Annotated in this window: 62 protein-coding genes and 4 tRNA genes (2 of these 66 cut by a window edge); 51 read left to right on the top strand and 15 right to left on the bottom strand. The window is 63.6% G+C overall.

The window, feature by feature from the left end; all coding sequences use genetic code 11:
* Nucleotides 1-1,067, bottom strand: partial view of a potassium/proton antiporter gene (locus tag DXD24_RS05675; protein ID WP_117563970.1) — the 5' portion only. 535 nt of this gene lie to the left of the window's left edge; the window shows 1,067 of its 1,602 coding nt (coding positions 1-1,067); the start codon lies at nt 1,065-1,067; its stop codon lies beyond the left edge, outside the window.
* A gap of 253 nt (nt 1,068-1,320) precedes the next feature.
* On the opposite strand from DXD24_RS05675, the gene DXD24_RS05670 reads away from it, so the two are divergent.
* On the top strand, nt 1,321-2,160 hold the full coding sequence (locus DXD24_RS05670) for a metallophosphoesterase family protein (RefSeq protein ID WP_055252016.1): 840 nt from the start codon (nt 1,321-1,323) through the stop codon (nt 2,158-2,160).
* 317 nt (nt 2,161-2,477) lie between these two features.
* On the opposite strand, the gene DXD24_RS05665 is transcribed toward DXD24_RS05670, so the two are convergent.
* Nucleotides 2,478-4,052: a lipopolysaccharide biosynthesis protein gene (locus tag DXD24_RS05665; protein ID WP_229071747.1), complete on the bottom strand. Its 1,575-nt coding sequence runs from the start codon at nt 4,050-4,052 to the stop codon at nt 2,478-2,480.
* 352 nt (nt 4,053-4,404) lie between these two features.
* Here DXD24_RS05665 and pckA point away from each other — a divergent pair, with 352 nt between their 5' ends.
* From pckA to DXD24_RS05640, 5 genes are all read left to right on the top strand, one after another.
* Nucleotides 4,405-6,075: a phosphoenolpyruvate carboxykinase (ATP) gene (gene pckA / locus DXD24_RS05660; protein WP_199407884.1), complete on the top strand. Its 1,671-nt coding sequence runs from the start codon at nt 4,405-4,407 to the stop codon at nt 6,073-6,075.
* A gap of 227 nt (nt 6,076-6,302) precedes the next feature.
* Nucleotides 6,303-7,022, top strand: coding sequence for a B3/4 domain-containing protein (locus tag DXD24_RS05655; RefSeq protein WP_117563969.1), 720 nt, complete (start codon nt 6,303-6,305; stop codon nt 7,020-7,022).
* A 173-nt stretch (nt 7,023-7,195) separates the two neighbouring features.
* The gene (locus DXD24_RS05650) at nt 7,196-7,645 is read left to right on the top strand and encodes a MarR family winged helix-turn-helix transcriptional regulator (protein ID WP_022093866.1); all 450 of its coding nucleotides are present in this window, start codon (nt 7,196-7,198) and stop codon (nt 7,643-7,645) included.
* A 119-nt stretch (nt 7,646-7,764) separates the two neighbouring features.
* Nucleotides 7,765-8,619, top strand: coding sequence for a DegV family protein (locus DXD24_RS05645; RefSeq protein WP_117563968.1), 855 nt, complete (start codon nt 7,765-7,767; stop codon nt 8,617-8,619).
* A gap of 79 nt (nt 8,620-8,698) precedes the next feature.
* Nucleotides 8,699-9,019, top strand: coding sequence for an MGMT family protein (locus DXD24_RS05640; protein ID WP_089572047.1), 321 nt, complete (start codon nt 8,699-8,701; stop codon nt 9,017-9,019).
* A 331-nt stretch (nt 9,020-9,350) separates the two neighbouring features.
* Here the strand turns inward: DXD24_RS05640 and trpS are convergent, their stop codons facing one another.
* On the bottom strand, nt 9,351-10,400 hold the full coding sequence (gene trpS, locus DXD24_RS05635; protein ID WP_089572045.1) for a tryptophan--tRNA ligase: 1,050 nt from the start codon (nt 10,398-10,400) through the stop codon (nt 9,351-9,353).
* 161 nt (nt 10,401-10,561) lie between these two features.
* The gene (locus DXD24_RS05630) at nt 10,562-11,761 is read right to left on the bottom strand and encodes an MraY family glycosyltransferase (protein ID WP_117646362.1); all 1,200 of its coding nucleotides are present in this window, start codon (nt 11,759-11,761) and stop codon (nt 10,562-10,564) included.
* A gap of 524 nt (nt 11,762-12,285) precedes the next feature.
* Between DXD24_RS05630 and DXD24_RS05625 the strand changes: the two genes are divergently transcribed.
* The 5 genes from DXD24_RS05625 to proB all read left to right on the top strand — a co-directional run bounded on the left by DXD24_RS05625 (nt 12,286) and on the right by proB (nt 16,774).
* Complete coding sequence (locus DXD24_RS05625; protein ID WP_117646361.1) at nt 12,286-13,224, top strand: radical SAM protein; 939 nt, start codon at nt 12,286-12,288, stop codon at nt 13,222-13,224.
* Nucleotides 13,225-13,375: 151 nt separating this feature from the next.
* Nucleotides 13,376-13,448, top strand: a tRNA-Ala gene (locus tag DXD24_RS05620).
* 64 nt (nt 13,449-13,512) lie between these two features.
* Entirely contained in the window at nt 13,513-13,953 is a 441-nt protein-coding gene (locus tag DXD24_RS05615; RefSeq protein ID WP_117646360.1) for a hypothetical protein, read from the top strand.
* A gap of 84 nt (nt 13,954-14,037) precedes the next feature.
* Nucleotides 14,038-15,543, top strand: coding sequence for a nicotinate phosphoribosyltransferase (locus DXD24_RS05610; RefSeq protein WP_117563964.1), 1,506 nt, complete (start codon nt 14,038-14,040; stop codon nt 15,541-15,543).
* 103 nt (nt 15,544-15,646) lie between these two features.
* Nucleotides 15,647-16,774: a glutamate 5-kinase gene (gene proB, locus DXD24_RS05605; RefSeq protein ID WP_055252326.1), complete on the top strand. Its 1,128-nt coding sequence runs from the start codon at nt 15,647-15,649 to the stop codon at nt 16,772-16,774.
* Between the two features lie 198 nt (nt 16,775-16,972).
* On the opposite strand, the gene DXD24_RS05600 is transcribed toward proB, so the two are convergent.
* Nucleotides 16,973-18,391, bottom strand: coding sequence for an alpha/beta fold hydrolase (locus DXD24_RS05600; RefSeq protein ID WP_055252327.1), 1,419 nt, complete (start codon nt 18,389-18,391; stop codon nt 16,973-16,975).
* 112 nt (nt 18,392-18,503) lie between these two features.
* Between DXD24_RS05600 and DXD24_RS05595 the strand changes: the two genes are divergently transcribed.
* A complete protein-coding gene (locus DXD24_RS05595; protein WP_117563962.1) occupies nt 18,504-19,790 on the top strand; it encodes a glutamate-5-semialdehyde dehydrogenase in 1,287 nt (428 codons plus the stop codon).
* A gap of 59 nt (nt 19,791-19,849) precedes the next feature.
* On the opposite strand, the gene DXD24_RS05590 is transcribed toward DXD24_RS05595, so the two are convergent.
* Nucleotides 19,850-20,449, bottom strand: a complete 600-nt coding sequence (locus tag DXD24_RS05590; protein ID WP_055252329.1) for an HD domain-containing protein — start codon at nt 20,447-20,449, stop codon at nt 19,850-19,852.
* A 117-nt stretch (nt 20,450-20,566) separates the two neighbouring features.
* The gene (locus DXD24_RS05585; protein WP_089572030.1) at nt 20,567-21,052 is read right to left on the bottom strand and encodes a CarD family transcriptional regulator; all 486 of its coding nucleotides are present in this window, start codon (nt 21,050-21,052) and stop codon (nt 20,567-20,569) included.
* A gap of 342 nt (nt 21,053-21,394) precedes the next feature.
* On the opposite strand from DXD24_RS05585, the gene argS reads away from it, so the two are divergent.
* From argS to DXD24_RS05565, 4 genes are all read left to right on the top strand, one after another.
* Entirely contained in the window at nt 21,395-23,248 is a 1,854-nt protein-coding gene (argS, locus tag DXD24_RS05580; RefSeq protein ID WP_117646359.1) for an arginine--tRNA ligase, read from the top strand.
* Nucleotides 23,249-23,908: 660 nt separating this feature from the next.
* Nucleotides 23,909-26,350, top strand: coding sequence for a transcription termination factor Rho (gene rho / locus DXD24_RS05575; RefSeq protein ID WP_117563960.1), 2,442 nt, complete (start codon nt 23,909-23,911; stop codon nt 26,348-26,350).
* A 313-nt stretch (nt 26,351-26,663) separates the two neighbouring features.
* Nucleotides 26,664-28,064 (top strand): hypothetical protein, encoded by a 1,401-nt coding sequence (locus tag DXD24_RS05570; RefSeq protein WP_055252331.1) that lies wholly within the window; start codon nt 26,664-26,666, stop codon nt 28,062-28,064.
* Between the two features lie 7 nt (nt 28,065-28,071).
* A complete protein-coding gene (locus tag DXD24_RS05565) occupies nt 28,072-28,521 on the top strand; it encodes a VanZ family protein (RefSeq protein ID WP_117646358.1) in 450 nt (149 codons plus the stop codon).
* Nucleotides 28,522-28,635: 114 nt separating this feature from the next.
* On the opposite strand, the gene DXD24_RS05560 is transcribed toward DXD24_RS05565, so the two are convergent.
* The gene (locus DXD24_RS05560) at nt 28,636-29,526 is read right to left on the bottom strand and encodes an ROK family protein (protein ID WP_117563958.1); all 891 of its coding nucleotides are present in this window, start codon (nt 29,524-29,526) and stop codon (nt 28,636-28,638) included.
* A gap of 137 nt (nt 29,527-29,663) precedes the next feature.
* Nucleotides 29,664-30,845, bottom strand: a complete 1,182-nt coding sequence (locus tag DXD24_RS05555) for a pyridoxal phosphate-dependent aminotransferase (protein WP_055252293.1) — start codon at nt 30,843-30,845, stop codon at nt 29,664-29,666.
* 166 nt (nt 30,846-31,011) lie between these two features.
* On the opposite strand from DXD24_RS05555, the gene DXD24_RS05550 reads away from it, so the two are divergent.
* The 3 genes from DXD24_RS05550 (at nt 31,012) to DXD24_RS05540 (ending at nt 31,305) form a co-directional block, all read left to right on the top strand.
* Nucleotides 31,012-31,088, top strand: a tRNA-His gene (locus tag DXD24_RS05550).
* Between the two features lie 22 nt (nt 31,089-31,110).
* Nucleotides 31,111-31,186 (top strand) — tRNA-Lys (locus DXD24_RS05545).
* Nucleotides 31,187-31,229: 43 nt separating this feature from the next.
* Nucleotides 31,230-31,305 (top strand) — tRNA-Lys (locus tag DXD24_RS05540).
* Between the two features lie 159 nt (nt 31,306-31,464).
* On the opposite strand, the gene DXD24_RS05535 is transcribed toward DXD24_RS05540, so the two are convergent.
* The 3 genes from DXD24_RS05535 to DXD24_RS05525 form a co-directional block, all read right to left on the bottom strand.
* Complete coding sequence (locus tag DXD24_RS05535) at nt 31,465-32,703, bottom strand: tyrosine-type recombinase/integrase (RefSeq protein ID WP_117563957.1); 1,239 nt, start codon at nt 32,701-32,703, stop codon at nt 31,465-31,467.
* Nucleotides 32,704-32,812: 109 nt separating this feature from the next.
* Nucleotides 32,813-33,262, bottom strand: coding sequence for a type II toxin-antitoxin system HicB family antitoxin (locus tag DXD24_RS05530; RefSeq protein ID WP_117563956.1), 450 nt, complete (start codon nt 33,260-33,262; stop codon nt 32,813-32,815).
* 37 nt (nt 33,263-33,299) lie between these two features.
* Nucleotides 33,300-33,479, bottom strand: coding sequence for a type II toxin-antitoxin system HicA family toxin (locus tag DXD24_RS05525; protein ID WP_117646357.1), 180 nt, complete (start codon nt 33,477-33,479; stop codon nt 33,300-33,302).
* A 202-nt stretch (nt 33,480-33,681) separates the two neighbouring features.
* Here DXD24_RS05525 and DXD24_RS05520 point away from each other — a divergent pair, with 202 nt between their 5' ends.
* Nucleotides 33,682-33,972: a hypothetical protein gene (locus tag DXD24_RS05520; protein WP_117563954.1), complete on the top strand. Its 291-nt coding sequence runs from the start codon at nt 33,682-33,684 to the stop codon at nt 33,970-33,972.
* Here DXD24_RS05520 and DXD24_RS05515 read toward each other — a convergent pair.
* Both DXD24_RS05515 and DXD24_RS10110 read right to left on the bottom strand, forming a co-directional pair.
* Complete coding sequence (locus DXD24_RS05515) at nt 33,969-34,565, bottom strand: hypothetical protein (protein WP_117646356.1); 597 nt, start codon at nt 34,563-34,565, stop codon at nt 33,969-33,971. The genes DXD24_RS05520 and DXD24_RS05515 overlap by 4 nt on opposite strands.
* A 194-nt stretch (nt 34,566-34,759) precedes the next feature.
* Nucleotides 34,760-35,143, bottom strand: a complete 384-nt coding sequence (locus DXD24_RS10110; protein WP_158550160.1) for a helix-turn-helix domain-containing protein — start codon at nt 35,141-35,143, stop codon at nt 34,760-34,762.
* 155 nt (nt 35,144-35,298) lie between these two features.
* Between DXD24_RS10110 and DXD24_RS05505 the strand changes: the two genes are divergently transcribed.
* From DXD24_RS05505 to DXD24_RS10105, 3 genes are read left to right on the top strand one after another with little or no spacing between them, the layout of a single operon-like run.
* A complete protein-coding gene (locus DXD24_RS05505) occupies nt 35,299-35,526 on the top strand; it encodes a helix-turn-helix domain-containing protein (RefSeq protein ID WP_117563952.1) in 228 nt (75 codons plus the stop codon).
* Between the two features lie 37 nt (nt 35,527-35,563).
* Nucleotides 35,564-35,866: a hypothetical protein gene (locus DXD24_RS05500; RefSeq protein ID WP_117563951.1), complete on the top strand. Its 303-nt coding sequence runs from the start codon at nt 35,564-35,566 to the stop codon at nt 35,864-35,866.
* Nucleotides 35,863-36,024, top strand: a complete 162-nt coding sequence (locus DXD24_RS10105; RefSeq protein ID WP_158548918.1) for a hypothetical protein — start codon at nt 35,863-35,865, stop codon at nt 36,022-36,024. Before DXD24_RS05500 ends, DXD24_RS10105 begins: the two co-directional genes overlap by 4 nt.
* Here the strand turns inward: DXD24_RS10105 and DXD24_RS05495 are convergent.
* Nucleotides 36,021-36,485 (bottom strand): hypothetical protein, encoded by a 465-nt coding sequence (locus DXD24_RS05495; protein ID WP_117563950.1) that lies wholly within the window; start codon nt 36,483-36,485, stop codon nt 36,021-36,023. The two genes, DXD24_RS10105 and DXD24_RS05495, sit on opposite strands and share 4 nt — an antisense overlap.
* A gap of 320 nt (nt 36,486-36,805) precedes the next feature.
* On the opposite strand from DXD24_RS05495, the gene DXD24_RS05490 reads away from it, so the two are divergent.
* The 28 genes from DXD24_RS05490 to DXD24_RS05345 all read left to right on the top strand — a co-directional run.
* Nucleotides 36,806-37,036 (top strand): hypothetical protein, encoded by a 231-nt coding sequence (locus DXD24_RS05490; RefSeq protein WP_117563949.1) that lies wholly within the window; start codon nt 36,806-36,808, stop codon nt 37,034-37,036.
* Nucleotides 37,036-37,194 carry a hypothetical protein gene (locus tag DXD24_RS10100; RefSeq protein WP_158548917.1) on the top strand — a complete coding sequence of 53 codons (159 nt, stop codon included), beginning with the start codon at nt 37,036-37,038 and terminating at the stop codon, nt 37,192-37,194. Before DXD24_RS05490 ends, DXD24_RS10100 begins: the two co-directional genes overlap by 1 nt.
* 10 nt (nt 37,195-37,204) lie before the next feature.
* A complete protein-coding gene (locus tag DXD24_RS05485; protein WP_117646355.1) occupies nt 37,205-38,458 on the top strand; it encodes a ParB/RepB/Spo0J family partition protein in 1,254 nt (417 codons plus the stop codon).
* Complete coding sequence (locus DXD24_RS05480) at nt 38,451-38,807, top strand: hypothetical protein (protein WP_117563947.1); 357 nt, start codon at nt 38,451-38,453, stop codon at nt 38,805-38,807. The genes DXD24_RS05485 and DXD24_RS05480 overlap by 8 nt, the downstream gene beginning before the upstream one ends.
* Entirely contained in the window at nt 38,794-39,987 is a 1,194-nt protein-coding gene (locus DXD24_RS05475) for a site-specific integrase (RefSeq protein WP_117563946.1), read from the top strand. Before DXD24_RS05480 ends, DXD24_RS05475 begins: the two co-directional genes overlap by 14 nt.
* The gene (locus DXD24_RS05470) at nt 39,980-40,228 is read left to right on the top strand and encodes a DUF6291 domain-containing protein (RefSeq protein WP_117646354.1); all 249 of its coding nucleotides are present in this window, start codon (nt 39,980-39,982) and stop codon (nt 40,226-40,228) included. Before DXD24_RS05475 ends, DXD24_RS05470 begins: the two co-directional genes overlap by 8 nt.
* A gap of 142 nt (nt 40,229-40,370) precedes the next feature.
* Nucleotides 40,371-40,652 (top strand): hypothetical protein, encoded by a 282-nt coding sequence (locus DXD24_RS05465; protein ID WP_117646353.1) that lies wholly within the window; start codon nt 40,371-40,373, stop codon nt 40,650-40,652.
* Nucleotides 40,649-41,050, top strand: coding sequence for a hypothetical protein (locus DXD24_RS10095; RefSeq protein WP_158550159.1), 402 nt, complete (start codon nt 40,649-40,651; stop codon nt 41,048-41,050). The genes DXD24_RS05465 and DXD24_RS10095 overlap by 4 nt, the downstream gene beginning before the upstream one ends.
* Nucleotides 41,051-41,078: 28 nt before the next feature.
* A complete protein-coding gene (locus DXD24_RS05455; protein ID WP_147324138.1) occupies nt 41,079-41,450 on the top strand; it encodes a hypothetical protein in 372 nt (123 codons plus the stop codon).
* On the top strand, nt 41,447-41,653 hold the full coding sequence (locus DXD24_RS05450) for a hypothetical protein (RefSeq protein ID WP_117563943.1): 207 nt from the start codon (nt 41,447-41,449) through the stop codon (nt 41,651-41,653). Before DXD24_RS05455 ends, DXD24_RS05450 begins: the two co-directional genes overlap by 4 nt.
* Nucleotides 41,638-41,985, top strand: coding sequence for a hypothetical protein (locus DXD24_RS05445; protein ID WP_117563942.1), 348 nt, complete (start codon nt 41,638-41,640; stop codon nt 41,983-41,985). Before DXD24_RS05450 ends, DXD24_RS05445 begins: the two co-directional genes overlap by 16 nt.
* A complete protein-coding gene (locus DXD24_RS05440) occupies nt 41,975-42,316 on the top strand; it encodes a hypothetical protein (protein WP_117563941.1) in 342 nt (113 codons plus the stop codon). Before DXD24_RS05445 ends, DXD24_RS05440 begins: the two co-directional genes overlap by 11 nt.
* The gene (locus tag DXD24_RS05435) at nt 42,316-42,804 is read left to right on the top strand and encodes a hypothetical protein (RefSeq protein WP_117563940.1); all 489 of its coding nucleotides are present in this window, start codon (nt 42,316-42,318) and stop codon (nt 42,802-42,804) included. The genes DXD24_RS05440 and DXD24_RS05435 overlap by 1 nt, the downstream gene beginning before the upstream one ends.
* A gap of 74 nt (nt 42,805-42,878) precedes the next feature.
* Nucleotides 42,879-43,166: a hypothetical protein gene (locus DXD24_RS05430; protein ID WP_117563939.1), complete on the top strand. Its 288-nt coding sequence runs from the start codon at nt 42,879-42,881 to the stop codon at nt 43,164-43,166.
* On the top strand, nt 43,166-43,348 hold the full coding sequence (locus DXD24_RS05425) for a hypothetical protein (RefSeq protein WP_117563938.1): 183 nt from the start codon (nt 43,166-43,168) through the stop codon (nt 43,346-43,348). The genes DXD24_RS05430 and DXD24_RS05425 overlap by 1 nt, the downstream gene beginning before the upstream one ends.
* An 11-nt stretch (nt 43,349-43,359) precedes the next feature.
* On the top strand, nt 43,360-43,845 hold the full coding sequence (locus DXD24_RS05420; protein ID WP_147326353.1) for a hypothetical protein: 486 nt from the start codon (nt 43,360-43,362) through the stop codon (nt 43,843-43,845).
* On the top strand, nt 43,835-44,050 hold the full coding sequence (locus DXD24_RS05415; protein ID WP_158548915.1) for a Lar family restriction alleviation protein: 216 nt from the start codon (nt 43,835-43,837) through the stop codon (nt 44,048-44,050). The genes DXD24_RS05420 and DXD24_RS05415 overlap by 11 nt, the downstream gene beginning before the upstream one ends.
* 306 nt (nt 44,051-44,356) lie before the next feature.
* Complete coding sequence (locus DXD24_RS05405; RefSeq protein WP_117563934.1) at nt 44,357-44,605, top strand: hypothetical protein; 249 nt, start codon at nt 44,357-44,359, stop codon at nt 44,603-44,605.
* 119 nt (nt 44,606-44,724) lie between these two features.
* Nucleotides 44,725-45,177 carry a sigma factor-like helix-turn-helix DNA-binding protein gene (locus DXD24_RS05400; protein WP_158548914.1) on the top strand — a complete coding sequence of 151 codons (453 nt, stop codon included), beginning with the start codon at nt 44,725-44,727 and terminating at the stop codon, nt 45,175-45,177.
* Between the two features lie 1,086 nt (nt 45,178-46,263).
* Nucleotides 46,264-47,304 carry a DUF4417 domain-containing protein gene (locus DXD24_RS05385; RefSeq protein WP_117563931.1) on the top strand — a complete coding sequence of 347 codons (1,041 nt, stop codon included), beginning with the start codon at nt 46,264-46,266 and terminating at the stop codon, nt 47,302-47,304.
* Complete coding sequence (locus tag DXD24_RS05380; protein WP_117563930.1) at nt 47,264-47,671, top strand: hypothetical protein; 408 nt, start codon at nt 47,264-47,266, stop codon at nt 47,669-47,671. Before DXD24_RS05385 ends, DXD24_RS05380 begins: the two co-directional genes overlap by 41 nt.
* A gap of 104 nt (nt 47,672-47,775) precedes the next feature.
* The gene (locus DXD24_RS05375) at nt 47,776-48,159 is read left to right on the top strand and encodes a P27 family phage terminase small subunit (RefSeq protein WP_117563929.1); all 384 of its coding nucleotides are present in this window, start codon (nt 47,776-47,778) and stop codon (nt 48,157-48,159) included.
* 7 nt (nt 48,160-48,166) lie between these two features.
* The gene (locus DXD24_RS05370; protein ID WP_117563928.1) at nt 48,167-49,594 is read left to right on the top strand and encodes a DEAD/DEAH box helicase family protein; all 1,428 of its coding nucleotides are present in this window, start codon (nt 48,167-48,169) and stop codon (nt 49,592-49,594) included.
* 83 nt (nt 49,595-49,677) lie between these two features.
* Nucleotides 49,678-51,114, top strand: coding sequence for a phage portal protein (locus DXD24_RS05365; RefSeq protein WP_233502341.1), 1,437 nt, complete (start codon nt 49,678-49,680; stop codon nt 51,112-51,114).
* Entirely contained in the window at nt 51,111-51,992 is an 882-nt protein-coding gene (locus tag DXD24_RS05360; protein ID WP_117646351.1) for a hypothetical protein, read from the top strand. The genes DXD24_RS05365 and DXD24_RS05360 overlap by 4 nt, the downstream gene beginning before the upstream one ends.
* 183 nt (nt 51,993-52,175) lie before the next feature.
* Nucleotides 52,176-52,736 carry a hypothetical protein gene (locus DXD24_RS05355; RefSeq protein WP_117563925.1) on the top strand — a complete coding sequence of 187 codons (561 nt, stop codon included), beginning with the start codon at nt 52,176-52,178 and terminating at the stop codon, nt 52,734-52,736.
* A 13-nt stretch (nt 52,737-52,749) separates the two neighbouring features.
* Nucleotides 52,750-53,688 (top strand): hypothetical protein, encoded by a 939-nt coding sequence (locus DXD24_RS05350; protein ID WP_117646350.1) that lies wholly within the window; start codon nt 52,750-52,752, stop codon nt 53,686-53,688.
* 10 nt (nt 53,689-53,698) lie between these two features.
* A protein-coding gene (locus tag DXD24_RS05345) for a hypothetical protein (RefSeq protein WP_117563923.1) crosses the window boundary here: on the top strand, nt 53,699-53,768 show its start. It continues 350 nt past the right edge of the window; only the first 70 of its 420 coding nucleotides appear in the window; the start codon lies at nt 53,699-53,701; the stop codon falls past the right edge of the window.

The raw sequence follows: 53,768 nt of genomic DNA, 5'->3' as shown, positions 1-53,768 counted from the left end.
TCGTGTCCGCCGGGAACGCCGGCCACCACAGCAAAGAGGCTAAAGACGACCGAAGCCGCGCCGCGCAAGCCCGCCCAGCTTACGAGCGCAACCTGGCGAGGGCTCGTCTTAAAGGGCGCCAGCAGCAGACCGACGGCGATGGGGCGGCTCGCAAAGAGCATAAACGCCATGAGCGCCAGGCCGGGTAGCAGCATTTGCGGCAGGCGCGCGGGCGTGACGAGCAGGCCGAGCAAGAAGAAGATCGTCATCTCGGCCATCTCGGTAAGGGTGTCAAAGAAGTGCGCCATCTCGACCTTGCCGGTGATGTCGCTCGCGCCCAGCACAATGCCTGCCAGGTATACGGCCAAAAAGCCGTTGCCGCCCAGGTAGCTCGGCAGTGCGTAGGCGACGATCGCCACGGCGAACAAAAAGATAGTCTGCGCGCCCTCGGCCGTTGCGTGTGCGCGCTCAATCAGGCGGCTGGATATCCAGCCGATGGCAAGGCCCAGCCCCACGCCCAGGATGATCTGCTTGGCCAGCAGCACGGGAATGTCGATGTTGCCACCCGCCGCGAGGGTGGCGAGTACCGCGGTGAGCATGTAGGCGACGGGGTCGTTGGAGCCCGATTCGACCTCGAGCAGCGAGTCGGTGCCGCCCTTTAGCGACAGGTTGTGCTCGCGCAGCACGCTAAAGACGCTCGCCGCGTCGGTCGACGCCACGACCGAGCCCAGCAGCAGGCCGCCGATCCAGTCGAAGCCCAGTGCGAAGTGTGCGAACACGCCAGTGATGCCGGCGGTGGCGATAACGCCGAGCGTGCTCAGCAGCACAGCGGGCGCGGCGACGGGTTTGGCACGGTCGATGTTGGTGTTAAAGCCGCCGTAGAACATGATGAACAGCAGCGCCGTGCTGCAGACGGTTTCGGTGAGCGCGTAGTCGCTAAAGTCGATGTGCGCCGGACCGTTGACGCCGAGCAGCATGCCGAGCGCAATAAAGATGAGGAGGGTGGGGAAGGGGAGTTTTTTGCCGACGGGTTTGATGGTCAGGCACAAAATGATGACGAGGCCGATAAAGAGAAGTATCTGGTTCATGGATAGTGTCCGCTCCTGGGTGGTTGGCGTGGCACGGTCAGTTGTCTGCGGTTATTTGTACCCAAAGGTGGTGGGTTTATGGGGGCGGATTACGGGCGTGCGCGATATCGTCATAGACGGCTGCCGTCTTTGCCTCTGCTCGGAAACCCTTTCCAGCTTTATTGCAACGGAGTACAATGGGTAACGTTTAAGTTCAACTTGAAGTTTTAGTTGCGGCGCCGGGCTTAGACCGCAATGCAAGGAGAGGCGTACCATGGCGATCTATGTGACATCTGATGCTCACGGGCACGTGCGTGCGCTTGACGAGGCCCTGTCTAAGATCTCGTTGACGTCCGACGACACGCTGTACGTGCTGGGCGACATGATCGATCGCGGGCCCGATCCGGTCGGCGTTATTAAGCTCGTGCGCTCGCTGCCCAACGCCCACGTGCTCAAGGGCAATCACGAGCAGATCATGCTCGATGCCATCATTGGCCAGGACCCGCTCGATGCCGAGACCTGGGATATCAACGGTGGCTGGACGACGAGCGAGCAGCTCAACGACATGGAATTTGAGGCATACGAGGAGCTCGTGCGATGGATGGCCGCGCTGCCGCTCTACGCGGTGGCCGAGACCGAGGAGCGCCCGTACCTGCTGGTGCATGCCGGCATCCAGACCGAGGCGGCGCGCGCGTTTTTGCTTGAGCATGGTGTCGATTGCGGTGACGGCAGGGGAGCGGTCGATGCCGATAGCGAGCTGCTGCGGCAAATGCTCGCCGTGCAGTCGTCCGATGACCTGCTGTGGATTCGTCACGGCTATTGGGATGCGCCGACGGGACTGCTTTCTGCCGAGGGCGAGGGCCCGGTCGTGGTGAGCGGCCACACGCCCACGGTGTCGCTTGGGCGCTATTGCGAGGTTGGCGGCCTGGCGGGGCTCGATGAGGAGTCGGGCCGCGGGCAGATTGTGCGCCTGGGTGGCGAGGATACCGCCGGCGTGCCCGATCGCATCGACATCGACTGCGCCGCCGCCACCGGCTCCGAGTTCGGTCGCGTGGGCATCCTGCGGCTCGATGATGGGGCGGAGTTCTACGCGAACATCAACCCGGGCGAATAATCGGTGCAAGTGGTAGCTAATTTGGGACGGGGCTTTTTTGACTACTCTTGCCCTTCTGCCCGCTAATTGATTTCTCTGGGACGGGGATTAAATAATCATTTGGCTGCCCGCTGGCTAAGTGAGTAGACTTTTTTGGAAATGCCGAGCACCCAACATATTTGCCTCAATAAAACCGCAGGTCACAGACTTGTGCTCTGTCGGTGTGGTCAGGGATTCGGTAAAAATCTACTCACTTAGTTTTACGTAATGCATATTGTCTTCAACGAGACCCCAGCCGGGGCGATTCCATCGCAAATTCCGGTGACCGGGGCAGCTAATTAGGCGCCGTAGGGGTTGCGGTCGCGCTCGATGCGCTGGCGGATGTGGGCGTACTCGATTATCAGCAGCACCAGGAGTAGGGCCATGATGGCTAGGTAGCTCACCACGGCGCCCATCAGACCCAGCAGCTTAATCAGGATCACCGGCAGCACCACGCTTACGGCGAAGCAGATCAGGTAGATCTTGGTGACATCGCCGGCGTGGCGCAACACCGTGATGATGGCGTAGATAAAGTCGATTGCCGCGGTGACGCCGCCGGCGACAACCATTAGCAGTGCCAGCGTGCGGTAGCGCTCAAAGTTGAGGCCGTACATAAAGCTCATGATGGGGATGCCGGGGCCTGCCATAAATGCGGCGCACGCTCCGGTAATGACCACGATCAGTGCCATAACGGCAACAATAATCAAGTCAAAGCGGCGACGCTTGCGCGGATTCGCCCAAATGCTCGACAGACGTAGGAGCTGCGGTTTATAGATAAATCCAATGCTCAACAAAATAGCCTGCGCTGGAAAGAACAGTGCATTAAAGTACAGCTGGTATTTGTAGGCCAGTGTGCCTTCCATCACGAACTTGGGCATGCTCTCGATGAGGTTGAACAGGAACAGCGCACCAAAGAGCGGGGCGCACTGGATAAACAGGTGACCAGCCTCGCGCAGACTCATACGGCGTGATTTTTCGGTTTCGAGCAGGGCGAGCGGGGCGGTGACCAGCACGAGCGAGGCAATCGCGGCGATGCCCATGGCCATGGCGGCGATGGGCATGCTGCGCGTGAGGAACAGTGCCACGCTAAAGACCGCGATGACGCCGACGGATCGTAGCGTTTGGCTCATGCCGGCCAGGTAGAGTTTGTCGGCCTGCTGCAGGCGTCCCTCGTACACGTCGGCAATGCCGTCGATCACCTTATACAGGTAGACGCCCAGGCCGATTGTGGCCATCTGCGCATCGTAGCCGCGGGCGCTGCTGTATACCAGGCCGCATGCCAGCGCGAGCGCTCCGCAGATCCAGCGGTTGAGCTGGTAAGAGGCAAAGGACGTCTTTTCGTCGATGTCCGAGACCTGGAAATTGCGCACGCCGTAGTTGCACGCGATCATGATGAGCGTGCCGGTGACAAAGGCGATGGAGAATTTGCCAGCCTCCTCGGCGCCCACGAGCTGTGTGGACACGATGGTGAGCAACGGAAACACCATGCCCCACACGGCGGTGCCCAGGGTATTCCAAAGGTAGTCGCGACGGGTGGCGTGATCTTCGTACTCGGCTTCTTGCGTGGAGAAGCCGCCGCCGTAGACGGCTCCGAGCAGGCGGTTCCACCAGGCATTGACCATGCGGTGGATGGGGCCGGGCTGGCGATCGCGCTCGCGGCGACGGCGTGTGGCCTGGCTGCTGTCGGGACCGCCGGCGTTACGCTGGCTTAGCTCTTGGATTCGTGCGAGCTCCTCGGCGGTGTGCGATGCGGGGAACAGGCCGTTCTCGATGCGTCCGCCCTGCCCGTGCGCCCCGTCCGATACGGTGGGGTCGGCGACGCCATTGCGGCGGGCGATGGCGCGGCGAATGCTATCGATGGGCGTGATGCTCAAAGCGGAGTCCTTTCTATTGCTACGCTCTAGTATAGACGCGACGGTGTTCGTTCGTGTTTTTGAACAGGTTGTTCGATAATTTCGGCGGCGCCATTCAGTAGACGGCATTTGGGGACGTTCCTTATGTGCCGGCACTTTGGGAACGTCCCTAAGTGCCGGCATCCGGGGTCGCTCCTTGGTTGTTGCCTGTTCAAGAGTGTCCCTAACGACTAGGCCGCTTGCCTGCGATTTTTGACCGTTGGGCGGGCGCTTCGCCGTTGCCGCAAAAACGTTTTTGCATATCGGGTACAACGGGCTTTACGTGAGTAAAGTGCGCGCCGCGTCCACGTGTCGCGCTTTTAAAGGAGGCCCCATGCCTGGTGTTACCCCTGCAGAAGTTCTGTCCAACTTTGGTATTGCGCTGGTCGAAGATCCCGCCGAGAATCAACCCCGTCTGCTGGTCGATCTACCCGCCGCGGAGCTCGTCGAGCACGCTATCCGCCGCGAAGAAGGCCGCATGGCATCCAACGGCGCGCTGGTGATCGAGACGGGGGAGCGTACCGGCCGTTCGCCCAACGACCGCTTTATCGTCGACACGCCCGACGTGCACGACAAGATCGCCTGGGGCGCCGTCAACCGCCCGCTTTCTGCCGAGAGCTACGAGGCCATCAAGGCCGGTATCGTCAACTACCTCAACGAGCGCGATGTGTTCGTCACTCGCGGTATGGCCGGTGCCGATCGCAACCATACGCGTCGCCTGCTTGTCGCCTGCGAGCGTGCCAGCCAAGCGCTCTTTATTAAGCAGATGCTCGCCCGCCCGCTTGCCCGTGAAATCGCACGCACCGGCGAGCCGGACTTCTGTGTGCTCGCCGCGCCGGGCTACCAGTGCGATCCCGCCATTAAGGGCCTCAACTCCAGCGCCGCCGTGGTCATCAACTTCCAGGAGCGCGTGATTTTGGTTGCCGGCACCGGTTACTCCGGCGAAATCAAAAAGTCCATCTTCAGCGTCATGAATTACCTGCTGCCCGTCGAGGACGACGTGCTACCCATGCACTGCTCGGCCAGCATGGATCCCGTCACGCACGAGACCGCCGTGTTCTTTGGCCTTTCGGGCACGGGCAAGACCACGCTTTCGGCCAACCCCACGCGCCTACTGATCGGCGACGACGAGCACGGTTGGTCCGACATGGGCATCTTCAACATCGAAGGTGGCTGCTACGCCAAATGCGAGGGCCTGGACGCGTTCCACGAGCCCGAGATCTTCAACGCTGTCCGCTTTGGCGCGATCTGCGAAAACGTGGTGCTCGACGAGAACCGCAAGCCCAACTACGACGACATCTCGATCACGCACAACACGCGCGTGGCATACCCTGTGGAGCACATTCCCAACGCGTGGACCAAGGGCATGGGCACCACTCCAAGCGTCGTGCTCTTCCTGACCTGCGATGCCTTTGGCGTGCTGCCGCCCATCTCGCGCCTGACGGCCGACGCCGCCATGTATCACTTTGTGACGGGCTTTACGGCCAAGATCCCCGGCACCGAGGTCGGCGTCACCGAGCCCACGCCCACGTTCTCTTCGCTGTTTGGCGAGCCGTTTATGCCGCTCGACCCCATGGTCTATGCCAAGATGCTCGGTGAGCGCATCGCCGACGGCCGCACGCGTGTGTACCTGGTCAACACCGGCTGGATCGGCGGCGGCTACGGCGTGGGTCATCGCATCGAGCTTGCCTACACGCGCGCCCTGGTGGCCCGCGCCCTCGACGGTACCATCGAGGACAGCGAGTTCGTGCACGACGACATCTTTAACGTCGACATTCCCACCACGTGCCACGGCGTACCCGACGGCATCCTGGTGCCGCGCCAGTATTGGCAGAGCACCGCTCGCTACGACGAGGCCGCGCACAACTTGGCCGTGATGTTCGAGGAGAACTTCGAGAAGAAGTACTCGCACCTGCCCGAATCCGTCAAGGCCGCCGGTCCGCACGCTCAGGTGCACGCCGACGCCCGTCATCGCGGCCACGGCCTGCTGGGACTTCGCCACTAGCGTAGCCTCAGACCCAAAACCACCATAAAGGGGACAGGCACCTTTGTGGTGGTTTTACTCGCGCGGATGACTCGGGTTACAATACGCCTAACATATCGCTCCCTTCTCCGGATGGGGGCAGCGTAAGCGCTCTTGTGGCGGCACCGTAGGACTTTGAAGGTGGCCGTCGTAAGGGCGCTTTTTGTTTAGGCGCCCTCGCTCGGGCGCGCACGATGAAGGGAGAGCGCATGAAGAGCTTTATTGCCGAGGATTCGTTTTGGGAGCTATTTCCGCAGGCGGCTGTCGGTGTTGCGGTCGTAAAGGGCATGAAGCCCGCGGCTCAGATTCCTCAAGAGGACGTGGACGCGATTGCGGCGTTGCTCGACCGCGCCAATATCGACGCGGAGCGTCATCTGACCAGCGATACTATCAGCGAGAACGCACCGGTCAAGGCATGGCGCGAGGCTTATCGGCTGTTCAAGACCAAAAAGGGCGCGCGTTGCTCAATTGAGAACCTGCTCAAGCGCGTGCTCAAGGGCAAACCGGTGGGCCACATTACGCCCGCGGTGGACATCTACAACACGGTGTCGCTGACCTACGCGCTGCCCGTTGGCGGCGAGGACCTGCATGCGATTGAGGGGGATCTTCGCTTGAAGGTGACTGACGGCGGCGATGCGTTCCTGCCACTTGGCGAGGAAACGGATGACCCGACGCTGCCCGGCGAGCTCGCCTATATCGATGATGCGGGCGCCGTATGCCGCTGCTGGAACTGGCGCGATGGCGTTCGCACGGCGCTGTCCGACGATTCGGCCGATGCATTCCTGGCGATTGAGTGCGTGGAGCCCGAGCGGATGGGGGATTGCCAGGCCGCGATCGATCGCTTAGCCGAGCTGCTTGAGCGCTATCTGGGAGCGACGGTTGTCGTTAAGACGCTTGTGACCCGCGACAATCCCTGCGTGGAACTGTAGCGACGCCTGCGGATCATGTTCGCCGGTCAAAACCACTACAAAGGTGCCTGTCCCCTTTGTGGTGGTTTTTATGTTGATGGGTTAACAAATGGGATATTTGGGTATGGGTGTTGCCTTGTGCGGCTAAGATGTTTACCCGTTAGCATCATGCAAGCGAAAGGCGGTCGTCTCCCATGCAGCAGAACGACGAGACACGTTTCGAGGACTTTGTCGGACTGATCAGCGGGCTCTACAAGGAGATCCAGCGCATTAAGACATCCGAGGGCGCAAGGCTGGGCCTCAAGGGCTCCGACGTTATGTGCCTGTACTATCTTGAGCGCAGCAAGGACGGCCTGACTGGCGCTGACCTGGCTCGCATGGCAGGCGTGACCCGTGCCGCCGTCTCGCGCACGCTCGCGCATCTGGAGGAGGGCGGCTACGTCGAGGTCGACGACTCGGGTGATGCAGCCGTTAAGTATCGTGCCCCGGTGCGCCTGACCGCTCTGGGCGGCGAGAGCATGAGCGAGGCGGACCGCATCATTCGCGAGGTGCTCGACACCACCGGTAAGGCTATGGGTGTGGAGCAGCGCGAGCAGATGTATGCGTCGCTGCGTACGATTCTCAACACCCTGCGTGAGATCTAAGGCCGCCAAGGCATTTGCTTCCCATTAAAAACTGCATAGTCCCGTTTGAGCGCGTATGCCGTGCCGGGGCATTGCTGTCAAAATTCCCCGCGCGGGACCTGCGCAAGAAAGGATTCGTTATGTCCGTCCGCATTATTACCGATTCCGCAAGCGATATGTCGCCGGCGGAGCACCCCGCTCTGCGTGTTCTGCCGCTGTCCGTCACCTTTGGCACCGATGTGTATATGGATGGCGTCGACATCGATCACCAGCGCTTTTACGAGATGCTTGTGGAGCGCGATGAGCTGCCCAAGACCGGTCAGGTCAACCCGTACGCCTTTTCGCAGGCGATTGCCGAAGCGCGTGAGGCCGGCGATGAGGCCGTGATTATTACCGTGGGCGCCAAGCTCTCGGGCACCAATCAGAGTGCCCGCACCGCACTTGCCGAGGCCCCGGGCGGCGATGTGTACGTGGTGGATAGCAATAACGTTACCCTGGGCGAGCGCGTGCTGGTCGAGTATGCCCTGCGCTTGGTGGACGAGGGCCAGGGCGCGGCTCAGGTTGCGGCGGCTGTCGAGGCCGTGCGCGACCGCGTGGTCGTCATCGGCCTGCTCGAGACGTTGGAGTACCTGGTGCGCGGCGGTCGCCTGTCTGCTGCTGCCGGCGCCGTGGGCACGCTGCTCAACGTAAAGCCCGTTGTGGCTGCCGAGGACGGTCTGATCGTGCAGCTGGGCAAGGCGCGCGGTTCCAAGAACGGCCGTAACCTGCTCAACCAGAAGGTCGAAAAGGCAGGCGGCATCGACTTTTCCATGCCGCTGGCGCTCGGCTATACGGGCCTTTCGGATGCGGTGCTCAAGAAGTATATCGAGGACAGCGCGGCACTGTGGGCTGGCCACACCGAGGGCGAACTGCCCGTTCACACCATCGGCGCCACCATCGGCACCCATGTAGGCCCCGGCGCCGTAGCCGTAGCCTTCTTCCAGCCCGTTAACTAGCCCACCTGCCAAAACCACCACAAAGGGGACAGGCACCTTTGTGGTGGTTTATGCTATTCCGGGTGGAAGGGAGCGAGCAATGGCGTCTGAGGGCTTTTTTGAGCGGGTGTACGAGGTGGTCGAGCAGATTCCCGAGGGGATGGTCGCCACGTATGGTCAGGTGGCGCTGCTTGCTGGACGTCCACGAAGTGCGCGGTACGTGGGGTATGCCCTGCATGGCAATCCGCGCCCCGGCGAGATTCCCTGTCACCGCGTGGTGTTTGCCGATGGCCGCATATGCGATGGTTTTGCTTTTGGCGGTCCCGATGCTCAACGTGAGCTTTTGCTAGGGGAGGGTGTGGCGTTTAAGGACGACATGCACGTCGACTTGGCCGCCTGTCGCTGGCCTGCAGGGCTCTAGCGGCTCTGCCGTGGCTTAAACCACCACAAAGGTGCCTATCCCCTTTGTGGTGGTTTTGGCAGGTTTACCGAGGTTAACTTATGGAGAAGGTATGGCGGCGCGGTTTGTCGCAGCAAAGTAAACCACGGTGAACTATATTGTTTTCAGCAACGGAGCAGGCAATAGGCGATGAAAAAGCCTGCCCTGTTGAGTTTGATTCGCATTCCTCCCCTCTGTGCGATTCAACGGTGTACTTCGGGAACAGGCCCGCTGGCAACTATCTGCCAGCGGGCCTGTTCCTGTTTCGGTGAGGATTCAGCCTCACCGTCTATGTTGTGCGAAGGCGCTTTGCCTAGTACACCATGCCCATGGCGTCCTGAACCTCGGCCAGGGTCTGCTCGGCAATCTCGTTGGCGCGACGGTTGCCCTCGTGCAGCACGTCCTTCACATAGTCCAGATCGTTCTCATAGCGCTGACGACGCTCGCGGATCGGCGCGAAGTACTCGTTGACGGCCTCGGTCACGTACTTCTTGAGCTGGCCGGAGCCGCCCATGCCAATCTCCTCGGCAATCTCGACCTCGGAACGGCCGGTGCAGATGGCGGCGGTTGAAAGCAGGCCGGACACGCCGGGGCGATTCTCGGGATCGAACGTGATCATGCGCTCGGAGTCGGTCTGGCTCTTCTTGATGCGCTTGGCCGTCTCCTCGGCGGTCATCGAGATGTTAATGGCGTTGCCGTAGCTCTTGCTCATCTTGCGCCCGTCCAGGCCGGGCAGCAGCGGGGTCTCGGACAGCAGCGCGTCGACCTCGGGGAACACCTTGCCGTAACGGTTGTTAAAGCGGCGGGCGATGGTGCGGGTGAGCTCGATGTGCGGCAGCTGGTCGCGACCGACGGGCACCACATTGCCCTTGCAGAACAGGATGTCGCAGGCCTGGTGCACCGGGTAGGTGAGCAGAAGGCCGGTGAGCTCGTGGCCCGAGGCCTCCATCTCGGCCTTGACCGTGGGGTTGCGCGCCAGCTCGGCCTCGGAGACCAGCGACAGGAACGGCAGCATGAGCTGGTTTGCGGCGGGTACGGCGGAGTGCGCGTAGATCATGGTCTTGTCGGGGTCGATGCCGCAGGCAAGGTAGTCCATGACCATGTTGTACACGTTGTCCTGGATGTGCTCGGTCGTATCGCGGTCGGTGATGACTTGGTAGTCGGCGATGAGCACGTTGGTCTTGGCGCCCATGTTCTGCAGCTCAACACGGCCCTTGAGGGTGCCGAAGTAGTGACCCAGGTGCAGACGGCCGGTGGGGCGGTCGCCGGTGAGCATGGTGAACTTCTCGGGCGTTTTGGCCAGGCCCTCGCGAATGGCGTTGCTCTTTTGCAGCGCGACTTCGTAGCTGTTCTCGTTTGGCATGATTGCTCCTAACGTATGTTCATGGGTCAAGATGATAACGCGTTTATTGGAGGGTCGGGGCGTAAGTACGCGAGGGGCGGGAGAGCGGCGGCATGTGCGATGGGCGCGGCGTGGCTGCGCGTTTGGCCGGCGGCGCCTGGGCGCAGCCTCGGCAGCTTACCCTAGCGCCTGTGGTGGCGCTCCTCCCTGCGTTCTTCTGCCGCCTGCTCCTCCTGCTTAAAGGCGGGATCGTCGGGGGTGACGAGCTCGTCCTCGTGCGTGCGCTTGTTGTAATGGTGGCGCAGCACGGGCTCAAACAGGTGCAGGTGCTTGGCAAAGGCCGCCGAGCCAATGGCGAGTACGGTAAAGATGAGCACGCGCATGGGCACCTCGACCTGGTTAATCGCGGCGGCGCCGGCCGAAAGCATGATGCACCAGGCGTAGATGAGGAGCACTGCCTGCTTTTGGTTGTAGCCCTCTTGGATCAGGCGGTGGTGGATGTGGCCCTTGTCGGCCTGCCCGATGCTAATGTGGGCGCGCTTGCGGCGCACGATGGCGCTAAACGTGTCGATGATGGGCACGCCGGCAACGATGAGCGGGATGATAAGCGAGGTGAGCGCGGCGGTGCGGCTCACGTTGAGCAGCGAGATGGAGCCCAGTGCAAAGCCCAGAAGCAACGACCCCGAGTCGCCCAAGAAGATGCTTGCGGGGTTGAAGTTGTAGCGCAAAAAGGCCAGGCAAGCGCCAAAGAGCGCAATGGAGAGCGCGGCGGCGTCGATGCGGCCCGAGAGAACGGCCATCGAAAACATGGTGAACGACGCGATGCCGCAGATGCCCGTGGCCAAGCCGTCGAGGCCGTCGATGAGGTTAATGATGTTGGTGAATGCCACCAGATAGATCACGGTGATGGGGTAGGCGAGCCATCCGAGCATGATCTCGCCGGGGGCAAACGGGTTGACGATGACGCCGATCCGCAGGCCGCCGATACAGGCGATAAGCGCGGCGAGGACCTGTCCGGCTAGCTTTTGCTTGGGCTTGAGCTGGAAGACGTCGTCGATAGCGCCGGTCGCAAAGATGACGGTAAAAGAAAGCGCAAGTATGGGGTAGCTGATGTGCAGACGGGGGTGGGGCACCAAAACGGGCGGCCAACCCAGGTACCAGGTGCCTAGGATTTGCACAATACAGGCAACGACCAGGCCCAAAAACACCGCCGTTCCGCCCAAACGCGGGATGGGCTTGGTGTTGATGCGGCGCTTAGAAGGATAGTCGACGGCGTCGAGCTTAATTGCCAAGCGCTTGACCAGGGGCACCGTGAGGAAGGTCGTGATAAAGGCCGCCGCTGCCACGCATAGATACGGTATGTAGCTCGGGGATGAAGCCATGAATCTAAAAACCGCCAAGCGTCGAAGGAAAAGGTCAAAGGTTGCTAAGCGCAAAGGGCATAGCCGAACCATGATACTCGACCAAGGGGGGTGCATGGAATTGCACGCAGCGATAATCACGCGCTTACCAGATATTGGGATGTTGTCGATGGATTGTCGGGATACCGGCGGGGATCCATATGGGCTGTAATGGTGGTTTTCGGCAAATAAAAACCACCCCCCACGTTACGAAAATGAACCCACCTAAAACAGGTGGGTGCCCTCATCGACTGTTCCAGCGTCCTTAACAACGAAGGATACCTGTACTAGGTACGACTGTGTGGGCTCCCTAAATAAACGCGACGGTTCACCCAGTTGCTCCGCGGGGGGCGGAATACCTACATCATAAAGCGGCACTTTATCGATTCCAGTCTTGACATTACAAAAATCGTGTCGGACGATTACGGCGCCTTGGGCTCGAGCCGTCTGTGCGGTTGGTCCCTTTACGTTTGAGCTGCTGAATCGTTGTTTTGGAGCATGTTTTTATGCCGACGCCGTTGACCGAACTTTTTTCGCCCGCCTGCCATTTGTGTCCGCGCCGTTGCGGTGCGGTGCGCGACGAGGGTGCGCACGGCGTATGCGGTGCCGATGACACGCTCAAGGTGGCCCGCGCGGCGCTTCATATGTGGGAGGAGCCGCCTATCTCGGGCGAGGCCGGTTCGGGCACGATCTTCTTTAGCGGCTGCTCGCTCAAATGTATCTATTGCCAGAACCACGAGATCTCGACGGGCAATTTTGGGCTTGAGATTTCGCCCGAGCGCCTGGTCGAGATTATGCTGGAGCTGCAGGACCAAGGTGCCAATAACATCAATCTGGTGACGGCGACGCATTATGCTCACCTGCTGCCGGCCGCGATTGCCGCAGCTCGGGAGCGCGGACTGGTCATCCCAATTGTCTACAACACGAGTGGTTACGAGCGCGCGAGTGCCGTGGCAGCGCTGGGCGACCTGGTCGACGTGTGGCTTACGGACTTTAAATATGCCGATGCCGGGCTTGCGCAGTCGCTTTCTCATATTAAGGACTACCCGCGCGTGGCCGTGTCGGGTCTGGCCCAGATGGCGCGCGAGATTGAGCGCCGCGGGGGAGAGCTGGTAGACAAGGACGGGCTCATGAGGCGCGGCATAATCGTGCGTCATCTGGTGCTGCCGGGGCATGCGGACGATTCGTGCCGCGTGTTGGACCTGGTGTGGCAGACGGTGGGCGACGTGCCGATCTCGGTCATGAACCAGTACACGCCCAATGCCCTCATGTGCGAACAAGGCGGCGACCTGGCGCGCGCCGTGACGCGCGAGGAGTACGAGCAGGTACTCGACCATGCCGACGACCTGGGCTTTACGACGATGTTTTGGCAAGAAGGCGGAGCGGTAGACGAGAGCTTCACCCCGGCGTTCGACACCACCGGCGTCCTCACCAGCGCAAAGTAGTGCGCTCGCCGATGATTTTTCTGGGACGGGGATTAAAAAATCATCGAGAGGATCGCCTGCTCGAAAAGTTGTCAAAATAGCCGCGTCCCAAAAAGACTGGGTATTGGGCGTTGACAGTTGGCGAGCCGTAGGTAAAATATCAACTTGTCTTGGGGACGTAGCTCAGTTGGGAGAGCGCTGCCGTCGCATGGCAGAGGCCGAGGGTTCGACTCCCTTCGTCTCCACCCTTGGATTTGATAAGCCGCTGACATTGTGTCGGCGGCTTTTTTTAAAAGAAAGGGCTGTACCATGGCCAAGCTTGAGTCCCAACCACTGTCTGCCGAGGAACGCGCCGAGTTGGAAGAGCTCCGCGCCGAGAAAGCTCGTCGCGAGGCCCAGGAAGAGGCACGCCGCGAGCGTGAGGAGCTGGCCGCCCTGCGTGCCGAGCGTGCGAAGGCCGAGGAGGCCGCCGCGAACGTCGCCCCCGCGCCCAAGCCCGCCGCCGCGAAGCCCGCGCCCACCGCACCTAAACCTCAGCCTAAAAAGGTCGCTCGTTCCAAGTCCGTCGAGCCCAAGCCGAGCCGTGACGAGATGACCTTTGCCAAGCGCATGGTTACCTCCAAGGAGCCTACGGGCGAGAACGAGATCCCTGGCATGGCGCCGGCTCAAAAAATCATCATTGTCCTTGCCCTCATCGCGTTTGTCATCTTTATGGGCTACACGATCCTGACCAGCATGGGCCTGCTCTAGCCCATTCGCGCTGGGTGCCATGCCCGAACACTCTGCCCTTTTCCAACCCTCAACCTCTGCACAACGCATCCGAAAGGTCGCCCCATGGCTTTGACCGACATCTCGCATCCCACCGACATTGCAATGCTCACCGATCTGTACGAGCTCACTATGGCCCAGGGCCTGTGGGAGAGCGGCAAGGCCAATGAGCAGGGTTGTTTTACCGCGTTTTACCGCGACCATCCCTTTGGCAGCGCCTATGCCGTCATGTGCGGCACCGCCGAGCTGCCCGAGCTGGTCGAGAACCTGCGCTTTACGCCCGAGGATATCGACTACCTCGCCTCACTCCAGGCCCCGGCCGGCGGTGCGATGTTCAAGCCTGCATTCCTCGACTACCTGCGCGATTTTCATGCACATGTAAACATCGACGCCGTCCCCGAGGGCGAGCTCGTCTTTCCGCGCGAACCCATGGTTCGCGTCACCGGTCCCGCGCTGGAGTGCCAGCTGCTCGAAACGGCGCTGCTCAACATCGTCGGCTTCCAGACGCTTGTCGCCACCAAGACGGCGCGCGTGGTGCTGGCGGCGGACGGCCGTCCCGTTGCCGAGTTTGGCCTGCGCCGCGCCCAGGGTCCCGATGGCGGGCTGGCCGTCGCGCGCGCGAGCTACGTTGCCGGCTGCTCCTCTACGTCCAATGTGCTCGCCGGCCGCCGCTACGGTATTCCCGTCTTTGGCACGCATGCGCACAGCTGGGTCATGAGCTTCGACTCCGAGCTCGAGGCCTTCCGCGCCTTTGCCAAGTCGAGCCCCAAGAATTGCACGCTGCTCATCGACACCTACGACGTACGCGAGGGTTGCGAGCATGCCATTACGGTTGCCAAGGAGATGGAAGCGGTGGGCGAGCGCCTGTCGGCCATTCGCATCGACTCCGGCGACCTCGCCAAGCTCTCCAAGTATGTGCGCGGCCGTTTTGATGCCGAGGGCCTGCCCTATGTGGGGATCTCGGTTTCTAACGATTTGGATGAGTACACGATTCAGTCGCTGCTCGACCAGGGCGCGCCTATCGATAGCTTTGGCGTGGGCACCAAGCTCGCGACCTGCTACGACCAGCCGGCGCTGGGCGGCGTGTACAAGCTCGCCGCCCGCCGTGCGAGTGAGACGGACCCGTGGACGCCGGTGGTCAAGCTCTCCGAGCAGCCCTACAAGCGCACGATCCCGGGTGTGCAACGCGTGCGCCGTTATTACGACGGCTTTGGCGGCCCAGTCTGCGACATGATCTACGACGAGGACCATCTGGCGGGGGAGGGCGCCGCGCGCGGCAATACCCTCGTGGCCGTGAATGATGCCGCTCTGGTGACCGACGTGTCCGAACTTGAGTATCGCGAGCTGCTGGTGCCGATCGTGCGCGATGGCAGTGCGGTGGCTCCGCGTGAGAGCATCCAGGACGCGCGCGAGCGTTGCGCCTGGGCACTTGACCATCTGGACGCAGCTTTCAAGCGCTTCCTGTACCCGCAGACCTATGTGGTGGGCATGGAGCAGGGCCTGGCTCAGGTGCGCGACGAGCTCGTGCGCAAGAACATGGCTGCGGCTTCGGCCTTCCCCTGGGCAAAATGATCCGAAGGGGACGGAGGAAAACGGATCATTTTCGTCCGTTCCGCACCAGGCGCCCCGACTGCCCCAGCTCGCCCGAACGCTCGACATTCGATTGGTTTGACGTATGACGACTTCTTATAAAACGATGGTGGTAAAGATCGGTTCGTCCACGGTGGTGGGCGCCGACGGCAAGGTCAACCGCGCCTTTATCGGCGGGCTTGCCGACCAGGCCGCAGCGCTGCGCGAGCTTGGCTGGCGCCTGGTCGTGGTGAGCTCGGGTGCCATTGCCTGCGGCTATCCCGTGCTGGGCTTCGACCGCAAGCCGGTCGGTGACCTGCCGAGCCTGCAGGCCTGCGCCTCGGCCGGTCAGTGCATCATCTCGTCGGCCTACGACGAGGAGTTCCATGCGCGCGACCTGCTCACCTCGCTCGTGCTGCTCACGCGTCACGACACGGCGCGCCGCACGTCCTACCTGCACGCGCGCGACGCCCTGCTGCGCCTGGTGGAGCTGGGCGTGGTGCCGGTCGTCAACGAGAACGACACCGTTACCGTCGATGAGATCAAGTTCGGCGACAACGACACGCTGGCGGCGCTTGTGAGCTGCCTGGTTTCTGCCGATCTGTGCGTGACGCTCTCGGACATCGATGGCCTCTACACCGCCAATCCGCATGAGGATCCGACGGCCGAGTTTATCCCGGTCGTGCATAAGATCGATGCCAAGATTATCGCCTCGGCGGGCGATTCTTCCACATCGGTGGGTACGGGCGGCATGATCACCAAGATTCGCGCGAGCCGCATTCTCATGACGGCGGGCATTCAAAGCGTGATTTGCTCGGGCGAGGAGCCCGATGCGCTCGTGCGTCTGGCCCGCGGCGAGAGCGTGGGTACGCTGTTCGATCCGCCGGCGGAGCGCCTGGACATTGCGCCGCGCAAGTTGTGGATCGCACTGGGTGACAAGGCGCATGGCTCGGTGACGGTCGATGATGGCGCCGCGAAGGCGCTGGTCAGCCGCGGATCGTCGCTGCTCGCGGTGGGTATTCGCGAGGTCGATGGCCAGTTTGCCGAGGGCGATGTGCTCGACGTGTGCGACCCGAGCGGCATGGTTGTCGCCCGTGGTATCGCCGAGGCCGATTCGGACGTGCTGGAGCTTGCAGCCGGCCGCCGCCAGGACCAGATTGCCAGCAACCGCCTGCTCGCAGACCTGGCCGAGAAGCCCGCGATCCATAGGGACAACTTGATAGTGTTCGCCTAACCAATTGACGCTGCAAACGCCCCTAAGCGGCAATCTGACGTTCAATCGTCGGGCATGACCAAAAGGTCAATGCCCTCCTCTTTCACGTCACCTTGCTCGCTTAGGGGCGTTTTCGCTTTCTGTCCTCTACCAGCGGCATTGTCGTTGCCGGCACTTGGGGACGTTCCTATTGTGCCGGCAGACGGGGACACTCCTTTGCTAGAAGATCTGGCGCAGGTCTCCGCGGTTGAGGGCTTCGTCGAAGAGGTGCTTGAACACCACGCTGCCGTGCAAGCCGTCGTGCTCGAACTCGTTGGTCACCCAGGCATGCGAGTTGCCCACGCGGCTGAGCGTATCGAGCTGCATGCCCGAGTCCACGTACATGTCATCGAAGTACACCGCGGCCTGCAGGGGCACCTCGTTGCACGCCAGGCGCTGCGGGTCGTAGATCTTGTCCCAGCTTGTGTCTTCCATAAGCAGATCCATCGCCGGCTTGAAGGGCTTAAGTTCGGGCATCTGCTCAAACATCCACGGGAACATGGCCTCGCCGGTAAACATGAGCGGTCGCGTGAGCGTGTCGAACTCGGCACGATGGGCCTTCTCTTCTGCCGCGGCCCAGCGAATGGGCATGGTGTCGCCGTCGGCGTAGATGAACTCCTGAAGCGTCCAGTACAGCGGATTCGTGCGCGTGTTGGTGCGCTCGAAGGCGCGCATCAAAAAGCTGTCGGATACCGAGGCGCCGCAGGCCAGCGTGCCGTCGCCGTCAACAAAAGCATGATCGATAATCCAATGCATGCGCTCAAAGCTCGGCTTCATGCCAAAGTCGCTGCCCATGAGCTGCAGGCGTTCGACCGTCATCGGCGAGCCGTCGGGTAGCACGGGCTTTTGCTCCTCGAGGGCATCTGCCAGGGCCGCCACGCGCTCGACGTCGGCGGGGTAGCGGTTGTAATACTGCTGCGTCTTGGCAGCCATGCGCGGGAAGGTGTGCGCGTAGACCTCGCTTGCGCTCGCCGGTACGTGGGGGATGCCGCCGCAGGTAAAGCTTGCCGCCACGCCCTCGGGGAAGAGCGACAGGTAGCTCAGCGTCAAAAAGCCGCCGTAGCTCTGCCCGAGCGTGACCCAGGGCCTGCCGCCAAAGCCCACCAGGCGCAGGTACTCAAAATCGCGCACGATGGAGCTGGCGAGGTGGCGCTTGAGGAAGTCCGCCTGCGAGCGGTCCGCATCGGCGCCGGCTGCCTCGGCACGCTCGCCCAGTGCGGCAATCGTGCGTCCGTCTACACAGCTGCTGCGTCCGGTGCCGCGCTGGTCGGGCAGGACGACGCGGAAGTGCTTGACGGCCTCCTCGATCCAGCCGTCGCTTGTGGGTGACAGCGGACGCGGGCTCTCGCCGCCGGGGCCGCCCTGCAAAAACAGGAGCAGTGGCAGATCGTCGTTGATGCGGTCGGGCGCGCAAACCACACGGTAGAAGAGCTTGATGCTCTCGGGCGCACCTGCGATGGGCGCCGGCATGGCGCCGCGGCGCATGGTGCTGCCGACGGCCAGGAGCATCGGCTCCAGGCCGCGCCAGTCGAGGGGGACGTCGATGCTGTGGTCCTCGACATACAGGCCGGGGACGTGGTACGAAGTGATGAGGGCCATGTGAGTCTTCCGTTCGTTGCGGTGTTTCGGGTTGACCAATTCTACCGCCGCGGGCGAGGCCATGCGCAAATCGGCTACCATGGTTGCAAACTTCTAGGAGAAAGGGCCGCCCATGTCGGTCGATATAGCCACGTATGTCCACGATCTTGCCGTTGCCGCTAAGGCAGCGTCGGCCTCGCTTGCCACGGCGAGCGACGAGCAGCGCCAGGAGGCCGTGCGCGCCATGGCCGCAGCACTGCGCAACGGTGTCGACTCCATCGTTGCCGCCAACGAGCTCGATATGTCCGCCGCGCGCGATGCGGGGACCTCGGCGGGGCTCCTCGACCGTCTGCTGCTGACGCCCGAGCGCGTTGAGGGTATGGCCGCCGGCCTGGAGAAGCTCGCCGAGCTGCCCGATCCTGTCGGCCGCGTGCTCGACCACCGCGTGCTCGCAAGCGGCGTGGACCTCACCCGCGTGAGCGTGCCGTTGGGCCTGGTCGCCATGGTGTACGAGGCGCGCCCCAACGTGACGGCCGACGCCGCGGGCATCTGCATCCGCACCGGCAACGCCTGCATTCTGCGCGGCGGCTCGCTGGCCTATCACTCGTGTGCCATGATTTCTGAGCTGCTGGCCGATGCGCTCGAGACCAAGGGCTTCCCGCGCGAGGCTATCTCGATGATCGAGTCCACCGACCGCGAGGCCACTGGCGAGCTCATGAAGCTCCGCGGTATTGTCGACGTACTCATTCCGCGCGGCGGTGCAGGCCTGATCCAGCGCTGCGTGCGCGAGTCGCTTGTGCCGGTGATCGAGACGGGCACGGGCAACTGTCATATCTACGTGCATGAGTCCGCCGACTTTGATAAGGCGCTCAACATTATCGTTAATGCCAAGACCCAGCGTGTAGGCGTGTGCAATGCCGCCGAGTCGCTGCTGGTCGACCATGCTGTGGCCAATGTGTTTTTGCCTGCGGTCGTTGCCGTGCTGCACGACCACGGCGTGCTCATTCACGGCGACGAGGCCACGTGCGCCGCATGCGCCGACGCCGGGCTTGCCGAGGGCGATGACTACGTTGCCGCGACTGAGGAGGACTGGGGTCGCGAGTATCTGGCGCTCGAGATGAGCGTGAAGGTCGTGGCGAACGAGGACGAGGCCATCGCGCACATCAACCGCTACGGCACGATGCACTCCGAGGCCATCGTTGCAGAGGACACGGATGCTTGCGAGCGCTTCCTGGACGAGGTCGATGCCTCGGCCGTGTATGCCAACGCCAGCACGCGCTTTACCGACGGCGGCGAGTTTGGCCTGGGCGCCGAGATTGGCATCTCGACCCAAAAGCTCCACGCCCGCGGCCCCTTTGCCGCCGAGGCCCTCACCACCTACAAATACAAGCTCCGAGGCACCGGCCAGGTCCGCCCCTAACGCCCGCGCAAACAAAAACCACCACAAAGGTGCCTGTCCCCTTTGTGATGGTTTTGGAATTAAGCCTGAAAGGTGTCGCGGTCGGGGGCGAAGGACTGCATGGCCGCGATGGTACGGTCGAAGAGCTCGGGGAGCTCCCAGCCCAGCATCTCGGCACCCTGCGTAATCACGTCGCGCGAGCAGCCGGCGGCAAAGCGCTTGTCCTTGAACTTTTTCTTGAGCGACTTGGTCGTAAAGTCCATGACGCTCTTACTCGGACGCATGATGACGGCAGCACCGATCAAGCCGGTGAGCTCGTCGCAGGCAAACAGGATCTTTTCCATCTGCAGCTCGGGCTTGGGCAGCGAGGTGTTGAAGTCCGACGTGTGCGTCTGAATGGCGCGAATGAGATCGGGAGAGGCGCCCTCGCCTTCAAGGATCTCGGCCGCATAGATGGTGTGGTTCATGGGGTCGTCCTCATGCTCCTCCCAATCTAGGTCGTGCAGCAGACCGACGATGCCCCAAAACTCCTCGTTCTCGGGGTCGAACTCGCGCGCAAAGTAGCGCATGGTGCCCTCGACCGTTTCGCCGTGGGTGATGTGGAACGGGTCCTTATTGTGCTCGTTGAGCAATTCGAACGCACGGTCGCGGGTGATTCCGGCGGAAAGTGGCTCTGCCATAAAAGACTCCTTGTGCTCGCAGGTATCGCTAAGAATGAATACTACTAGAACGACTAGAACGAAAAAACCACCACAAAGGTGCCTGTCCCCTTTGTGGTGGTTTTTGGCGCGGATGGGTTAGTTGAGGGCGGCTTGGGCTAGGCGGGCTTCGGCGGCCTCCTCGGTGACGCCCAATGCCACGGCGAACTCCTCGATGGAGCGGCGCTTGGCTTCCTTGAGTACACGCATATAGTAAGAGCTGGGCTTTTTATCGGCTTCCTCGGCCTGGCGAATGCGGTGCATCATGGTCTTTGCCACGCGGACCGTCTCGGGCGCGCCCAGCTTGAGCTGCTGCTTAAAGTGTGTCTCTTCAAGCGAGCTGTTGCGCTCGGTAAAGGTGTCGCACTCCAGCTCGTCATAGTGGCTCAGCAGATGCTCGGCATCTTGCTGAGAGATGGCGGCATGCAGACGGTCGGCCTGCGCCACGGGGTACATAAGGATCGTCTGCGCATGCCCCTGCTTGGCCTCGAGCAACAACATGGGCTGCGGCGTGTCGTCCCTAAAACCGACGACGGTGCAGACTCCCTGACCCGGATGAATGACGTGTTGACCGATTGAGAACATGCTACCTCCAACTTATACGAATTTACGTATGTCTAGAATAACACGCTGACGTGCGCAAATCCTCGCTTTATGCAGGAAAAGCACACAACTCTGATAGGTAAGAGTATTCGATAAAAGACACAGCTCATTCACACCTTTATGCATTTTCAACGCGTGCATAATCTGCAGGCAGACCGGCATCTTTGAGTGACTCCATACAAGCTGTAGTCAATTTTGTGCATATGCAATTTCGATTGGCTTTACCCTGCGACAGTGCCCCTCGCTTGTGATAGAGTGCTACAAACTCTGGCTTTTGCCCTACGAGTGACCAAGAGCTCGGGGGCTTTAACACAAGGAGGATCTATGCCCGAGAAGATTGAAGAGCTGGTACGCGCTGCGCTTGCTGCGGCCCAGGAGGCCGGCGACCTTTCCGCATTTGAACTTGACGATTGCGCTATCGAGCGACCGGCTGACACTTCTCATGGCGAGTGGACCTCTACCATGGCCCTGAAGTCCGCCAAGCTGGCCCACTGCGCCCCGCGCAAGATCGCCGAGGCCATCGTTGCCCATATGCCCGAGGATCCCGCGATCGAGAAGGTTGAGATCGCAGGCCCCGGTTTCATCAACTTCTACCTCTCCGTTGCCGTTAAGAATGCCATCTTTGGCGAGGCTCGCGAGAAGGGCATGGACTTCGCTAAGTCCAACGTCGGTGGTGGCCTGAAGACCCAGGTCGAGTTCGTTTCCGCCAACCCCGTCGGCCCCATGCACATCGGCCACGGCCGCTGGGCCGCGCTGGGCGATTCGCTCTGCCGCGTTATGGACCACGCCGGCTATGAGATCCAGCGTGAGTTCTACATCAATGACCACGGCTCTCAGATGAACACCTTCGGCAACTCCATCAGCACGCGCTATATGCAGCTTGCCGACATCATCGCCAAGCAGGGCGTTGATATCGACGAGGCTCACAAGCTGCTGATCGCCGACCGTGACGCCTTTGTTGCCGACGAGAACGACGAGCACCCCGAGACCCATCCGTATCAGGACAACTTTGCCGAGACCTTGGGCAAGGACTCTTACGGCGGCGACTACATCATCGACGAGGCCGCCGAGTTCTGGCGCACCGACGGCGATAAGTGGGTCAACGCCGATCCTCAGGAGCGCATGGAGAGCTTCCGCGAGCGCGGCTATGTAAAGATGGTCGATAACATGCGCGACCTCTGCTACGCCGTCAACTGCGACTTCGATCGTTGGTACTCCGAGCGCTCGCTGTATGTGAAGGACACCGAGGGCGAGACCGCCGGCACCTCCGCCGTCGACCGCGCTTTTGAGAAGCTCGACAAGATGGGCTACCTCTACACCAAGGACGGCGCCCTGTGGTTCCGCTCCACCGATCTGGGCGACGACAAGGACCGCGTCCTGATCAAGTCCGACGGCGAGTACACCTACTTCGCCTCCGACGTCGCCTATCACTGGGATAAGTTCCAGCGCGTCGATCACGTCATCGACATCTGGGGCGCCGACCACCACGGTTACATCGAGCGCGTACGCTGCGTCTGCGACGCTCTGGGTTACCCCGGCAAGTTTGAGGTTCTGCTGGGCCAGCTCGTCAACCTGCTGCGTAACGGCAAGCCCGTCCGTATGTCCAAGCGCAAGGGCACCATGGTGACCCTGCAGGAGCTCGTCGACGAGGTCGGCTCCGATGCCGCTCGCTACACGCTCATCTCCAAGAGCTCCAACCAGATGGTCGACTTCGACATCGAGGCCGTTAAGAAGCGCGACAACTCCAACCCGGTCTATTACGTGCAGTATGCTCACGCCCGCGTGTGCTCCATCCTGCGCCGTGCCGCCGACGTTACCGCCGAGCAGGCCGACGAGATGGGCATGAAGGCCGTTGCCGCCAAGGCCATCGGTGAGAACGTCGATTACTCGCTGCTGACCGACCCGACCGAGCTCGCCCTTTCGCGCAAGCTCAACGAGCTCACCGACCTGATCGCCAGCTGTGCTCGCGATCGCGCTCCGTTCCGTCTGACCCACTTTGCCGAGGAGCTCGCCGGCGACTTCCACAGCTTCTACGCTGCCTGCCAGGTTCTGCCGAGCGAGGGCCGTCCCGTCGACCCCGAGCTTTCGCGCGCCCGTCTGGCAGCTTGCGACGCTGTCCGCGTGACGCTCGCCCTGGTGCTTACCCTCGTTGGCGTTTCCGCGCCCGAGCAGATGTAATCTGCGGGTCATTTGACCGTGTAGGTTTGGTTTAACTGAGCCCTATAAGCCCGATCTCCTACGGAGGTCGGGCTTTTTTCGCAAACGCCGACGTATTGATGAATTTGGAACTGCTGGAAATACGAAACTATGCCAGTTTACTACGATGAATTGAGGAATTCTAACCACGCCGGCGTTTTGCTAAAAAGTGCAAGGCATCTACCTGCGGTTTTAGTTCAACAAGTTTCGGAGTGGTCGCGGTTGAGCGATTCATCGTAGTAAACCGCCATAGTTTTGGCGGAGGCAGTCAGATTTGTGGGTGGCAAACAAAGAGTGTCCCTTTTGACTAGTCGTTTAAGAACGTCCCCAATGACTAAGTTGCAGGTGGCGGCGGTTGTGTTACACTAACGCTGCGTAGTTGACGCAATCATCTCGATACAGATCAATGATGTCCGTCGTTTTGAACGGAACTAGACTGTTTAGCCGCCCTGAAGGTTTATGCAGGGAGCATGTGATCACAGGGCTTGAAAAGAAAGTTGAGCAAACACTGTGTCTGATCAACAGCAAGAAAACGAAATAACGACGACGCAGGCCGCTCCCGCTGCACCGGTTGCGTCGGACCAGGTCGCGGCGCCCGCTCAAGCCTCGGCTCCTGAGACGCCTAAGGCTGCTTCGACGCCTATGCCTGTAGCGGCTGAGAAGGCCGTGCCTGCAACTGGTGAGGAGGCTGCTCCGGCAAAGCCCAAGCGCACGCGCCGCACGGCCAAGCCTGCCGCTGACGGCGAGGAGGTCACCAAGCCAAAGCGCCGTACCACGCGCACGACGCGCGCCAAGCTCACCGTTGCAGCTGACTCCTCGGCGCCGATTTCCGATGAGGTCGCGCAGGCACGTGCGTTGGCGCAGATTAGCGAGGCTCAGGTGGTGCGCGCCCGCCGTCGTGCTGCCGAGCGCGAGGCCGCGGCTCTGACCGAGCTTGCAGCTCCGTCTGTACTCGAGACCCCTGCCGCCACCGAGGTTCCTGCCGCCGACCAGCCGACCGAGAAGCTGGCACCGCGCACACGCCGTCGCACGGCTGCTAAGGCCGAGCAGGTTGCGGAACAGGTAGTCCCCGAGCCCACTGAGACTTCGGTCCGTTCCGCGGCAGGGGAGGGTGCATCGTCTGTTGAGCCCGCTGCGCCTGTCGAGGCCAGCGAAGTTCCCGTTGTCGATCCGGCTTTGCGCCCTCACCGTCGCGGTCGCAAGCCTAAGGCCTTTGTCGAGGCCGAGAAGGCCGCAGCCGCAGCCGCCGCCGCTCGGGATGCTGCGGCGACCGCCAAGTCCTCAACTGCTGCCGATGAACCCGTCCAGGATGCTACGACTTCCGAGGCCGTTTCTGCCGATGCCGAGCCCGCCGACGTCCGTCCCGGTCGCAGGCGTCGCACTGCTGCTAAGCGCACGTCCAAGGCTAAGGCTGCCAAGAAGGGCGCGTCCGAGGATTCCACCGAGACGACCGCCGATGTATCGACTGATGCCGCCGAGCCCCAGGACGTCGAACAGCCTGCATCCGAGAAGCCCAAGCGCGGTCGCAAGAAGTCCGTTAAGGCCAAGGCCGCCGAGCAGCATGCTGATGTCGAAGCGCAGGTTGATTCTGGCGCCGAGGCCAATGACGCCGCTGCGGCCAATGTTGACACCACCGCAACCGATGGTGCCGCCCCCGCCGAGAGCGAAGACGGCGCCCGCCCCAACCGTCGCCAGCACAAGCGCAACGAGGAGCGCAACGAGCGCAAGGACGAGCGCAACAACGACCGTCGCAACCGCCAGCGCGATCGCAAGCAACGCAACAAGGAGCGTAATGCCGCTCCCACCGAGCCTACGCTTTCGCGCGAGGAGCTCGCTGCCATGAAGGTTGCCGAACTTCGCGAGAAGGCCAAGGAGTTCGAGATCGAGACGACCGGCAAGAAGAAGGCCGAGCTCGTCGAGGAAATCTACGTCACCGCTGCGAAGGCCGAGGGCTTCCGCGACATCAAGGGCATTCTGCAGATTCGCCCGGACAGCTCCGGCATCATCCACGCCCATGGCTACATGAAGTCCAACGACGACGCCTTCGTGCCCGCCTACCTCATCCGCTCCGCGCGCCTGCGCACGGGCGACGTCATCGAGGGCTCGCTGCGTCCTTCGCGCGGCGGCGACAAGCGCGCCGGCCTCGCCAAAATCACGACCGTCAACGGTCTGGACCCCGAGCAGATTCGCAACCGTCCCAAGTTCGGCGACCTCACCCCGGTCTATCCCAACGAGCCGCTGCGCATGGAGCACGGCAAGGACTCTATTACCGGTCGCGCCATCGACATCGTGTCACCGATCGGCAAGGGCCAGCGCGGCCTGATCGTGTCCCCGCCCAAGGCCGGCAAGACCACGATCCTCAAGAAGATCTGCCAGTCTATCTCGATTAACAACCCCGAGGTGCACCTCATCTGCCTGCTCGTCGACGAGCGCCCCGAAGAGGTCACCGATATGCAGCGTTCCATCAAGGGTGAGGTTGTGGCGTCGACCTTCGATATGCCTGCCGACAACCACACCCGCGTGGCAGAGCTCGTCATCGAGCGCGCCAAGCGCATCGTAGAGCTGGGTGGCGACGTCGTGGTGGTGCTCGACTCCATCACGCGCCTCGCCCGCGCCTACAACTTGGCGGCGCCTGCCTCGGGCCGCATCCTTTCGGGCGGCGTCGATTCGGCGGCACTGTATCCGCCCAAGCGCTTCCTGGGTGCAGCCCGCAATATCGAGAACGGCGGCTCGCTCACCATCCTGGCCTCTGCCCTCATCGACACCGGTTCCAAGATGGACGAGGTCATTTTCGAGGAGTTCAAGGGCACCGGCAACATGGAGCTTAAGCTCGACCGCGACCTGGCCGACCGCCGCATCTTCCCGGCTATCGACCCCGTTGCCTCCGGTACGCGTAACGAGGACCTGTTGGTCGACGAGCAGATGCGTCCGTTTGTCTTTGGTCTGCGTCGCATTCTTGCCGGCATGAACAATACCGAGCGTGCGGCGGCGTCGTTTATCAAGGGTCTGAAGGGCACCAACACCAACCAGGAGTTCCTGGTGCGTTCGGCCAAAAAACACAGCGACTACGAGCAGACGTTCTAGGTTGTCATCCACGCGCTGCGATAGTCATCAATGCGATAAAGGGTCGGGGCTTTGAGCCTCGGCCCCTTTCCATTGCGCCGCTCCGCGCTTATTTTTGACCGTAAGACCGACGAGCAGCAGGTTTCCCGTTTCAATCCGACATCGTCGCTTGCAATCGGCAGGGCGGTTTCGCATAATAGCTTTTAAGCTTCGCGACGGAAAACGCAGATGAAACGAACCATATACCGTTGCTTTGGGGCATAGCCCCGCTTCATCTTCTCTCGCGCAGCCAACTGAATGATGCGATTTGGGTGCTGGAAGATGGGGAGAGCTCATGGCTTCTTCTGATGCAACACAACGAGCAGTCCTTGCCGGACTTTCCTGCGGGATCGGCCTTGCCGCCCCCGTGGTGATGTATGCCGCGACGCTGCCGTTCTCGTCGGTCAACGAGACGGTTGTCGCGGGCGCTGTTCCCTTTGCCGTCGGTGCGGTGGCGGGCGTGGGCATCTATGCCGCCTCGCTGGGTATCTCCGAGTACCGTGCGCAGCGTGAAGAGCGTCTGTTCCAGCCCGATGCCATGGGCGGTGCCGCCAATCTCAATCAGCATCAAAGCGAGTTCAAGACCGCCTCGATTCCAGCTCAGCAGCAGGATGCGACTCCATATGCTGCCGCTTCTGCTTCTCAGGCTCAGTCGGAGCAGTCTACCTCGGCATTCCTTTCCGGCCTGACTGGTGCGTTCCAGCGCCGTCATGCCGATGATGGTGTCCCTACCATCGCTCGAGCCGCAGATGCCATGGACGAGGCCGAGGCTTGGTCCATGATCGACAGTATGCTCGACGACGATTCGCCGGTGAGCTGCGACCCTGCGCGCTCGCGCGACGTCTATCAAGTCGCCATCGACGAGCTCACCAACGGCGGGCAGACCGGCTCCTTCAATCGCGACGACATCGCCGCCGCGGCACGCGCCGTGTCTGGCTCCCAGGCCGCCCCTGCGGGCAGCACGGCGGCTTTTGTGGCACTCGTTGCCAACGCGGCAGCCAATAACGCCTGCAGCGCCACCTCGGCGGACGTGAACGCTTCTGCCGATAATTCGTACGTTGATGAAGCCATGACCGCGGACGAGGAGGCCGTTGCCGCCCGCCGTGCCGCCGAAAGCTCGCTTTGGGGCGCTCCTGCCCAGCAGCAGGCGGCTGAGGCTGCGCCGTACAACGCAAACCTCGCCAGCATGCCTATCATTTTCGGTGCCGCGGACATCGATCTCGATGACCTCGATGAGCCTGCAGCCATCACCGCATCGATTGATGCCCAAGATCGCATCGACACCGGTGACCTTCCGGATGCCTCGCTCGAGGTTGATGTCCCCATGGCCGATTACTCGGGCCACGAGGACATGTGGGCCGCTGCCACCGCGATTCTGGACGAGATCGACGAGCCTGCTCCTGTTGCAGCTCCCGCTCCCGTCGCTGCCCCTCAGCCTGCTGCACCCGCCTATGTCGGCCGTCACAGCGCTGTGTTCCCCGAGGATACCGCCCGTATCTCGCGCGAGGGCATCGAGCGAGCCGAGGCTATTGCCGCCGGCATTATGGAAAATCGTCGTCACGAGCGCGTCAATCAGATCCTCGAGGAAGAGATCGAGCGCCTGCAGTCCTCTACCGCCAAGCGTACGGGCCGTGCCTATCTGAGCGTTATCGAGGGCGGTACCGCCAGCTTCGCGCCGCTCCGCGCGGAGGCATAACTTCTGCATGGTTAAGATCAATCGAAAATGGGCGGTCGTGACCTGCCTGATGGCGCTCTTGATCTGGGGCAATTCGCTGGTTCCCGGCTCGGGGTCGGGCTCGCTGAGCCTAACGGCCATGGAAGCTATCCGCGATTTCCTGCGCGGCGTGGGACTTCCATATGAATGGGTGACCAACTTTGTTGTTCGCAAATGCGCGCATTTTACCGAGTATATGGTGCTCGGCATCTTGGCAACGCACGCCTTTGATTTTGAGGGCCGGCGCACCTTTGACGTGCTGCTGCCCACGGCGGTGTTCCTGCTGCTGATTCCTTCGATCGACGAGACGATTCAGCTCTTTGTGCCGGGACGCGCCGGCATGATCACCGATGTGATGATCGACTGCTGTGGTGCGGCAACGGGCGTTGTGCTCCGATATCTCTTACGGCCGCTGATGCGCGCCAAAAAAGCCGCCTAGGACGTATTGTTTGGTCCTAGGCGGCCTTTTTTATTTGAGGGCTTATATGAGGTGTGGTGGCGTCGTTCCGTAGGTCGGATTTGCCGGGCGCGCCACGCCCTGTGGGTGCGTCTGCTACTGAAGCGCCTGAGCGCCCAGGGCCAAGCAGCCCATAATGCCCTGTTTGCCCTCGAGGCTGTTGTTGACGATGTAGTTATCGATGTCGGCCATCTCGGGCGTGACGATGTAGCCGTTGAGCATCTCGGCGCACTTCTTGCGCGCGAGCGGCACGATGGGGGTGTGGTCGGCCACGCCGCCACCGATGACGATCTTTTGCGGTGCGTAGCACAGGATGTAGGTCATGAGCGCCTGCGCCAGATAGCCGGCGAGCAGGTCCATGGCCTCCGGGTCATCGGCCATCTCTCCGGCGCTCTTGCCACCCCAGCGCTTTTTGACGCCGGGACCGGCGATGAGGCCCTCGAGGCAGTTGTCGTGGAAGGGGCAGCCGCTGTGCTCGCCGATGGTGTCGCGCGGGTCGCGCGTGACCAGGATGTGACCGGCCTCGGGATGCATCATGCCGTGCACGAGCTTACCGCCCGAGAGCACGCCGGCGCCCACGCCGGTACCGATGGTCAGATACACCACGTCAGTGAGGCCCTGGGCGCAACCAAAGGTGGCCTCGCCCAGGCAGGCGACGTTGACGTCGGTGTCGTAGCCGCAGGGAATATTGAGCTCGTTTTGGATGGTGCCCAGCAGGTCAAAGTAGCGCCATGCCGTTTTGGGCGTCTCCAGGATCTTGCCGTATTGGGACGAGGCAGGGTTGACTGCGGTGGGGCCAAAGGCGCCGATGCCCAGCGCGGCGATGTCCTTGTCGGCAAACCATGCGTTGACGGCCTCAACGGTCTCCTGCGGGGTCGTGGTCGCAATCTGCTCGCGTTCCAGGACCGTGCCGTCTGCATAGCCCGTGGCGCAGACCATCTTGGTGCCGCCGGCCTCGAGCGCTCCGATAAGCTGCTGCTCTGCCATAGTATTCCTCTCTGGACGAGTTGCTCCGTGACTAAAGTATAGCGCTCTAAAAAAATGAATGAGGTCGCTATAAAAAGAAACCTCATGGCCCAACGGGTTCACGAGGTTTCTTTAGTGCCTTTAGTTACTGACCGTCCTTACCCGCGCGGGTTGATTTTATCACGTAGCGACTTGAGGTTCTCAAGCGCAGCGTTGAGCGTCTCGTCTCGCTTGGCAAAGTGGAAACGAATCAGATGGTTGACGGGCTCGCGGAAGAAGCTCGAGCCCGGAACGGCGCCCACGCCCACCTTGGAGGCCAAATCCTCACAGAAGTCGAGGTCGCTGTCATAGCCAAACTCCGAGATATCCATCATCACATAGTAGGCGCCCTGCGGCACGTTGTGCTCAAGACCGATGCTATCGAGCCCCTGACAGAATAGGTCGCGCTTGGCGGTGTAGAGGTCGAGGACCTCCTGGTAATAGCTGTCGTCGAATTTGAGGGCGGTGACGACAGCTTCCTGCAGGGGAGCGGCAGCACCCACGGTGAGGAAGTCGTGGACCTTTTTAATGCGCTCGGTGATCTGGGCCGGGGCGATGGTGTAGCCCAGACGCCAGCCGGTGATGGAGTACGTCTTAGACAGCGAACTGCAGCTGATGGTTCGATCGAACATGCCGGGCAGCGTGGCCATATAGACGTGCTCGTGGGGCGCGTAGACGATGTGCTCGTATACCTCGTCGGTAATGCAGTAGGCGTCGTACTTTTTGCAGAGGTCGGCGATTAAGGTGAGCTCCTCGCGCGTAAAGACCTTGCCGCAGGGGTTGGAAGGGTTGCACAGGACGATGGCCTTGGGATCGTTGTCGCGGAAGGCCGCCTCGAGTGTCTCGCGGTCAAAGTCGAACGCAGGTGGGTTAAGCGGCACGTAGATGGGCTCGGCACCCGAGAGGATCGTGTCGGCGCCGTAGTTCTCGTAGAATGGCGAGAAGATGACGACCTTGTCGCCGGGGTTTGTGACCGTCATCATGGCGGCCATCATGGCCTCGGTGGAGCCGCAGGTGACCACGATGTTCTCGTTGGGGTTGATCGGCATGCCCATAAAGTGCTCCTGCTTGGCGGCAAGCGCCTCACGCATGGCCTGGGAGCCCCAGGTGATGGAGTACTGGTGATAGAGCGGCTTGGGGTCGCTGGCGATGGCGCTCAGGCTGTTGAGCAGCTGCGCCGGGGGATCGAAGTCGGGGAAGCCCTGCGACAGGTTGACGGCGCCATACTTATTGGAGATGCGCGTCATGCGGCGGATGACCGAATCGGTAAACGTTGCCGTACGGTTGGAGAGTTCTTTCATGCTTGTCCTTTCGAGCATTTGCAGTGGGGCAAGTTTACTCCTATGAAACCGGTGGGAATTGCTCGAAATGGTCTCGAAAAACTCTTTTCAAAATTCTTGAAAATTGGGGCTTGCATCGCGTGGCGTTCCTTGCAATAATAGTCGAGCGCGAAGCGCACAGGACACGGTGGGTGTAGCTCAGTTGGCTAGAGCGACGGGTTGTGGTCCCGTAGGTCGAGGGTTCGAGTCCCTTTACCCACCCCAGTTCTTGCTTCGTGTTGATATCGGGTCGTTAGCTCAGTTGGTAGAGCAGGGGACTCTTAATCCCAAGGTCCAGGGTTCGACCCCCTGACGGCCCACCACACGATATCTCCTCTAAAGTCCGCTACGACGGACTTTAGCTTTGGGTCGTTAGCTCAGTTGGTAGAGCAGGGGACTCTTAATCCCAAGGTCCAGGGTTCGACCCCCTGACGGCCCACCAAAGAACGCACAGGTCAGCGCTTCGGCGTTGGCCTTTTTTGTTTACCGAGAAGTCGAATCATAACCGTCCGTTACCGTTCACGTTTTACGCCCCCTGCCGTTTATGCGCGGCAGGGGGCGTTTTATGCATTTCGCTGGTGGCGGACCTAGAAAACGCAAATCAGAGCGTCTCGGCGTCCAGACCGGTGCCATTAAAACCGCCGCCCGCGCCGCCGCCCTCGACGATCTGCAGAGCGCGCCCGACCTGCCTGGCGGCCTTCTCGCGCTCCGCGAGGCCCGGTTTGATGTAATGGCGGTAATCTGTCCCCAGGTCCGTATGACCGTGCAGATCCATGATGCTCAGCGGGTCGACCTCGGTCGCCGCCATGATGGTCTCGGACGTGTGGCGCAGGGCCTTAGGAGGGATATACCGCAGGTCATGGCGCACGCACATGCGCCGCCACGCCCGCACGAGATTATCGCCGCGCATATTGACGATGCGCTGTCCGCTCCACTCCCGCACCTGCTCCGTAACCGAAGTGCCGCCCTCGACGGTTATGCTCGGGCGCAGCTCGTCCATGATCTGGTGCAGGCGCTCGCGGCCCGCCAATAAAACCGGCACGGTGCGCACGGAATGGGCGTTCTTGGTCTCCTTCACGCCGTCCTCGTCCGTGTACGCGCGGCAGACCTCGATGTACTCCGACACGGTCGGCTGCCCAGTGGCGAAGTCGTAGGTCGTGGTGACCTTGAGGTCGCACGGGCGCACGGCCAGCGCCTCCTCCTTGCGCAGTCCGCTCAGGCCCAGGATGAGGTAGGCGTTCATGACCAGGTCCGCGCGGTCGTCGCTGGCGGCGAGCCTGCGCAGCGCCTCGGCGGCCTCGGGGATGCTCCACGGCTCCACGGGCGCCTGCTTGGCCTTGGGCGCTATGACGCGGCGGCGGAAGGGCTCCACCGTCACCCATCCGTCATCGAAGGCGCGGCGCATGACGGCGCGGAGTGTCGTCTTGGTCTTGGCCGGCGCGCCCGAGCGCTCGATGCAGCTTCGCATCATATCGTGGGTGATCTCGGAGATGTCGACCGACCCCAGGACGGGGGAGATGTAGTTGTCCATCTGGCCGTCGTACTCGCGTAGGCTCGCCTTTGAGCGCGGCTTGCCGCGGTTGCTGGGCGAGTCGCGGAACACGCCCCAGTAGTACATGTCGAGCGTCACGCCCGCGTGCGCCGCCTGGGACACGCCGAGCTCGCGGGCGAGCTGGGCGATGGCGACGTCGGCCTCGGTCTCGGTGCCGTGGACGGTGCGCGACACGCGCCGCACGTGTCCGTCCGCGCGGAAGCCCGCCTGCACGCGGATCACCCACTTGCCCGGAGCCACCTCGCGCTTCGAGCCGAGTTTTGACCTGGAATTGTCGTTGGTTGCCATATAATGGTCCTGCCTTTCCCTTATTTGCCGGAGGGCATGCCCCGTGCGGATCCGCCAAGATTGCCGCACGGGGCTTTTTTGTTTAGATGCCGAGCCCGCCCTGCTGGGGCTACGCCTCCGCCGCGGCCTTGCACGGACGGCCCGCCCCGGGCTTGGCCGCGATGCGGTACTCGATGGAGTCGCGCGACACCATGCGGGTGTTGCCGACCCTCCAGCTGCTCAGACTCCCGTCGCGGCAGAGCTGCGCCACGCGCGCGGTGCTCACGCCGAGCATCTCGGCGGCCTCGGCTGCGGTTACGGCCGGGATGTCGGACAGCTCGACGCTGGTCGCGACGGTGACGATCGTGCCGCCGTGGGACGGCGCATGGCCAAGCCCGCCGCCCTCGAACTCCGCCCCGCGCTCCAGCGCCGCCAGGGCATGGACGCGCAGCCAGTCGACGGCCATCTCCACGGCCTCCTCGTAGGTATCGCCCTCGGTGGCCCCGGCGAGCCCGCACGGCTCCACGGCGTAGCCGCCCTCGGGGTCGGGGTAGACCTCGAACTCCTGCATGACGATCATGGTGGTCTCCTTTCCTGCGGTGAAGGGGAGGGCGGGGCTAGAGCAGCCCCGCTTCCTTCCTGATTCCCCTCGCGGTCGTCTCCTTTATCTCCCGGTGCCTGGGCACTGTCACCGTCACGTCCCCGCGGCGGAACTTGTCGTGCTTGGCGCCGGTGCCGCTGAGCTTTACGTAGCCCGCTTCGGTCAGCTCCCGCTCGAGGTCCCTCTTCTTAGTCACCGCCTAACTCCTTTCGACAATTAAATATTAGCACAGCTAAGTAATAAAGTATATAAAAGATTAGCGCAATTAAGGATTAAATCAAATCAGCGGCTGGTTTTTCGGAGCCCGAGCCGTTGGAGGTTTTTCGGAAAATCCTAAAACCCTGCCGCGCCGCGGGTCATAATCGTTATGAACACCACTTACGCTCCTGGAGGTACCCATGGCTCGCTGCAGCGTCGGCGCATATACGTACGAGGACGATTCCTGCGACACGATGATCTACGACGGGCTCACGGGCATTCCGCTGAGCCTTGGGTACGAGCTCGTTTCGCAGGAGCGCGGAGACACCGTGAGGGTCGTCGCCCTTGGAGTGAAGGACGACGCTGCGGGCCCTGTCCCGTTTGCGACGCTCAGGCCGTGCGCATACTCCCTGGCATCCGAATATGACGTGCGCGCCGTGAGGTGCCCGCAGACCGGTCAATGGGTCCTCATCGGATACATGGGCGTCTAGAGGAGCCCTGCGATCTTCCCGCCGACGGCGAGGATACCGGCCACTAGTTCCCCTCCCTTCTTCGCAATCTCCAATCCCTTGATCATGCGGTCGGCCAGCGATGCCTGGTCGCCGCGTTTTGCTGCCAATTCCATCTGAACGAGGCAGGCGGCGAGCATGTCCTTGTCTTCCGTGGTGAGCATCCGGTCCGCGGCGACCGTCTCCATCAAGCTGTCGACGGATGCCCTCAGGGAAGATGAGGACGAGGAGCTTGAGCTTGATGTCGCGTTGCTGTCTGCGTGCTGCTCGACTTTCACGTTTGTCCCCGCTGCCGAGGACTTCATCTTCTCAATCTCATAACTCATGCGCCTTTCGTCGGCATACAGCCTAGCCTTCGACTGGAGCCGCCTTATGTCCTCGGCGGCATCCCTTCTCCCGTATGACGAATGACCGGCGACCGACGCGCGAAACATCTTCAGGCCCACGCGGACCTTGGGCACGACCGTTTCTAGCGCAGACTCGATTCTCTTTGCCTCGCTCACGAGATTGTAGGAATCGGGGTCCGCGAGGATCTCCTCGCATTCCGCTATGAGCTCGTCGATTGCGTTATCCATGACTTGCACTCCTAAATGAAAAAGGCGCCCGCCCGTTGGGACAGCCGCCTTTCTATTGGACGCGGGCCCCGTGGGGTCCCCGCGTCAATACCGCTGTCCAAATTACCGTTTGTCCTCGGCACGGTCAAGCCGATCAGCCCATTTTCGTGGGGTTACGAAAATGGGGGAGTAGCTTGCGTTTTGGTGCCCGTTGCCTACGCGGACTTTACTTGATCCGCTTCCAGCCCTTCGATCTCAGGCGCTGCAGCCTGATTTTGGGACAGCTCGGCCTGGTCGCGTGCCGTCTCCAGGATCTTCGAGCGCCTCTTCTCGGTGCTCTGCCGGTAGCAGGTGATCAGCTCGCCCTCCGCGCCCGCCGGCGCCGCCGGCCTGTCCTCGGGATGCTCCTCGTACCATCCGAGCAGGTCGTTGGGGTCGGTGTTAAGAGCTTTAGCGCACTTCCATAGCTGCTCGACGTTGGGGAGACTCTCGCTTCTCTCCCATGAGCCTACCGTTCTCAGGCTCGTCCCCGTTGCGTCGGCTAGCTCCGTTTGGGACATGTGAAGGTTCTTTCTCACTTCCCTAATTCTTAGATTCATAAGCTCCTCCCAAATAGGACGGTTGTTGCCGAGAATCCTATAGCTTTTCTTCAGAATGAGCAAGATTCTGCAAAGTTTTCTCTTGCCAATAGGCAGACATCCGCCTATAGTTTCAAGCAACAGGAAGAAACCCGCACATTTTGAAGGAGGACGAAATGGAGTTTTCGAAGGATGAGTTCGGAGCGAACCTTCGCGCCGCCCGCGCTCGCGCCGATATGTCTCAGGAGCAGCTGGCCAACAAGGCGGGGCTCTCGGCATCTTCAATCATCGGATACGAGAACGGCTCGATGGTCCCAGGTGTCGACAAGGCGTATGCCATCGCCCAGGCCCTCGGCTGCACGCCCAACGACCTGATGGGCTGGAACACGGACGAGGCTGCGTAGCCGCGGCCCGCTAACGAACTGCTGAAAGGAGAAGGTCATGATCGATCAGGTGTTCACGTTCAGGGAGAGGGACGGCGTCCTCTACGAGACGGAGGAGAGCCTCAGGCGCAGGATCCGGGCGGAGTTTCTCTTTCCCGAGGACCTCGATATCGACCTCGTCGAGACCTCGACGGCCGAGCTGGGGGAGCTCCACGGCTGGGCCTACTCGGTCTTCAGCGAGGCAACCGTCAGGGTGAAGGGGAAGGGCTACCGGTGGAGCGGCGGCATGCTCGTGCGCGTGCTCTCTCTCGACGAGGAATGGTGGGGCGTGCCCATGGAGGATCTGGAGGAAGAGGAATGACGGGGAAGAGGCGGGCGCTGCTGGCCTCGGCCGCCGTCATGGACGCCGCCGGGTGGCTATGCGTCGGCCAGGGCGCCTACGGCCTGGCGCGCTGCTGCTTTGCCGCCGCGCTGCCGTTCATCGCGGCGTGGGTGGTCGGGTCGCTATGGGCGCGCTAGGCGAGCCATTCGGAGCGGTGCCCGGCGATCGCCCTGATCACCGCGGGCCTGATGGAGAAGTCGGTCGCGGTGAGCATCGAGCCGACCGGCGGCGTGCCGAAGATGCCGAGCTCGCACAGCGCGAGGGCGTCGGCATCGAGCGGGGAGAGGCTGACGGAGCCCTCGTCGAGCGCGCGGGACACCAGCTCCTTCCGCCTCCTCGACATGCCGAGGAATACGGCGGAGAGCCGTTCGTCCATCCTCCGGCGCTTTGCCCAGGCGCTCCTCGCGGAGACGATGCGCGCGGTCGCGTACCCGAGCATCGCGGCGGCGCCGGTCAGGAGGAGGCACGAGGCCGGGTGCTCGGCGATCATCTGGCGGGCGTCCTCGGCCATCGCGGCGACCGAGCCGAACCCGACCGCGCCCGCGATGGTGACCAGCAGGTCGATGTTCTCCTTTGCCGCCCTGAGCGCTCTGTTCATCTTCAATTCCCTTCCAAGGAGGTTTCCATGGGTTTCATTCTCGCACTTTCCTTCGCGTTCCTGTTCGGGGTCGGGCTCGGCCTCATGCGCCGCTGACGGCGGAGTCAGCCCCCGTCGCGCCACGGGTTCCGCACCGCCCCCATTCCACGGGGCCCGTGGCGCGACGGGGTCGGACTCCCTACATCCGACCCATAAGGTGTCCGCCGCCGACTTGGCGGGGCGGCGGCACCGCTCCCTTTGGCGGGGGAGCGCCCTCCGGCCGCATCTATCGGCGCGGCCCTCCGGCAAGGGATTGGCTCAACGAATGAAAGGAGAAGGCCATGTGGATGTCTATAGCCAAGGGCGCGCGTTACGCCTGCTGCGACAACGTCACGTTCCGCGCGATGGTCATGCAGGGCGTGATACCGCGCTACCCGTCGCTCAACCCCAACAGCTCGCGCGAGGTGGTGCGCAGCGAGGACATCGATGCCGCCATCATGGCGCGCGGGGCGGTGCCGGCGCTGCCGTCGCCCGACTGCGTGCCGGCGCGCCGACCGAGGCGGGTGGCGTGATGGGCGACCTTATCTGGGATGCCGGCTGCAGGCTCGGCGAGTGGTGGGAGTCGCTTCCCGAGCGTGTGCGCAGCGTCGCGTGCGCCGTGGCGCTCATCGGCCTGATCGCCGTCGCCGGCGCCATCGAGGGGACCGCCCCGAGCGGGATGTACTACTAGGAGGAATGACATGCAATTCGAGAAGAGGCAGGTTCGCCTGGGCGACATCCGCCCGAGCGAGCAGAACCCGCGCGAGGACTTCGGCGACATCGGCGCCCTGGCCCGCAGTATCGAGGCGACCGGCGGTGAGCCGCTGAACCCGCCCGTGGTGGTGGCGGACGGCAACGTCTACCGCATCGTGGACGGCGAGCGCCGCTACCGCGCGCTGTCGTCCATCTACGGGGAGGACCGCGAGGTGTCCGCGCTGGTGGCGGAGAGCATGGACGAGGCCAACGAGCTTGTGGCCATGCTTGCCACCGATGACAAGCGCCAGCTGACCGAGGCCGAGCGCGCACGAGGCGTGCAGCAGATGCTCGTGCTGGGCATCGACGAGCAGCGCATCGAGCGCGCGAGCCGAGCCACCGCCGGGCAGATCCGGGCTGCGCGCAGGCTGCGCGGGAGTATCGAGGGTCGCCAGGTGACGCTCGATCAGCTCGAGGCCGCGAGCGCCTTCGACGACGAGAAGGATGTCGAGGCGGTTCTCGCCGCCGGTGACGGCTGGGCGGGCAAGGCCGACAGCATCCGCCGCCGCGTCGAGCGCGAGGAGGCCAAGGCCGAGGACTACGACGCCTTCGGCGATGCGGGCATCCCGGTCGTGAAGGAGCAGCCCGAGGGTTTCAACTACACGGACTGGGTCAACGTCGGCCTCGCCGCCCAGAAACTCGAGGGGAAGGAGTTCGCCGCCGGCACCGTCGCCGTGTGGAAGGGCAGCTACTGGGATCTCTACGAGCCGGATGACGGCTCGGGCGCCGCGCCCGAGAAGACCGAGGAGGAGATCCGGGCCGAGCAGAAGGCCGAGCGCGAGAAGGCGGCGCTCGAGGAACTGTACAGGAGCCTGATCGGCTTCGTGTCGTCCGGCGCCTTCGCCATGTCCAAGGACCTCATGATGGAGGTGCGCGTGGGCCGCGAGGACCCGCCCGCGCTGCTCATGGCGATGGGCGGCGACAGCCACCCCGAGAACGAGGGGCGTTTCGGGCTCGTGCGAGACGAGTTCGCCCGCAACCTCAAGGCCTGCAGGCCCAGCGAGTACGAGGCCGGCTGCTGGCTCATGGCGGCAGCCAAGGACATGGCCCAGCTCAACAACCGCTGGGGCGGCGACGACGCGGAGGCGTGGCTCGACCACTATGACATCTTCTGCTCCGCGGGCTTCGAGCCCGGCGAGGAGGACGTGTGGCTCATGGAGAGGGTGCAGGCGAGCGCCAAGGAGGAGGAGAAGGATGAGTAGCGAGAAGAAGGTCAGGGTGACGGTCGAGGCGTGCGGCGAGGTCCGCGCTTTCGAGTGCCGCTGCGCGACGGTCGCGACCGCCAAAGGGGACGGCTCCGGCGACTCTTGCTTCCTGGGCCCGACCGACATCAGCGACCTGTTCGCGCTCGCCTGCGAGTGCACCGACACGCTCTGCGCGGCCTTCAGCCAGGCGGGCGTCCCGGACAGGAACGCGCGCAAGCTCGTGCTCATAGCCGCGCTCGGCGCGAACCCCCATGGGCACGCCGACAGCATCCAGACCACCGACCTGGACGCGCGCAGGGAGATCCGCGACATGGCTGCGGAGCTGGGCGTCGATGCAGACATCTAGCGACCGCCGGGCGGTCGTGCAGCGCGGGGCGGACGGCAGATGGTTCGCCCGCCCCTACATGGGCACCGACCGCGTGACCGGAAGGCGGATCAGGCCGTACAGGTCGTGGGACGCGGAGCTGACGCGCGAGCAGGCCCAGGTCGAGTGCGACAGGTGGGCGGCCACGTTCGACCCGTCGTCGGCCCGGGACAGCTCCAAGCGCCTGTCCTCGATGCTCGAGACGTACATCTCCGACCCCGTCAACGGCCTGTCCGACAACTCCGTGGCCACGTACCGCAGCGTGGTCAGGACGATGGTGGAGCCGACTATCGGGCGCCTGCCCTACGACCAGCTTGAGCCTTGGAACGTGTCGGCCGCCTACCGTATGCTGCTCGCCCCAAGGACGGGCAAGGGGCTGTCGCCCAAGACGTTGCTCAAGATGCACGCGCTGCTGAAGGGCGCCTACCGCTCGTGGCAGCCGGCGCTGGGGCGGGACATCATGCTCGACGTCCCCGCGCCCTCGCCCGACCCCGTCGAGCCCTTCGCGCTGTCCGAGTGCGATACCGACGAGCTGTCCCGCGCGCTGGTCTCCGCCATGTCCTCGCGATCCGCCTCGGGCGCCAACATCTCGCGGCGCACCGAGGCCATGGCGGTCTACCTCGCCCTCAACACGGGACTGCGCTGCGGGGAGGTCTGCGGGCTGCAGCGCCGAGACTGGCGCCGCGCCCTGCACGACCTGCACGTCGTGGGACAGGCGGTCGAGCACCCCGAGCTGCACCGGCAGGCCTACACCAAGGGCAGGCGCGTGCGCAACGTGGCGCTCGCCCCGGCGGTGGAGGCGCAGCTGCAGCGCCACCTGGAGTGGCAGGACACGTGGCTCTCGCGCAAGGGCCCGGCGGCGCTGGTGGTGACCTTCGGGCCGGCAGGCGGCATCGCGCGCCCGTCCACCGTGACGAGCCGCTTCAAGTCGCTCGTGAGGGACCTGGGGCTGCCGGAGGAGACGGTGTTCCACTCCCTGAGGCACACGCACGCCTCATGGCTGCTCATGAACGGGTTCGACATGAGGACCATCCAGGAGCGTCTGGGGCACGCGAGCGTCAAGACGACGCTCGACATCTACGGCTCGGTCATGCCGGGCCGCGACCAGGCCGCCGCCGCGGCCTTTACCGATTCGATCTGCGGAGGTGATACGGATGAATAACTTCAACTTCAACAGGGACTTCTACGAGGGCTGCCGCGCCCTGGGCGACAGGGAGGGCATGGCGCTCGCGTGGGCGATGCTGCGCTACGGCTACGAGGGCATCGAGCCAAAGCTTAAGCCCACCACCATGGCGGCGTTCACCTTCGCGAGGGGCCGCATCGACGCCATGGTCAACGGCAGCCTCGGGGGGGCAGGCGAGGGCCGCCAAGGCAGGCGGCATCGCAACCACCCAAGGGGGTAGCCAAGGGGGTGTCCAAGGGGGTAGCCGACCCAGCGGGCGAGGGGGTAGCCAACAGAAAGAGAAGGAGAAGGAGATAGCCCTAGCGGGCTATAGCGCGGCCCGCCAAGCACCCGATGACTTCGAGCCCCCGTCGGCCGAGGACGTGGAGGCGTACTTCGCCGCCAACTGCCTCCGGGGCGACGCCCGCCAGTTCTTCGACCACTACGCCGCGCAGGGGTGGACGCTGCCGAGCGGCCTGCCCGTGACCGACGTGTGGGCGCTCGCCCGCAACTGGAGCCGCAAGCAGGTCGGCTTCGACGCGGACCGCAAGGCCCGCGGCGGGCAGACCTCCCAGGAGGTCGAGCGCGCCGCCGTGTGGCAGCCCGTGAAGACCGATGACGAGCTCATAGCCGAGCTCGATCGCCAGATAGCGGAGGCGTCATGATCACCCTCATGGAGATGCTCAGGAACGAGAAGGCCGACCCCTCACACGGCCGCCCGCTCAGCCTGACGAAGGTCTACATGACCAACGTCATGTCGCGGAGGGAGGCCGTGCTGCTGGCCAAGATCCAGAAGCGCGACGCGGCGATTGCGCGCCGGCAGCGCGAGAAGGACCTGTACGAGGAGATCGCCAAGCTCCCGAAGGGCGAGGACCCGAAGGGCGAGGACCCGAAGGGCGAGGACCCGAAGGGCGAGGACCCGAAGGGCGGGAAGCCGAAGCGCGGGTGTGCCAATGGTGTGCCAACGGCGGCGGGGCAGCTGGGGCAGCAGGCGATTTGGTTCCCGCCGCTAGACGGTGGAGACGGCGCCGTCGGGGAGGCTCCCGGCGCAAAGAACACCTAATTCTTTTGAGAAGGAGAGGAGAGAGGTTTTGACCGAGATCTCAGCGGTGATGAGGGCCTACCGAGACGCCCTCGACGGGCACCGGATTCCCTGGGCCGACGACACCTACGACACGAGGCCGGTGGACGGCTACCGGATGCGAATCGAGCGCACCAAGACCATCCTGGACGAGCACGAGGTGAGCGTGATCTGGGGCTACCAGTGCCTGCCCGTGGACGAGCCCGACGATTCCGCCGGCGACGGCGAGGAGACCGAGGTGAAGGTCCGGACCGTGGGCATAACCGTCGGCTATCCCGACTACCTGGAGGTCATGTACGACCCGATCAGCGCGGATCCGTTCGTGGCCGCGCCCGGCGACATCCTCGCGGAGGTCTTCGGCGTGAGGGGTGAGTCGCGATGAGCTACGTGTGCGGACCCGCCGACTGGATCGACCTCGCCGTCGGCAGGCTCGAGGACGCGAAGAGGTCGCTCGGGGAGTGCGACAGGCTGCGACAGGGGTGCGACATCTGCGATGAGCTGCGCCAGGCGAGGAGATGCCTCAACAAGGCGCTGATCATGGTCGCGGAGGAGAAGGAGATCGTGAAGGAATGGAGCGGGAAATAGATCTGTACGGTCCTCGCGGGGAGCATTACAAGGTCAGGTTCTTCGCGCGCCTCCCACACATGGACAGTTGGCTTATTAGCTACGCGTTCAACAATGACCTGATTGCCGTCTCATCGCTGTATCTCAAAGCGCCCGACAGCTGGAAGAAGCTGCTGGAGGACCTGGATGAAGGGGCGAACCATTCCGAGTACTCGCCCTGCTTCTACTTCCGGAAGGACATGTGCGATTGCTCCTCATGCGAGGCGGACCGTTACTCCAACTGCGATCAACCCGCTTTCAAGGACATTGCATCCCGCATCCGCAAGCTGAGGGGTGAGGGCGATGCTGACTAGGGACCTGACGCCGTGCTTCGTGCAGGACTTCGGCTTGGGCTCGAGGACGGGCTACGAGAAGGCCCTGCTGGTCGGGCTGTTCGACAGGACGTTCACGTGCCTCGACCGCCGCATCTCCGCGACCGACGAGGCCGCGGGGCCGACCCGCAGGCCGGTGGCGGTCGTCATGCGCAGAGACGGGCGGCTGCAGGAGGTCGACCCGTGGAAGGTCGTAATCGACGACTCGGAAGAGGTCTTCGAGATGTACTCGTGGATGTGGGACGAGGAGAGCGTCGTGTGCGAGCAGCTCGGGCTGGCGGAGATCAAGGCAGAGAATGGTGGTGACGAGTGATGGGGGAACATTTCATAGTCGATAACTCCATGACGCCAGACTGGGAATTGGTGCCGTTGGGCCCCGTCGATAAGGAGGGGAACCGCGTCCCGCTTGATACCGAGGTTCTATACGACGAGGACGGGTGCGTCATAAGAGTGGAGTCGTACAGGTTCTCGACCTGGTCTAAGCGGTGGACTGCGGACGTTTATATCGCCGACCAGGGCATGGAAGTGTACGTCGACAGCTACTACCTCCATCGTCCCGACAGCTACGAGAGGGTGCTGGAGGACCTCTATGAGGCCGTTCAACAAGGCGAGCGCAGCGGGCGTCCTTACTGTGTTTACAACGTTGCCAGGGGCCTGTGTCGTGGACATGAGGACAAGGACGGGAAGTGCAAGCTCGTTGGATTTGCCGACGCCTGCACCCTCACGATGACTGGCGACATCTGGAGCCGTGTTGAACGTCTATGCAAGGGTGATGGTGAGAAGGATGGGAGCGAGAAGTGAGTGAAGTGCCAAAGATGTACACCTGCTCTTGGTGCGGGAAGCCGACTCCGAACTATAGGGAGTACTCGCATCCGATGGCTGGCATTCTCGGAGAGTCGGGGTACTCGATATGTGACGAGTGCCTAAGGAAGGCCCGTATCGAGAGGGAATGGGAGAACGAGCAGTGCGCTGAGGAACGCCTGACCTGCCCCTACTGCGAGAGTTCCATCGATGACCCGTGGTATTACGACGAGGACGATGAAGAGGTTGAGTGCCCTGAGTGCAAGCGCACGTTCGAGCTAGAGATTGCCACCGTGCGCACGTATAGGACGAAACGCCGTATCGAGGACATGCCCGACGGCTGGAATGGGGGCGAGCTTTAATGAGCCGAGATTTCATTGAGCTATACGACGACGATGGCTACAGGTACGTCGTCAACATGGACAAGATCTCATTCGTCAACGTCGCAGGCAGAAAGGTCTGGGCTGGTGAGGCGGCCACGCTCGAAATATGCGATGAGAGCATGGAGCGTCTTTTAAGCAGGCTGGTAGGTGAGGGCGAATGAGCCGCAGGGATGTGACCGAAGAGCTGTCCGAGAAGGTGGAGAAGAAGCTCCGCAGGCAGTTCGCCCTCGTCGCGCGGGAGGTATGGGTGGACCCCGACCACAGGGTCGACTTCATGGCATTTTCTCCGGGCGTCGGAGGACGAAACATGAAGCTCGAGCACGGGCGGTTCGTGTTCGTTGAGGTCAAGTCTTGCATGGCGGACTTCAAGAGCGGCCACGGCCTCACGTTCCGAGGCGACGATAACTGGCTTGTGTGCCCTCGCGACCTTGCTGACGAGCTGTACGACAAGATGCTCCTGCCGTTGGGCGTGCAAGTCTACTGCCCCGACAGCGGAGGCTCCCTTCGGCTGAGATACGACCTTAGTATGCGAGGTACAGGAAGTTTGAGAGAAGATTCGACGCTCTGCCTGCTCTGGGCGATGCTGATGGACTCGTACTCGAGATGGCGCACGACGGGAGATGTTTTCAGAGAGACGGGAGAGAACTGTGACCTTTAACGATGCCGAGTTCAAGGCGTGCCCCAAGTGCGGGGCGGAGCCCAAGGTGGAGGATGTGCGAGAGCGTTCCCTGACCAAGCCCAACGTGCTGAGCGTCAGGTGCCCCGCCTGCGGGATGTCGAACAGCGTCGCGTGGGGGAGCATGGACCTGCCGCCGTTCCGCCAGGCGGTGGCCATGCTCGCGGACAGTTGGAACAGCCGGTGATCCGCTCGGCGATCGACTTGTTCCGCGCAACCGCCTGGCGCACGGTGCCCGATCTGGTGTCGGGTCCCGCGCGCCGGGCGCTCACGCACGGTCGGGCGGACGCGCCGCGGGTGACGTCGGCGCAGATCGGGGAGACGGAGCGGAGGGCGCGGGCGCTGGAGCGCGACCGGGCCCGCGCGCTCAAGAGGTCGAGGAAGGCTAACCGATGAGAGTTTTCGAGAGGCTGCGGCGGATGCTCGCCGAGAACCGCCGCGTGCGCAAGAGCATCGAGACGCGCCTCGCACGCAGGTGCAGGAGGTCGACGAGATGACCGTGATGTGGGACGTGCAGGAGAGGAACTGCGCGGTCTGCGGGAGGGTCTTCATCCCGAAGGCGCCCCACGCCAAGTACTGCTCGGAGGCGTGCCGGCGCGAGCACGACCTGCGCCGCGTGAAGGAGGCCCGCCGCAAGGGCGCCAAGCCGAAGCTCGACAGGGTCGACCGCTATTTGGCAGGCTCGGGCGCGGTGCACGACGAGATCATGGCCATGCGGCGCGAGGTCGCGATGAGATATTGAGTTTCCGCAGGTAGATATATAATTAAGGCCGCTGGCGTTGGAGCGCCGGCGGCCTTTGGCAAAGACGCCTCCCGGCATCCTCTATGTGGCGTAGAGCATGGTACCACGCGGGAGGTCACATGGATGCACGGGAATATCTGGAGACTGTACGGGCCGCCCAGCGCGGCATCGACCGCAGGCTGGCGGTCATCCAGTCGATGCAGGCGCGCGAGCAGGTGCGCGCCCAGCGCTACGACGCCGTGGGCAAGGGCGCGCACGGCACGGACTTCATGCGCTCGACGGACGACCGCATAGACTACGAGCGCCGCAGCGGCGCGGAGCTGTCCGAGCTCCGGCACGAGGTGGAGCGTGGGCGCGAGCTCTGCGCGGGCGTGCGCTCGGCCAACCCAGGCAAGCGCTGGGGCGACGTGCTGGAGCTGCGCTACTGCGAGGACCGCACCCTGCAGGAGATCGCGGGGACACTGGGGGTGTCGGTGAGGTCGGTGCATTCAGATATGTCATCGGCCCTGGACTGGGTCGATATGGTGGGCATCGCCACCGCAAGGGCTGGCGTGGGCCGTGCGGCAATATAATTGGATGGCTGGTTCGCGTCAGCATGTCGGCCCCGATCGCCATGTGCGGTCGGGGCCTTTTGTCTTTATGGGACTGCATGCAATTGCAGACGATTGCACACTTCTGCAGACAATTGCAGATAGTTGCAGACGATTGCACACAATTGCAGACCGTTGCAGGTTTCTTCTGGGATATAACTAGGGTGTCGATTCGCAGCGCCGCCCGCGCGGTGTGCGGGTCGGATGTGCGTGGAAGCACAGATGAGTGGCCGGAGTTCCCTTCAGCAGTTCAGGGACTCCGGCCTTTCTATTGCGTTTAATTCAATAGGGGATGATGCCCGTGGTCAGCCGAGAGTACATCGCGCGATCCGCCCGCCGCCACGACACGGTCATGGCGTGGGCGTTCCGCCGCGCCCTGGGGGTCACGGCGGCGCCGCGCCGCCGACCTGGGGGTGCCGGGGGCGTGCGCCTGGAGGCGCTGCGCTACGGGGGCATCGAGGCGTGCATGTCCAACCGAGGGCGCTCCCCGGTGGAGTGGTAGGGGATGGGCAACCCGCGCAAGGCCAACGGCGCCCGACGCCGCCATGTCGTGCGGTGGCTGCGCTCACAGGGTAGGCCCTGCTGGATATGTGGGCTACCCATAGACTACGGGGTGCCTGCGGGCGACCCCCGGGCTTTCGAGTGCGACGAGCTCGTCCCGGTCAGCCGCGGCGGATCGCCCTTCGACCGTGACAACGTCGCCGCCGCACATCGTTGCTGCAACAACTGGCGCCGCGCCCGCAGCGTCGCCGAGGTCTCGGCCGTCCGGTTCGCGCTCGCCTCGCGCCGCGCCGCCTGGAACTCGCCCGAGACGTTCGTCGCGCTGTGCAAGGCACTCAAGGACGATGGCGCATCGGTTATTAATCCCCCGTCCGTGCCCGACAGACAGCCTCGGGCAACGACCTCGTGGTAGGGGACGCGCCTCGGCACACGACCCCACGGGGGTCTTTTACCGGATGGTGACAGGCCACCATCCCGCGCCAGGGCCGCAATACCCCCGAATACGCTTTTTTACAGAAGTCAAGCCAAAACCGCAGCTAAACCGAGAAAAACTAGGCGGGTGTGTACGTGAAGATACACGACATCGTCCCATATGAGCGAAATGCCCGGCACAACGCCTCCGCCGTCCCCGTGGTCGCCGACTCCATCAAGGAGTTCGGGCTGCGCGGGACCATCGGCCTGGAGAGCCGCGAGCGCCCGGTTATTGTATGGGGGCACACGCGCGTCGAGGCGTGCAGGAGCCTGGGGTGGGACGAGATTCCCGACTCCAAGATCGAGTACTGCGACGACCTGACGGACGAGCAGATCAAGGCCTTCCGCATCGCCGACAACAAGACCGGCGAGGTGGCGACCTGGAACAAGTCGATGCTGCGCGAGGAGGTCCGCAGCCTCAAGGACTTCGACATGTCGAGGTTCGGGCTCGACTTCAAAAGCAAACGGCTCGACTACGGCCACGAGCGCCTGAGGACGGACGATGCGTACAACCTGCGCCTCGTCAGCCGATCCGACTGCGGCCGCGACGGCATGCCCCGCATGAAACGCTGCATGGCCAAGCCGGCGGACATGATCGGGTTCAACTACGCCAAGAGCACGCCCGAGGCCGACAAGGCCGACCGCTGCTGCCACTTCTTCATCGACGACTACCAGTTCGAGCGCGTGTGGGCCCGCCCCGCGGCCTACCTCGAGTGCCTGCGCGGCTTCGACTGCGTGCTCACGCCCGACTTCTCGCTCTACCTCGACATGCCCGACGCCATGCAGCGATGGAACCGCTACCGCTCCCAGGCGCTCGGGCACTGGTGGCAGGAGCAGGGCCTCCGTGTAGTCCCGACCCTCTCGTGGGCGCAGCGCCGAAGCTTTCTCTTCACGTTCGACGGCGTCCCGCGCCGCTCGACCGTCGCCGTGTCGACCGTCGGCGTGAAGGGGGACGAGGGCGCCCTGGCCGTCTGGCGCGAGGGCATGGCGGAGGCCATGAGCCGACTGGAGCCCGCTCGCGTGCTGCTCTACGGCGGCGACATAGGTTTCGACTTCGGTGCCTGCGAGGTCGTCGAGTACAAGGGAGGCGGGTTCCGTGGGAGGCAGGGGCGCCAGCAGCGGGTGGAGCGTAGATAAACGCGGAAACCCGAAGAACCCGTACGGCAGCCAGTACCATTCGGTGCTGACCGTCGGGAACATCAAATTCGTATCTAAGAACGGGCGCGGCAGCGAAACCCTCATGGAGACGATGACGCGCGGGCGCGTCTACGCCCATGTCGAGGGGGACGACTTGAAATCGATCGTCTATTTCGACAATGAGAACAAGAGGTCGAAGCAGATCGACGTGGACCACTCGCATAATGGGGAGCGCCCGCATGCGCACCACGGCTACAACCACAATGAGAACGACTCGGCGAAGGGCGCGGCAAGGCTGACGCCGGACGAGCAGGCCATGGTTGATAAGGCTGTCAGCATATGGGAAAATAGGAAGCGCGGAAAGTAGCACAGTACGAGGAGTGCCCTTGATTGAGGAGACGTAGGTGCAAATCCTACCGCCGCGCAAGCCGTCCTTCGGGGCGGCTTTTTTATGCCGATTGGAGGTGGCGGATGCCCCTCGAGAAGCCCGCCGCGGTCGCCGGCGACCCCGTGAAGAGCGCCAAGTGGGACGAGCTCACCGCCGGCCGCTCGTTCACCCAGGCCGACGCGCCGACGCTCGCGCTGCTTTGCCAGTGGTACAAGATCGTCGAGCTCGCCCAGGACGAGCTGGACAGCTTCGGCGAGCAGACCGCCTACCAGAACGACATGGGGGACCTGAAGTCATTCCCGCAGATAGCGACCCTGAAGACCGCTTCGGCGGAGATCAGGCAGCTCAACAAGCAGCTCGGCATAACCGACGGCCACGAGGGGGCGCCAGATGTCCGGAACGTCCAGACCAAGCTCTTCTCGATCGCCGAGCGCCACGAGGCGCGGAAGGCAAGAGCCGCGGTATAGGGTCGCCGTGGGCGAGGTCGCCTACTCCGAGGGAGAGGACGCCGCCGAGCTGGGCGGGGACCTGGGCATGGAGCCCATCGAGTGGCAGTCCCTCGTGCTGTCCGACTGGTGCGCGTGCGATGCCGAGGGCCGCCCCGCCTACGTCACGTGCGGCCTGGACGTGCCGCGCCAGAACGGCAAGAACGCCGTCATCGAGATATACGAGGTGTTCCGCCTGGCGGTCTGCGGCTGGCACATCCTCCATACCGCGCACCGCGTGAAGACCGCCAAGAAGGCGTTCAACCGACTCGTCCGCTACTTCACGGACAGGGAGCACCCCGAGCTCTCGTGCCTCGTCGAGAGGATCCGCCGCACGAACGGCGAGGAGGCCATCTACCTCACCAACGGCGGCTCCATCGAGTTCTCGGCGCGCACCAACGGAAGCGCGCGAGGCTTCGATGACATCCAGCTCGTCGTGTTCGACGAGGCGCAGGAGCTCACCGACTCCCAGTACGACGCCATCATGTACACGCTCGCCGCGTCCGCAACCGGAGAGCGCCAGATCATCTACACGGGCACGCCGCCCAACGAGGACTGCCCCGGCACCGTGTTCGCGCGCACACGCGCGGCCATCCTAGCCGGCGACATCCCGAGCACCGAGTGGTGCTCGTGGGCCACGGACGAGTGCCCGCGCCAGGACGCCACGTTCGACGACGTGGTGGACCTCATCTACGAATCGAACCCGAGCATGGGCATCATCCTGTCGCTCGACTTCACCCGCACGGAGTTCGCCGGCGGATCGATCACCGGCTTCGCCCACGAGCGCCTGGGCTGGTTCAGCCCGGCCGCCATGCTCACGAGGGCCATCCCGCGGGAATCGTGGGGCGCCGCCCTCATCGACGCCATCGGCGACCGGTACCGCGGCAAGAAGGCCTTCGGGGTGAAGTTCTCGAGGGACGGGTCGACCTACGCGCTGTCGGGCTGCAAGCTCGGCCAGCGCGCACTCAAGGGCAAGGCCGCCGTCGAGCTCATCAGGGTCGGAACGACGGCGGGCGGCGCCCGCGAGCTCGCCGAGTGGCTCTACGACCGCCGCACGACCGCGTCGGTCGTCGTCATCGACGGCATGTCGGGCGCCGACGCGCTCATCGACCGCCTCGCCGAGATGAAGCCGCCGCGCGGCTACGTCGTGAGGCCGCAGACGCGCGACGTGGTCGCCGCCGCCGTCGGCTTCGTGGACGCGCTCAACGACGGCACGCTCGCGCACACCTACGACCCGACGCTCGAGGATTCGGCGAGGAAGTGCGTGCGCAGGAAGATCGGGTCCCGCGGCGGGTGGGGCTTCGGCTCCCCCGAGGACGCGACCGTGTCGCCCGAGCCACTCGAATCTTGCTCGCTCGCGCTGTGGGGCGCGAGGAACACCAAGCGCAACCCGCGCAGGAAGCAGAGGACACTGTGATCCAGAGAATTGGGCAGAGGGCCTCCGTCGAGACGCCGAACCTCGACGCCGTCCCCGAGCCGTACCGAGCCGCCGTGGAGGACATGTTCGAAACCTGGGGCGACGTGTCGGCGCGAAACACCGTCCTCAAGCGCTACTACGACATGAAGAACGAGATGAAGAGCCTCGGCATCTCCATCCCGCCCATGCTCGAGATGGTCAACTGCGTCACCGGGTGGTGCGCCAAGGCCATCAAGGCGCACTCCGTGCGCTCCGTCTTCGACGGCTTCGTCTTCGACGGCGCGGAGGACCAGGACCTCAAGCGTCTCGTGCGCGAGAACCGCCTGAGGTCGCTCTACCGGCAGGCGTGCGCGAGCGCCCTCACCTACGGCGTGTCGGCCATGACCGTCATGAGGGGCGGCCCCGGACAGCCCGAGGCGATGGTCCGCGTGTTCAGCGCGAACCAGTTCTGCTGCCTGTGGGACAAGGACGCCCGCCGCATCCGCTGCGGCGTCGTCCTCGCCGACGTCGACAGGTCGGGCAACGCCTCCCGCTACGTGTGCCACTTCCCGGACGCGGTGCTCACGCTGGTGCGCATCGGCTTGGGCAGCGGCCCCTACGAGTGGGATTGCGAGACGGAGCCGAACCCCATGGGTCGCCCGCTCATGGAGGTGTTCACCTACGACCCCGACCCGGACCGCCCGCTCGGCCACTCCATGCTCACGCCCGAGATCCTGGGCATCGTCGACAAGGCCATGCGCGACGTGCTGCGCATGGAGGTCGGCGCGGAGTTCTTCACATTCCCCCAGCGATACATCCTCGGCGCCAAGGACGACCTCTTCTCCGTGAAGGACGGGGACGGCGGGGAGGGCGATGACGAGGACGAGGACGAGGGCGGCCCCGCCACCCCGCCGTCGCCCATCGCCAAGTTCAACGCGTACGTCGGGTCGTTCCTCGCCATCACCAAGGACGAGGACGGCGACGTCCCGACCGTAGGGCAGTTCGCCGCGCCGACCGCCGACAACTTCACACGCGTCTTCGAGAACGACGCGCAGCGGTTCTCCGGCGCGACCAACGTCCCGCTGGCGCAGCTGGGAGTGCTGTCGAACACCTACACGTCCTCGGACGCCCTGGGCGCAGCGAACGACCCGCTCATCCTCGAGGTGGAGCAGATCAACGAGCACAACGCCGAGGCGCTCGAGACGGTCGCGCAGATGATGATGGCGGTCAAGGACGGCGTCCCGATATCCGGGCTCACCGACGAGCAGCGCGCCGTCCAGGCGTACTTCAAGGACCCCTCGATGCCGACCATCGCGGCGCGCGCCGACGCGTGGACGAAACTCGCCGCCGCGGACGAGAGCATGCTGGGCACCCGCGTCTACTACGAGGGCGTGGGCCTGTCCCAGCCGACCATCGACCGCCTGGAACGCGAGAAGCAGCAGAGCGGGGCCATCGCGGCGCTAAACGCCATGGCGGAGACGATGGCCGCGCAGGCCGCGAAGGCCGCGGCCCTGCCGCCCGCCGGCGGTGAGGCGGAGTGATACCGCGCGAGGACTTCGACCGCTACGCCCGCGCGCTCGGCATCAACGCCGACCTGCTGCAGGCGGCGGTCGCGCAGGCGATAGACGAGTTCGCCGGACTCTACGGCGATGAGCTCTACCGGGCGCTGGCGCGCACCTACGCGGCGCTCGTGGCCAAGTTCGGCTCTTTTGCCGCCGCAGCGGCCGTCGAGTTCTACGCCGCCATGCGCTCGGGCGCCGGCCCGGCGCAGGGATACGAACCGCGGCAGTTCGACCCCGGCCACGGCGGGCTTCTCGCGAGCGACGTCGACGAGGCGCTGCGGACTTCCGCGGCCGCCACGGCGCTCGCGGCGACCGCCGTGCAGCGCGCCATGGGCTATGCGGACGCCACGATCCAGGGCAACGCCATGGCCGACCCCGCGCACCCGCGCTGGGCGCTGGTGCCGCACGCGGGCGCGTGCGACTGGTGCCAGATGATCGGCTCTCGCGGCTTCGTCTTCAAGAGCTCGGCGACAGCCGGAGCCGAGCGCCACCCGAGCTGCAGGTGCATACCGGTCGCCGACTTCTCCGGCAGCCCCGCGCTCGACGGATACGACCCGTCGGCGCTCTACGACGAGTACCGCGGGAAGCACCCCGAATGGGGGTCCAGGCGCTCGGGGTCCCGCGGCCACCACAGGGGCGGCAAGGTAGTCGCCGCGTTCGTGGACGGGAAGAGGTTCGGAAGCATCGGCGACATCCAGAGGTACATGGAGGGGGCGTCGTCCCCGGATGACCTCAAGGCACGCATGGCCACCGCGAACAGGGCGGGGCTGGCCATGGGCTTCAAGCCCGGGAGCCCCTACGCCAAGTCGCTCGCGCAGACCGCGGCGAGCGTGAGCAAGAGGCTCTCGGCCAAGTGAGGACGCCCCGTGGGAGGGCGGGCGCGACGCGCCATCAAGCGTCGCCGGCGAAGACACGCAACGCGCCGGCAGGAACACGAGGCCGCAGCCCGCACGGGAGGCGGCCTTTTCCATGCCTAAAGACCGCCAGCGCCGCCGCACGGGGCGCGAAGCGAGCCCCGCACGGGGCGGAAGGAGTGCAAGATGCCGACCCAGCAGCAAGCCAACAACGTGACCGATCCCGTCGAGCCCCCGCAGCCCGCCGCGCCGGCGGAACCCGGCGCCGGCCAAGAGCCCGGCGCGCCGCAGGAGCCGCCCGCGATCGACTGGAAGGCCGAGGCCGAGCGATTCAAGAAGGAGTCCCGCAAGTGGGAGGCCCGGGCCAAGGAGAACAAGGGCAAGGCCGACCTGTGGGACGCCCAGGGCGCGCAGGCGCCCACCGTCGAGTCCCTCAACGACGAGCTCAACGACCTGAAGGGACGCCTCGCCGCGTCCGAGGCCGAGCGCGAGCGCGAACGCACGCTCGCCCGCGTGTCGCAGGCCACCGGCGTGCCGGCCGCGCTCATCCACGGCGACGACGAGGAGTCTATGACGGCATCGGCAAAGGCCGTCGGCGACTTCGCCGAGTCGCGCCAGCCGGGCTACCCGCTCGACAAGGGCGGATCCGGTGGAGGAAAGAAAGTGAACAGGGAGTCCATCGAGTCCATCAAGGACCCCGCCAAGCGCATCATGGCCCGCGCCGCGCACATGGACCTCTACAAGTAAGAAAGGGGCAAGCATGCCCGTACCCGCAAACATCTCCGACTCCAAGGCCATCAACGCCTCGATGGACCAGGAGTTCATCCGCAACTTCGAGGGCGACCTCGACCGCCTGCTCGAGGTCCTCGGCATCTTCGGCGCCGAGACCATCGCCGCCGGCACCACGCTCAAGATGCTCAAGGTGACCGGCGAGCTCAACGACTCCAAGACCGACGGCTCCAAGGAATCCGCCACCGGCGACGCCGCCGTCCAGCTGGGTTCCAGCTCCGGCACGTCCTACGTCGAGGGCGACGAGGTCGCGCTGTCCAAGTTCACCGCCACCTACGAGCCCGTGGGCGAGGCCGAGGCCTTCCCGTACCGCCGCATGACCACGCACAAGGCGATCCAGCAGTCCGGCTACGTCAACGCCGTGCTCAAGACCGACAAGCACATGGCCTCGCTCGTGCGCCGCAGCATCGTCTCGCAGTTCTTCTCCTTCCTGCTCAAGGGAACGGGCACGGCGACCGGCAAGGGCCTGCAGGCATGCGCCGCGGCCGTCGACGCCAGGCTCGGCAACACCCTCGAGACCAACGGCGACGCCGCCGAGCGCGTCGTCCACTTCATCAACCGAGACGACGCCGCCGACTACCTCGGCACCGCGACCATCACCGACCAGAACCTGTTCGGCCTCACCTACCTCGAGAACTTCCTGGGCCTCTCGGGCGTCTTCCTGACCAACCAGGTCGCCAAGGGAACCATGATCGCCACCCCCGCCGACAACATCCGCATCTTCGGCGTGGACTTCGGCGAGCTCGCGACCTCGGGCCTCACGTACACGGTCTCCGACTCCGGCCTGATCGGCGTCGCGCACACCCCGGCGTACGACCACGTGTCCGTCGAGACCAACGTGCTCGCCTGCGCGACGTTCTTCCCCGAGGTGAAGGACTACATCGTGAAGGGAACCATCACGACCAAGTAAGGAGGCCGACGTGGACGACTACGCGTTCGCTACGGTCGACGAGTACCGCATCGACACGGGGGACGCGGTGACCGACGAGG

Source organism: Collinsella sp. TF12-2AT (assembly GCF_003436735.1).
GTDB lineage: Bacteria > Actinomycetota > Coriobacteriia > Coriobacteriales > Coriobacteriaceae > Collinsella.
The sequence above is the reverse complement of the archived record's forward strand: the minus strand, read 5'-3'. Positions and strand labels throughout refer to the sequence as shown.

Excerpts from the sequence above, each read along its gene's own strand:
- DXD24_RS05670 (WP_055252016.1), top strand. The coding sequence starts at position 1,321 with ATGGCGATCTATGTGACATCTGATGCTCACGGGCACGTGCGTGCGCTT.
- pckA (WP_199407884.1), top strand. The coding sequence starts at position 4,405 with ATGCCTGGTGTTACCCCTGCAGAAGTTCTGTCCAACTTTGGTATTGCG.
- DXD24_RS05655 (WP_117563969.1), top strand. The coding sequence starts at position 6,303 with ATGAAGAGCTTTATTGCCGAGGATTCGTTTTGGGAGCTATTTCCGCAG.
- DXD24_RS05650 (WP_022093866.1), top strand. The coding sequence starts at position 7,196 with ATGCAGCAGAACGACGAGACACGTTTCGAGGACTTTGTCGGACTGATC.
- DXD24_RS05645 (WP_117563968.1), top strand. The coding sequence starts at position 7,765 with ATGTCCGTCCGCATTATTACCGATTCCGCAAGCGATATGTCGCCGGCG.
- DXD24_RS05640 (WP_089572047.1), top strand. The coding sequence starts at position 8,699 with ATGGCGTCTGAGGGCTTTTTTGAGCGGGTGTACGAGGTGGTCGAGCAG.
- trpS (WP_089572045.1), bottom strand. The coding sequence starts at position 10,400 with ATGCCAAACGAGAACAGCTACGAAGTCGCGCTGCAAAAGAGCAACGCC.
- DXD24_RS05630 (WP_117646362.1), bottom strand. The coding sequence starts at position 11,761 with ATGGCTTCATCCCCGAGCTACATACCGTATCTATGCGTGGCAGCGGCG.
- DXD24_RS05625 (WP_117646361.1), top strand. The coding sequence starts at position 12,286 with ATGCCGACGCCGTTGACCGAACTTTTTTCGCCCGCCTGCCATTTGTGT.
- DXD24_RS05615 (WP_117646360.1), top strand. The coding sequence starts at position 13,513 with ATGGCCAAGCTTGAGTCCCAACCACTGTCTGCCGAGGAACGCGCCGAG.
- DXD24_RS05610 (WP_117563964.1), top strand. The coding sequence starts at position 14,038 with ATGGCTTTGACCGACATCTCGCATCCCACCGACATTGCAATGCTCACC.
- proB (WP_055252326.1), top strand. The coding sequence starts at position 15,647 with ATGACGACTTCTTATAAAACGATGGTGGTAAAGATCGGTTCGTCCACG.
- DXD24_RS05600 (WP_055252327.1), bottom strand. The coding sequence starts at position 18,391 with ATGGCCCTCATCACTTCGTACCACGTCCCCGGCCTGTATGTCGAGGAC.
- DXD24_RS05595 (WP_117563962.1), top strand. The coding sequence starts at position 18,504 with ATGTCGGTCGATATAGCCACGTATGTCCACGATCTTGCCGTTGCCGCT.
- DXD24_RS05590 (WP_055252329.1), bottom strand. The coding sequence starts at position 20,449 with ATGGCAGAGCCACTTTCCGCCGGAATCACCCGCGACCGTGCGTTCGAA.
- DXD24_RS05585 (WP_089572030.1), bottom strand. The coding sequence starts at position 21,052 with ATGTTCTCAATCGGTCAACACGTCATTCATCCGGGTCAGGGAGTCTGC.
- argS (WP_117646359.1), top strand. The coding sequence starts at position 21,395 with ATGCCCGAGAAGATTGAAGAGCTGGTACGCGCTGCGCTTGCTGCGGCC.
- rho (WP_117563960.1), top strand. The coding sequence starts at position 23,909 with ATGCCTGTAGCGGCTGAGAAGGCCGTGCCTGCAACTGGTGAGGAGGCT.
- DXD24_RS05570 (WP_055252331.1), top strand. The coding sequence starts at position 26,664 with ATGGCTTCTTCTGATGCAACACAACGAGCAGTCCTTGCCGGACTTTCC.
- DXD24_RS05565 (WP_117646358.1), top strand. The coding sequence starts at position 28,072 with ATGGTTAAGATCAATCGAAAATGGGCGGTCGTGACCTGCCTGATGGCG.
- DXD24_RS05560 (WP_117563958.1), bottom strand. The coding sequence starts at position 29,526 with ATGGCAGAGCAGCAGCTTATCGGAGCGCTCGAGGCCGGCGGCACCAAG.
- DXD24_RS05555 (WP_055252293.1), bottom strand. The coding sequence starts at position 30,845 with ATGAAAGAACTCTCCAACCGTACGGCAACGTTTACCGATTCGGTCATC.
- DXD24_RS05535 (WP_117563957.1), bottom strand. The coding sequence starts at position 32,703 with ATGGCAACCAACGACAATTCCAGGTCAAAACTCGGCTCGAAGCGCGAG.
- DXD24_RS05530 (WP_117563956.1), bottom strand. The coding sequence starts at position 33,262 with ATGATCGTCATGCAGGAGTTCGAGGTCTACCCCGACCCCGAGGGCGGC.
- DXD24_RS05520 (WP_117563954.1), top strand. The coding sequence starts at position 33,682 with ATGGCTCGCTGCAGCGTCGGCGCATATACGTACGAGGACGATTCCTGC.
- DXD24_RS05515 (WP_117646356.1), bottom strand. The coding sequence starts at position 34,565 with ATGGATAACGCAATCGACGAGCTCATAGCGGAATGCGAGGAGATCCTC.
- DXD24_RS10110 (WP_158550160.1), bottom strand. The coding sequence starts at position 35,143 with ATGAATCTAAGAATTAGGGAAGTGAGAAAGAACCTTCACATGTCCCAA.
- DXD24_RS05505 (WP_117563952.1), top strand. The coding sequence starts at position 35,299 with ATGGAGTTTTCGAAGGATGAGTTCGGAGCGAACCTTCGCGCCGCCCGC.
- DXD24_RS05500 (WP_117563951.1), top strand. The coding sequence starts at position 35,564 with ATGATCGATCAGGTGTTCACGTTCAGGGAGAGGGACGGCGTCCTCTAC.
- DXD24_RS10105 (WP_158548918.1), top strand. The coding sequence starts at position 35,863 with ATGACGGGGAAGAGGCGGGCGCTGCTGGCCTCGGCCGCCGTCATGGAC.
- DXD24_RS05495 (WP_117563950.1), bottom strand. The coding sequence starts at position 36,485 with ATGAACAGAGCGCTCAGGGCGGCAAAGGAGAACATCGACCTGCTGGTC.
- DXD24_RS05490 (WP_117563949.1), top strand. The coding sequence starts at position 36,806 with ATGTGGATGTCTATAGCCAAGGGCGCGCGTTACGCCTGCTGCGACAAC.
- DXD24_RS10100 (WP_158548917.1), top strand. The coding sequence starts at position 37,036 with ATGGGCGACCTTATCTGGGATGCCGGCTGCAGGCTCGGCGAGTGGTGG.
- DXD24_RS05485 (WP_117646355.1), top strand. The coding sequence starts at position 37,205 with ATGCAATTCGAGAAGAGGCAGGTTCGCCTGGGCGACATCCGCCCGAGC.
- DXD24_RS05480 (WP_117563947.1), top strand. The coding sequence starts at position 38,451 with ATGAGTAGCGAGAAGAAGGTCAGGGTGACGGTCGAGGCGTGCGGCGAG.
- DXD24_RS05475 (WP_117563946.1), top strand. The coding sequence starts at position 38,794 with ATGCAGACATCTAGCGACCGCCGGGCGGTCGTGCAGCGCGGGGCGGAC.
- DXD24_RS05470 (WP_117646354.1), top strand. The coding sequence starts at position 39,980 with ATGAATAACTTCAACTTCAACAGGGACTTCTACGAGGGCTGCCGCGCC.
- DXD24_RS10095 (WP_158550159.1), top strand. The coding sequence starts at position 40,649 with ATGATCACCCTCATGGAGATGCTCAGGAACGAGAAGGCCGACCCCTCA.
- DXD24_RS05450 (WP_117563943.1), top strand. The coding sequence starts at position 41,447 with ATGAGCTACGTGTGCGGACCCGCCGACTGGATCGACCTCGCCGTCGGC.
- DXD24_RS05445 (WP_117563942.1), top strand. The coding sequence starts at position 41,638 with ATGGAGCGGGAAATAGATCTGTACGGTCCTCGCGGGGAGCATTACAAG.
- DXD24_RS05440 (WP_117563941.1), top strand. The coding sequence starts at position 41,975 with ATGCTGACTAGGGACCTGACGCCGTGCTTCGTGCAGGACTTCGGCTTG.
- DXD24_RS05435 (WP_117563940.1), top strand. The coding sequence starts at position 42,316 with ATGGGGGAACATTTCATAGTCGATAACTCCATGACGCCAGACTGGGAA.
- DXD24_RS05430 (WP_117563939.1), top strand. The coding sequence starts at position 42,879 with ATGGCTGGCATTCTCGGAGAGTCGGGGTACTCGATATGTGACGAGTGC.
- DXD24_RS05425 (WP_117563938.1), top strand. The coding sequence starts at position 43,166 with ATGAGCCGAGATTTCATTGAGCTATACGACGACGATGGCTACAGGTAC.
- DXD24_RS05405 (WP_117563934.1), top strand. The coding sequence starts at position 44,357 with ATGACCGTGATGTGGGACGTGCAGGAGAGGAACTGCGCGGTCTGCGGG.
- DXD24_RS05400 (WP_158548914.1), top strand. The coding sequence starts at position 44,725 with ATGGATGCACGGGAATATCTGGAGACTGTACGGGCCGCCCAGCGCGGC.
- DXD24_RS05375 (WP_117563929.1), top strand. The coding sequence starts at position 47,776 with ATGCCCCTCGAGAAGCCCGCCGCGGTCGCCGGCGACCCCGTGAAGAGC.
- DXD24_RS05365 (WP_233502341.1), top strand. The coding sequence starts at position 49,678 with ATGTTCGAAACCTGGGGCGACGTGTCGGCGCGAAACACCGTCCTCAAG.
- DXD24_RS05355 (WP_117563925.1), top strand. The coding sequence starts at position 52,176 with ATGCCGACCCAGCAGCAAGCCAACAACGTGACCGATCCCGTCGAGCCC.
- DXD24_RS05350 (WP_117646350.1), top strand. The coding sequence starts at position 52,750 with ATGCCCGTACCCGCAAACATCTCCGACTCCAAGGCCATCAACGCCTCG.